The organism is Flavobacterium granuli (assembly GCF_031456055.1).
Classification (GTDB): Bacteria; Bacteroidota; Bacteroidia; order Flavobacteriales; family Flavobacteriaceae; genus Flavobacterium; species Flavobacterium granuli_A.
This window is the reverse complement of the sequence record NZ_JAVDTX010000001.1, coordinates 1-57,671: the sequence shown is the minus strand read 5'-3', so window position 1 is coordinate 57,671 and position 57,671 is coordinate 1. Positions and strand designations below refer to the sequence as shown.

The window sequence follows — 57,671 nt, the reverse complement described above, 5'->3', positions numbered from 1 at the left end:
GGCGGGGGAGAGGACGTTTTCATGAGTCTATTTGTGTTACCGATTTCCTATCGTGACCCTAGCCGCTCGTGTTTCACACTCGCTCGGGGGGCACTCCCTGCGGCCAACGCGCAAATCTTTATCGTTATTTTGTCTTTAAAAATATAAGGGCGGGGAGAGGACGTTTTCATGAGTTTATTGCTCGCTCCTTTCGGCTGGCTTGCAAATTCTTATCGGGAATTTTTGGCATTGAAACTATAAGAGTAGAATAGAGAATACTTTTTTTATTTGAAGAGCATTTTTTCTTTTCCCTTGATGGAAAAGAAACAAAAGATCAAGCCTAGAATATTTTTAAACTAAAAATAATCGGACGGATTCTCCTATCGTACCCCCAGCCGCTGCGCTAGGGGGGTACTCCCAGCGGCCAGCGCGCAAATCCTTACCGTTATTTTTTGTTTAAAAATATAAGGGCGGGGGAGAGGACGTTTTCATAAGTTTATTGCTAGCTCCCTTCAGTTGGTGAGCAAATCCTTACCGTTATTTTTGTTTGGCAACTATAAGGGCGGGGAGAGGATGTTTTCATAAGTTAATTGCTAGCTCCCTTCAGCTGGTGAGCAAATCCTTATCGTTATTTTTGTTTGGCAACTATAAGGGAGGGGAGAGGACGTTTTCATTAGCTAATTATTGGTATTTATTTGATTTGGATTGTGGAGTTGCTTGCGGAGGTCCTTCCTTCGTCAGGATGACAATATTGTGGGGAATGGATTGTGGAGATTGCTGCGCCAGTTCGCTATCGCTGTGTCCTTCCTTCGTTAGGATGACAATATTGTGGGGAATGGATTGTGGAGTTGCTACGCCAGTTCGTTATCGCTCGTGTCTTCTTTCGTCAGGAGGACAATATTGGGGATGTGGATTGCGGAAATAGTAAAGCAGTCTAGAATAAAGAGCCTAGAATAAAGATGCAAGAGTAAAGATGCAAGAGTAAAGGTTGTCAATTTGCAGATTGATCTTTTAATTTATTGATGAAGTAGGTGGGAGATAGGCCTGTTCGGTTATTGAATGCTTTTGTAAAGCTTTGAGTGGAGCCGAAGCCTGCTTCGTCTCCTAATGCTTTGTAGGTGTAATTGCGGTATTTGTTTTCGTTTTTCAGTAATTCTACTATATGATCGATTTTTAGATCGTTTACGTATTCAATAGACCCTTTGCTTCGATAGCGTGCAATAATTTTTGAAACATATTTTTGGTTGGTGTTTAAGATGGAAGCCATTTTTCCCAAGGTCATGTCTTTTTCGAGATACTTCTTTTTGAGTTCAAATTTTTCTATATTTTTTAGAATTGTGGTGACTACTTCTGGGCTGATACCCAATTCTATTTCTGTGCTGCTATCACTTGAAACTACCGATTTTATTACTTCGGGATTGCGATTCATTAATTCTTTGAAAAGTCTTTTATTTCTAAAATGTCGGCAAATAAATAAAACAATAATGACTATCAGTACAATGATGATACTCAGTGCACAAACTATCTCATATTTCATAGCTTGCTCAATATCTCTTTGGGTTTGGAGTAATTTTTTTGTATCATATTCTTTGTGGATTCTTCCTGAAAGATATCTGTAATCCTGATTCAGAAGTTTATCCACTTTTAAAAGAGTACGTATGTAGTACAACTGTAGTTCCTTATTGTTTTGCTGCTGATAGTAATCGATCAGTAATTCATATGCTTCCCGTAAATCCGGACGTATGTAATTTTGCTTTTGGAAGGCTTCATCAATCTTTTTGAAGTAGGGTATCGCTTTTTCCTGCAACTTTTGTGCGCTGTAGCTTTTACCAATGTAAAAGTAAGCTACCGTTTCGTTTGCAAAATCTTTTTTACGTTTTACAGCAGGTAGTATCATTGTTAGTTTCTGGATAGCGTCACTATAATTGTGTTTGAAATATTGGTTGACTCCCTCCGATTGGATGAAGTAGCATACCATATCCCAACTTTTAAGATGCTTACCTGCGATAAGTCCTATTTGGTTCATCTGACTGCACAACTTATAATTTCCTATGTGGTTGTAACAAAGCCCTAAGGAATGAAGTGAGTTCAAGTATGCACGGTCATTTTCTTTCTTGAAATAATTGGCACATTCTTTAAACAATGTGATTGCTTCATCGTAAAAACCGAGGTATAATTTGGTAAGTCCAATTACATATTTCACCTTAAATATGAGGTATCTATTGTTTGTCTTTGAAATGTATTCGTCTGCTACCAGGTAATTATCAAGAGCCTTCATTTGCTCTTTACGATCATAATAGACTATTCCTTTTGTCATGTATGCCGATCCAATTAATTCAATGTCAGTAGTTTGTTTTGCAGCAATCACAATGCTGTCGGCATATTTAAGTTCTAATTTTTTTTGTGTCTTATAAATTAAGGCTTTATAAGCCATTGCCATTTGGCTGAAGTTTTTTTCTTTTTTTGCTTTGGTTAACCATGATTGTGCATAGAGTAGATCTTTGACGTTATCTTTTTCCTTGTATCGTATGTTTTTATCGAAATATTCATAGTCTTTGGACAAAAGACTGTCTGGAATGGTAAAGTTTTTTTGTTGTGCATAAGTACAATGATACAAGCAAAGCCATACTATAAGTAAGTATTTGGTTGTCATATTTCTAAGAAATTGGGGCTTGGTCATTAGAAAGGACAAGATTAATGTGTTTAAGATTCTATTTGTTGTAAAATAAATGTAGCTAAAATAGTTTAATGGATTCAGGAATTCCCCTAGTTACGGACCTTTCCTTTAATTTGAATGTAACTATCTGGTTGATTGTTTATTATTGTGAAATGTGGTGTGTTTAATTCGGGAATTGCATAGTATTGATTCTCGAATCGAACAGTTTTTGACTTGTACAAGGTATAACGTCCCTTTAGTTTTGCCCTGAATTCAAACGGTTTTGTTATGAGCAAAGCCAAACCAAAATTGTTCAGATTACCCCGGGAGAAATGAACTGATTAAAAAAAATATCAGTAACATTTAAAACATTAACCAAAATGAAAAATTTCAATTTATCTCTTATTGCATTAATTTGCGGCTCCTTTTTGTTTATGCATAATTCTTGTCTTGCGAACACTACTTCGCGGATTGTTAAATATCGATCTGACTTAACTAAGAATGTACCCGAAGATGGTATTGATCCTGACTGGATTAAACTTGTAGCTCATTATAAAGTTGATGTTGTCAAAACACAGCTATAGACTAAAGTGGTAATACTGACAATTACTAAAAGTATTGTACATTATAATAATAGAACAATTATCAGTATTCTGTTGGTAATTTGTTCTTATAACGTTAAAAAGGCTGCTCGATTTGAGCAGCCTTTTTTAATTTTCATCTGCATTGTCCATGCGGATTGTTAGCTTGTTTTTGAGTGTATTCAGAAATTTTGTTCTATCCGATTTTCTGTTTCGGATTTCGAGAAAAACCCTGTGGAATTGGCCTAAATCAATATTAAATGCTGATTCAAAAAAGCTTGTTATTTCCTTAAGCCCTGAGTCTCCATTATTAAAAACGTTTTCTGAATGCAATGCATAAATCAATTCGATTAATTCTACTTTGGATCCTGTCCATTTTTGAGATTTGGGAAGTGGAGAAGGAGTCTGCGTTTTTGTTTTCTTTTTTTTCAATTTAATAATTTGTTCTTCCAGAAAAACTTTGATCTCATCGTTGGCTATTATGCAGGCGACTTTATAGTCATGGGAGGTTGTGAAACGAGGGTCTGTCTGAAAATAAAAACTGTCCACCATTAGTTTAAGGTCGTATTTTGCCCGTGTGAAGTATTTATTGTCGTGACAATTGTTACTAGTTCGGTAATAGCGGTAAAATTCTTGATTCTCATAAAAAAAGGTTTTTAGTTTAGCGAGTTCTGTTTTATAATACTTGTGTATGGTTTTTTGAGAACCCAATGGTTTATTGGTTTCTATATTATAGATTTCATTGTAATATATAAGCCTGCTAGTGAATTGTGGTTTGATATCTCGAAAGAATTCAATTTCGTCTTTCTTGTTTAACGATTTGTATTTTAAGAAAAAGGATTTGAGTTTTTCTAAGGCAATAACTATAGTTTTTATTGCCTGTTCGGCAGCGAGTATCGGATTTTCTGTTTCCAGATGGATTAGTTTTAATTGATGTTCCAGTTCGGATATCAATGATTCGGCAAACAATTTCATTTGGGGTGTTTAAGATTTACAATTGGACTGATTCGAGAAATGAATCGGGGGGCAAATCTATTGACGGGTTCCTGAGGTTGCAAATGGTGTAGTGTAGTATTCCCGAATTGAATAGTGAAATTCCCGAATTGCATAGTGTGTAGAAGGGAGGTTGCAGATTGCAGGTTGCAGGTTGAAGAGGAAAGAAGCAAGATGCAAGAGGAAAGAAAGGAGGCTGCAGGTTGCAGAAGGCAGAAGGGAGAAGTCAGAAGAAGGAGGAAAGAAAGGAGGCTGCAGGTTGCAGAAGGCAGAAGGGAGAAGTCAGAAGAAGGAGGAAAGAAAGGAGGCTGCAGGTTGCAGGTTGCAGAAGGCAGAAGAAGGAGGAAAGAAATTTTTTATTTTGAATTGCTTCGCTTGTTCGCTACCGCTCGGGTTCAAATTTTAAATGGAAAAAACAGAGGTGAAAGAGGATGTTTTTATGAGTTTATTGGTGTTGTGGAAATTTGCTTTGTTTGAGGGTTTGTTACGAGTTTTATAATTTAAATTCTGCCCAGAGAGGGAAGTGGTCTGACATCATAAAGGACATGGCTTGCTTAGTGAGATTTCGATTGATTAGTGTTGTATTTAGAAAATCATAATTGCCACCAGTTATAAATTCCAATGATATGTTGTTTTTCTTATTGCTGTCTTGGAACCAAGCTATTTGGTCGTAGTATTTGGTTTCGTCAAAAATGGAACGTGTTACTTTACTGTTTTGAAGTGCGGGAGGGATGTACATTCCTTCTGAGATGAAAGTGTTATTGAGTAAGTCTCCACGTTCGTCGATATTGAAGTCCCCTAAAGTAATTAGATTTTGATGGTATGCATTGATGTCATCCGCCCAAGAGGATAGCCATTTGGCAATTCCTTTAAGTTCTGTAATGCGATCAGTTGAGGTTTTGCCATAAAGGATATGAAGGGTTACTAGAATGAAAGTTTGATTTTGGGATCTAAAACTAACTGCGTAGGGTGAACGAACAAATTGCTTGTTAAGCATTCCTTTTGGAATTGTTTGCGTCCATTCGTCTGGAACCACTAATTCACAGGCCAAGCCGGATAAGTTTACTCTTCGGGTATCAAACAAGTAGGCCATGCGTTCGCCATTACCCACATCTCCTTGATTGACATCAGTAAGAATCAGTGACCAATCGTTTCCCAATACTTTTAGAACGTCACGCAATCCTTTTAAATTGGATTTGACTTCCTGTATTGCAATCACATCAAAGCGCTTGATAATTTCGGCGATACAAACTAAAGAGTGAAAGTCTCTTTTTGGACTATCATTTATTGCCGATTTCCATTTGCGGGTGATGTCGCCAAAGCCCCGGATATTCCAAGTGGCGATTAGAAGGTTTTTTTCTAATTTTTTTGGTGGAATTTTGAGGTCTAAATCTTCTTTTAGCAACGCTATATTCTGAGCGATATCAGCTGGTAAAGCATCTTCTATAGTTTCCATATTTTCTTTTTTGGATAGGATTTTAAAGATAGTGTTTTATGATTAAATTCTTGCAATTATTAGTAAATGAGTTGGTTGTGGTTATTAGTAAATTCCAATTTTGGCATGCTTAGGAGGAGGGTGTAACTTGCTACGGTAAGTCGTCAAATTTTTGTCGTGATTTTTGGTTTGGCAACTATAAGGGGTGGAAGAGGATGTTTATATAAGTTTATTGCGGCTAATAATTTTGATTGGGATTGCGGAATCTAGATTTAATCTTTTGTAGGTTGGTTATGAGTTTTAATTTATGAAGGGCATTTTACTTTTTTAGCTCACTTAATTTTTATTATAAGTGGTGTTCGCTGAATCTTCGATTTGTCTTGATACAAAAGAAACAAAAAATCAAGCCTCAATATTTTTAAACTAAAAATTATTGGACGGATTTTTTTATCGTGCCCCCAGCCGCTCCGCTAGGGGGGCACTCCCAGCGGCCAGCGCGCAAATCCTTACCATAATTTTTGGTTTAAAAATATAAGGGCGGGGAGAGGACGTTTACATGAGGTTATTGTTGCTAATAATTTTGACTGGGATTGCGGAATCTAGATTCAATCTTTTGTAGGGTGGTAACGAGTTTTAATTTATGAAGGGCATTTTACTTTTTTCCTTGATGAAAAAAGTAACAAAAAAATATTCATGGGTTAATATTGTTTTTTTGGTATTCATGAATCTTCGATTTCAAGCCTGAATATTTTTAAACTAAAAATCATCGGACAGATTTATCTCACTTAACCCTTATTTTATTGGTGTTCGATGAACCTCACTTCGTTTCGGTTTCTCCTATCGCGACCCCAGCCGCTCGTGTTTCACACTCGCTCGGGGGTCACTCCTTGCGGCCAACGCGCAAATCTTTATCGTTATTTTGTCTTTAAAAAATATTAGGGCGGAGGAGAGGACGTTTAATGAGTTTATACTGTTTTATTTAAAGAGCATTTTTTCTTTTGTCTTGATACAAAAGAAACAAAAAATCAAGCCTCAATATTTTTAAACTAAAAATTATTGGACGGATTTTTTTATCGTGCCCCCAGCCGCTCCGCTAGGGGGGCACTCCCAGCGGCCAGCGCGCAAATCCTTACCATAATTTTTGGTTTAAAAATATAAGGGCGGGGAGAGGACGTTTACATGAGGTTATTGTTGCTAATAATTTTGACTGGGATTGCGGAATCTAGATTTAATCTTTTGTAGGGTGGTTACGAGTTTTAATTTATGAAGGGCATTTTTTCTTTTGTCTTGATACAAAAGAAACAAAAAATCAAGCCTCAATATTTTTAAACTAAAAATTATTGGACGGATTTTTTTATCGTGCCCCCAGCCGCTCCGCTAGGGGGGCACTCCCAGCGGCCAGCGCGCAAATCCTTACCATAATTTTTGGTTTAAAAATATAAGGGCGGGGATTAGGACGTTTACATAAGTTTATTGCTTACTCCTTGCGGCCAGCGCGCAAATCTTTACCGTGATTTTTTGCTTGGCAACTATAAGGGCGGGGTATAAGACGTTTTCATGAGTTTATTACTTACTCCCTCGGCCAGCGCGCAAATCTTTATCGTTATTTTGTCTTTAAAAATATAAGGGCGGGGGAAGAGGACGTTTTCATTAGTTTATTGTTACTACCAGTGTATTAAGTAAATCTTTACCGTTTTTTTGGTTGGCAACTATATGGCAAAAAGACGGTCACGAATTACTGTGTCAGTTCTTTTCGTTTGTGTGCAATTCTGCGCGATTGGGTTTTTAGCAAATTAGCAATAAACGATACTCTCCTTCATTTTCTATTGGTGCTCTGTGAATACAAGGTAGCACCTGTTGTTTGGGATGATCCACCGCTAGGCGCCAAAGATGTCCTAATCCTAAATTAATAGGCACTACATGGGGCTGTGCCTGATAATGCAAATCAAAATAATTTTCCTTTAAAAAGTTTTCAAATTCCTCCGATGGGCCGTCATGTAGCGCTGCCAGTTTTTTTCGAATTTCAGGAATTAGAATTTTTTGCTCCGCTTGTTCATTAGAAATAATATCACTTGCCGCTCCGTGATAGGTACATAAAAAAGTATCCGTTGGAATGGGCGAACGATCAACATGATACGAATAGACATCGGTGGATATGAAATCGAATTCATCATCCCGTTCGTAACATTTAAGTAAATTAAGAGAAGGAGAAGCTCCGAAATCAGCTAATAATCGTAAATCATTTAAGATAATTTCCCTTGCTATATTCCCCTTTTCTGATAGTTGGAGTGCCAATAGATCTTTAGGATAAACTTCCGTTATATTTTCTATTATTTGCAGTTTACCTACAATTTCTTTAAAATCACCTTCCAAATTGCGATACCAGCATAGGGCATTCATTTCTCCCTTAAAATCTTTATTTACAAGTTCAGAAAAAGTGGATACCATTCCAATTTGGCTGCTATTAGAAAATGTATTGCTCATATTATGATATCAAGATGCTAGTTATTTAATGCAGTACAAAATTATGCAATTCCGCTATAGGCCGATACTTTTGAAACTAAAAAATAGGAGTGAAGAGTGAAGAAGCAAGAAGCAAGAGGCAAGAGGAAAGAAGAAAGAGGAAAGAAGAAAGAGGAAAGAGGCAAGAAGGATGCAGAAAGAAGGATGCAGAAAAAGGGAATGAGAACCGTATTGTAAACGCGTTATTTAATTCATATAAGTAAGTATTCATTACAAACGAGCACCAGAGGGGGATTTGGGGAAATAAAAAACAGATCCTGACAAAAGGTTATCTGGTGTTAATGAAATAAGTGAAAGTATCAAGAAGTAATATGACGGTGAAACTTGTCTCGTTTGTAGGTTGGTTACGAGTTTAAATTTATGAAGGGCGTTTTACTTTTTTCCTTGATGAAAAAAGTAACAAAAAAATATTCATGGGTTAATATTGTTTTTTTGGTATTCATGAATCTTCGATTTCAAGCCTAGAATATTTTTACACCAAAAATCATCGGACGGATTTTTTCTATCGTGACCCCAGCCGTTCGTGCTGGGCACTCACTCGGGGGTCACTCCCTACGGCCAGCGCGCAAATCCTTACCGTGATTTTTTGGTATAAAAATATAAGGGTGGGGAAGAGGAGGTTTTCATAAGTTTTTGCTAGCTCCCTTCGGCCAATGCGCAAATCCTTACCGTGATTTTTTGTTTAAAAATATAAGGGCGGGTGAGAGGGCATTTGAATGAGTCTATTTTTGCTACAGATTTCCTATTGCGAGGGGCACTCCCTTCGGCCAATGCGCAAATCCTTACCGTGATTTTTTGTTTAAAAATATAAGGGCGGGGAAGAGGACGTTTTCATGAGTTTATGCTGCCAATAATTTTGATTAGGATTGTGGAACCTAGATTTAATCTTTTGTAGGTTGGGTACTAGTTTTAATTTATGAAGGGTATTTTACTTTTTTCCTTGATGAAAAAAGTAACAAAAAAATCAAGCCTGAATATTTTTAAACTAAAAATTATTGGACGGATTTTTTTATCGTGCCCCCAGCCGCTCCGCTAGGGGGGCACTCCCAGCGGCCAGCGCGCAAATCCTTACCATAATTTTTGGTTTAAAAATATAAGGGCGGGAAGAGGACGTTTTCATAAGTTTATTGTTAGTTCCCTCCTGCTAGCGTGCAAATCCTTACCGTGATTTTCTAGAATAAAAATATAAGGGCGGGGAAGAGGACGTTTTCATGAGTTTATTGCTTACTTCCTACGGTCAGCGCGCAAATCCTTATCTTGTTTTTGGTTTGGTAACTATATGGCAAAAGTATGGTCACGAATTACTGTGTCAGTTTACTTCGTTCTTGTGCAAATCCGCGCGATCGGTTTTTGTGGTTGTTATTTTAATGTAGAAATATCAATAATTGGCTCATAATCTATTTCTAAAAAATCCTCAACCATTGTTAACCAATAATTTTGAACAAATGAAGTATGATAAGGATGATTATTATAATTTTCGTAAACTAAATAAGTATCAAATTCCATTGAAAAACCAAACTCGAAAGTGTTTTTGGGGCTTGTTTGTTTTAATGTTTCAAAATTCTCTAATCCGGGTATCTCTGTTAATTGCAGAGCAGCTTCAAAAAAATCTTGTTTTTCAATTTCAGTGATGGTATTTTTAAATTTAAAAATTACGGAATGGCGTATCATGTATGTTTTGTTTAATTATTTAAGTTTTAAAAGTAGTAAAAAAACATGTATTGTAATGCTTATAATTTTTTCAGTACAAAATTATGCAATTCCGCGCCATCGGGTTATTGGCAATTAGAAGGCAAGCAGAAAAAGTTCTATACAGTTACGAGGGCTTTTGAGTATACATCTAGGAATCGGTGTAGAATGAACACTTCGCAGAGCTGGTTTCTGAAATCATTTATTATAAATAGATTTAGTTGGTAAATACTATTGTTATAAATTTACTTCCTAATTAATCCTACTGAATAAAAAAAAACGACAATTGATTACTATAAAAGAATGCCAAACCAGCGAACTTGATTTACTATTTGAGATTGCAATACAAACTTACAATGATACCTATCCCTATTTATGGTCTGATGGCGGAGCATGGTATCTTGACAAATTTTATAAGAAAACGGAATTTAAAGAGGAACTTTTATCACCGACGATTTTTTACTTTTTGGTCTATGATGCAGACAAGGCAATAGGCTATTTTAAAATAAAAAAGAATATGATTGCCCCATATCCCGAATCACATTGTACTGAAATAGAAAAGCTGTACTTAGTAAAGGAATATATAGGGAAAGGAATTGGAAAAACTATAATGGAATTTATAGTTTCGCTGTCTAAGGAGCAAGCTCGTCCTGTTATTTGGCTTAAGGTTATGGAATGCAGCCCTGCAAAATATCTTTATGAAAAATGTGGATTTATACAAACTGACAAAAACTATTTGGATTATCCCGCAATGAAAAAAGAATACCGATGGCTACTAACTATGGTAAAACAGATTGAAGATTTGACTGTTTAGAAGATAACCCTGTTTTATAGTAATTCCAGTTTTCAAGAACTTAAAAAAAAAGTTAAGTCATGAGACTTCGTGGAGCGGGGTTCTGATTAAAGATATTAACTACTAGGCACAGAAGAGGAGGAACTCATTGGCGGTAGGAGAAAAAGAACGAATAAATTTAGGCAATGCCTAAGAAATATGAATATGAAAAAAAAAATATTAAGTTTTATAGTTTTGTTGGCAAGTTTAGGTGGGTATAGTCAATCAGCCGAAGATTATAATAGTAGTGGAGGTTCAAAGGTCAATTTAGGAAACTACAAAGGTGCTATTGAGGATTATACTAAAGCTATAGAGATTGAACCTAATAATAAATATGCGTATTCCAACAGAGCAAATGCAAAAAATCGAATTAAAGATTACAAAGGAGCAATTATCGATTTTACTAAGTGTATAGAGATTAAGCCTAATTGGAGTGATGCGTATCTTGGCAGAGGACAATCAAAGGAAGAATTAGAAGATTACAGTGGGGCTATTTCAGATTATACCACGGCTATAGCTATTTATCCTAATTATGCCGACGCATATCGGTTAAGAGGAGTTTCAAAGTCTTTATTAAAAGATTACAGAGGAGCTATTGCAGATTATACTAAGGTTATAGAGATTAAACCTAATGATATCAATATATATTATTACATAGGAATCGCAAAGGCTGGACTAAAAGATTACAGTGGTGCTATTTCAGATTATACTAAGGTTATAGAGATTTATTCTAAATGGGGTGGTGCATATTACAATAGAGGACTTTGTAAAATAGAATTAAACCAAAAAAACGAAGGATGTTTAGATTTTAGTAAAGCAGGACAACTAGGTGTTGAAGAGGCTAATGATGTGATAAAAAAGTATTGTAATTAATCGTCTAATATGAACTGTTATCGTATTTCCGGTTTTCAAGAGTTTTTAAAGAAAAGTCATGAGACTTCGTGAAGGCGTTTTCATGAGTTTATGCTGTTTTATTTGAAGAGTATTTTTTCTTTTAGCTCACTTAATTTTTATTTTAATTGGTGTTCGCTGAATCTTCGATTTGTCTTGATTACTCACGAGTTAATAATTTATTGGAGTTCGTGAATCTTTGATTTCAAAAGAAACAAAAGATTAAACGTTGAGGAACACAACATTTTTTCTTTTCCCTTGATGGAAAAGAAACAAAAGATCAAGCCTGAATATTTTTACACCAAAAATCATCGGAAAGTATTTCTTTATCGTGCCCCCAGCCGCTTCGCTAGGGGGGCACTCCCAACGGCCAGCGCGCAAATCCTTACCGTGATTTTTAGTGCAAAAATATAAGGGCGGGGAGAGGACGTTTTCATAAGTTTATTTCTCACTACTTATTGCCAGCACGCAAATCCTTACCGTGATTTTTTGGTATAAAAATATAAGGGCGGTGAAGAGGAGGTTTTCATAAGTTTTTGCTAGCTCCCTCCAGCCAGCGCGCAAATCCTTATCGTGATTTTAGGCATAAAAATATAAGGGCGGGGAGAGGATTTTTCATAAGCTTATTTCTCACTACATGTGACTTCGTGGAGAGGGGGTTGAACACTTCGTGGATCGGGTTTAGTTTTATTAATAAAAGTTAAAGTGAAACGGATGGATTTCTTACATTTGGCTTATTCACTATAATCCAATCATCATTACTACTATCATTATGAGGATAAAAGAGATTACCAAAAATGGCTTTGCCTTTTTTCTGATGCTATGGATTTCTGTCAACTATGCCCAAGAGCGAAAGGCGGGGGGACAAACTAATTCCGCCGCAGTCAAGAAAACTAGCCAAGAGAGAATTGCCGCTATAGAAAAAGCCTGTCAAGCCATAATTGATGAGAAACATGAAAGCTATTCTGCCGACAGCTTATCTGTTGCGGAGGGTGGAATTTCATCTTCTGACCTGAATTCACTGCAAGTATTAGGGGATATTAGCTCTATACTCCAAGCTAAAACCCAATTAGACACTATTCAGCAATTACAGACTATTTATTCCAAGGATAAATATGCGGGATTGATTTTGCGTAATAATGAATTTATTAAAAAAGCCTCTTCACTTTCCGCCATGCTTCATAAGAAAGCAGATGGTTTTGACACTGCCCTTGGCCTAAATAAACATGAAGAGCTGCGTATCGTTTTAAAAAAAATGGGCGAGGCGTTTCATATTATGGGAGCAAGGCTTGATTCTTCTATTATGGATTTTAAACAAACGCTGCCTTATTTGGATGAAACGTACAGCCAGATATTAGCAATCGAAAATGAAGAAGCAGTAACAGCTAAGAACTCATCACCTACTTCCGAAAAGCGCAATGAACAGCTAGCCCTTTTTGAAAAATTCACATCCTCTATTGCGCTTGCCAAAAGTCTGAATGGAGTAGTGTTACATTTGGGTTCTATAAAAAAATGTATTGCTGCTGTTTCTAAAACTCAAGATGATTTGGCTTTTCTGGCTCAGGTGAGTCGTTCTTTATAAGATAATTATTTTTTGTTTTATTGAAGAGCATTTTTTCTTTTGTATTGATTGCTCAAAAGTTAATTTTATCTGAAGAGCATTTTTTCTTTTGTCTTGATACAAAAGAAACAAAAAATCAAGCCTGAATATTTTTACACCAAAAATCATCGAATGGATTTTCCTTATCGCGACCCCAGCCGCTCGTGTTTCACACTCGACTCCGGGGTCACTCCTTACGGCCAACGCGCAAATCCTTATCGTGATTTTAGGCGTAAAAATATAAGGGCGGGGAGAGAAAAGAGGCAAGTGTAATAGAAGGCAGATTGCAGATTGCAGAAAGCAGAAAGTATATTGCAGAAAGCAGAAAGTAGAAGGCTGTGAGCTGAGGGCAAGAGTAAAGAGTAAAGAGTAAAGAGGCAAGTGTAATAGAAGGCAGAAAGCAGATTGCAGAAAGCAGATTGCAGAAAGCAGAAAGCAGAAAGCAGAAGGCAGAAGGCAGAAGGTTGTGAGCTGAGGGCAAGAGTAAAGATGGTAATACCAACTCTAGATCCATAATAAAAAATTGATTTATGTAGCTGCAGTTTGTACTTTTGCCTTTATGAATGATAACTTTATAAATGAATATTTTGGTATTGGCATCCAAAATGGTAAAACGCCTGAAAATTTGGGTGTTTTGTGGCGATCGGCTCAAAATTTAGGCGCTACTTTTATTTTTACCATAGGCAATAGATATGCCAAGCAAGCCTGTGATACCCATAATGCGGTCAAAGCCATTCCGTATTTTCATTATGATACGTTTGAAGCTTTTTACGAAAACTTACCTAAAGGAGCCCGACTGGTTGGTGTTGAATTAGATGAAAACGCTTCCGATTTAGAAACTTTTGAGCATCCCAGACGCTGTGTTTATTTATTAGGAGCAGAAGATCATGGCTTATCTCTGAAAGCTATGGAAAAATGCCACCATTTAGTAAAATTCAAATCTGAAAAAAGCTTAAATGTGTCCGTGGCAGGCACTATTGTTATGTATGACAGAAACCTGCCTAAATCGCGATCTTAATATAAACTCAGCTCTAGTTATTTGATTTTTATTGAAAATTTGTGAGACCTGGCTTTTTTTTGAATTTAAGACTTGATTTGGATGCTAATTAGAGTGATCACGGACTACTACGTCAGTTCACTTCGTTCGTGTGCGAATCCACGCGATCGGGTTTTATACAAACTGACAAAAACTATTTGGATTATCCCGCGATGAAAAAAGAATACCGATGGCTACTAACTATGGTAAAACAGATTGAAGATTTGACTGTCTAGAAGATAGCCCAGTTTTATAGTATTTCCAGTTTTCAAGAACTTTAAAAAAGCATATCATGAGACATTTGCCTACCGTAGAATAATACTTCGTAGAGCTGGGATTATCAAATTTACAAATTATTGTTTTTACGCCGATAATCGCCGTTATTAGCTATTTACCTAAACTTTACTGTATCATTTAAAGTAATAAATCAACTTTTACAATTTAGTAAATGCCCTTTGCAATTTTTTGATGACCTGTCATTAACTGAATAATGGATAATAAACCTAGTTGGTTTATTGTACCATTATAAGTTTACTCTCAAGACAGGGGGATTACAACATCAAAAAAAAGCCGGTTTCCAAACAGGAAATCGGCTTTTAATTTAGGAGTCATTGGATATTGACAACGAAAAATTATTTTTTAATTACTTTTTTATTAACAGTTCCTGATTCGTTTGAAACTCGAAACATATAGACACCAACAGATAAATTAGATATATTTAATGTAGTAGATATATCTTTCAATTCTTTTGAAAAGATAAAATGACCCGTCATATCAAAAACGCTCAATTTGGCATTATCGAATGAGTTTACTTCAATTGTGATGAAATCTTTTGTCGGGTTCGGAGACAGTCTAAAAGAGTTCTGAATTTCGAAATCATTCGTTCCCAGAACATTAATTTCAGAACAAGGGCTTGTTGCCGAACAACCGTTTTTGGTAACTTCAACGGCATAGCTGCCTAATTTCATTGGTGTAAAATAAGAATTAATTTCGTTTGGAATAGCTGTAAACGTTCCATTATTACAAGTTAACCATCTGTAACTCCCCGCGGTTTCGGCAACTGACAGTTTACCTGCATTGTTTGTAACTGTAACATCAAGGCCTTTTACGGTTACTATTTGTGTAGCTGTTGCCATATTATTGCTTGCATCTTTTACGATCCAAGTCACCGTGGTGTTTCCTATAGGAAAATCTATTGGAGCGTTATTCGTTACCGAAACCACTGTACAGTTATCAGCAGTTATAGGAGTTCCTAATTGAACTTGCTTAGCTGCACAACCATAATTTGTATTGACCGTTACTGCCACAGGAGCAGTGATAGTTGGTAAAGTTTCCTCTCTTACGGTAACTATTTGCATAGCTGTTCCCGTATTGTTGCTTGCGTCTTTTGCTGTCCATGTTACTGTAGTATTTCCTACAGGGTAAGTTGTTGGAGCGTTATTCGTTACCGAAACCACTGAACAGTTGTCAGAGGTTACCGGAGTTCCTAATGCGACTCCCGTTGCTACGCAATTTGAATTCGTATCTACCGTAATCTTAGCGGGTGCTATAATGAGTGGGTTCTGAGTGTCGACTATTGTAGTTATGGTAAAACTTTTAGTTAGAGTTGACGAATCAGCATCTGTAACCGTGCAGGAATAATCCCCGGCAGCCAAACCCGAAATCATTGCCGTTGTTTCTCCATTAGACCAAAGGTAAGAATAAGGACTTTTACCGCCATAAACCAATTGAGAAATCGAACCGTTACCAGTGCAAGTCACATTGGTTTGGGTAGCGATTGCAACTATAGGTGTTGCAACATATGTTCCTCTCAGGCGGATTAAATAAACGGAATTACCATCTCCTTGATAGGTGATAAAAGAACCTCCCACAAGTATTTGACCATCGGGTTGCAAAGCTATAGAATTAATACCACCATCAAATCCGGTGATTCCTATATCAAAGGAATTATCTTTACTGCCGTCGGAATTTAAACGAGTCATACCAATTATTATTTTTCCATCTTTTTGCAGGATGATATCAGCGTTAGTATCATTAAATTGAGTTCCTAAATCAAAGGAAGAGTCGTTGCTGCCATCGGAATTTAAACGAATCAACCTTTTTACGGCAGCTCCCTGATAGGTAGTAAAACTACCACCCACAAGTATTTTTCCATCGGGTTGCACAGTTATAGAATTAACAAAATTATTGAACCCAATGCCTATAGTAAAGGAACTGTCTTTGCTTCCATCGGCATTCACACGAATCAAATAATTTTGAACAGCTCCTTTGGAGGTATTAAAATAACCACCCACTAGTATTTTTCCATCGTTTTGTAAAGCCATTGTGTAAATATCACCTGAGCCAAATTGAGTTTCAACATTAAATGAACTGTCATTACTTCCATCAGAATTTAAACGAATTAAACCCTTTTGAGGAACTCCCATCCAAGGTGTAGAAAAATCATTACCCACAAGTATTTTTCCATCTGACTGTAGGACTATGCTACTACTACTTTGAATAACAGCTTCTATATTAAAGGAACTGTCTTCGCTTCCATCGGCATTTAAACGCATTAAGTAATAGTGAATAACTCCTTTATACTTCCAAAAATCACCACCCACGATGATTTTTCCATCGGGTTGTAGAGTTATAGAATTAACAGTATTATTAAAGCCTGTTCCTATATTAAAAGTAGTGTCTTTACTACCATCGGGATTAAAACGAATTAATTTGTTTTGAGAAACTCCATTATAGCTAGTGAAGCTACCTCCAACGAGTGTTTTTCCGTCAGCTTGCTGGACTACAGCTTTAACTTCATTATCAAACCCATCTGTTTTATTAAAGGACATATCTTTGCTTCCATTGGAATTCAAACGGATCAAAGAATTTTGTGTAACTCCTTGATAGGTATTGTAATGCCCACCCACAATTATTTTTCCATCAGGCTGCTGACATATAGTAAAAACAATTACATCATAATAAGTATCGAATCCAATTCCTATGTCAAAGGAGGTGTCTTTACTTCCATTGGAATTAAAACGAATCAAACCGTTTTCAGAGGCTCCATGGAAGATAAAGGTACCACCCACAAGTATTTTATCATCTGATTGTATAGTTATAGCCGTAATAATTGCATCAGAATTAAATCCGTCTCCATTACTAAAGGACGTGTCTCTGCTTCCGTCAGAATTTAAACGAATCAAACCATTTTGAGCTATTCCTTGATAGATGTTAAATTGCCCACCCACCAGTATTTTGCCATCGGCTTGCAGTGCTAAAGAATTAACACCACTTGTAAATTTAGTATCCATACTAAATCCAGTCCCTACGTCAAAGGAGGTGTCTTTGCTTCCATCGGAATTTAAACGAATCAGATTATTTTGGGGAGTTCCTTGGAAAGTATGAAAAGTACCTCCCACAATTATTTTCCCATCGGGTTGCAAAACTGTAGGGCCAATAATAAATCCATCAAATCCAGTTCCTATGTTAAAGGAGCTGTCTTTGCTTCCGTCGGCATTTAACCGAAGTAAATGGGCGTGATAAGCGTCTTGGTATTTCCAAAAATCACCACTCACTATAATTTTGCCATCAGGTTGCAGCACTATAGAATTAACATTTGAATCAAATCCAGTTCCTATATCAAAAGAGGTATCTTTACTTCCATCGGAATTTAAACGAATCAAACAGTTTTGAATAGTATTCATGTATTTATTAAAGGCACCTCCTACTATTATTTTGCCATCAGGTTGCAGTACTATAGAAATAACAGCACCACTAAATCCAGTAATGCCAGTTCCTATGTCGAAGGACGTGTCTTTGCTTCCATCTGTATTTAAACGAATCAAGCAGTTCTGATTAACTCCTCTGTATTTACTGAAGCCTCCTCCAATAATTATTTTTCCGTCGGGTTGCGTAACTATAGACTCAATATGACCATTAAATCCTGGATATGGGCCAAACCGGCCTGTAATATCCGCTGGATTTTGCGCAAATGTTACTAAGGATTGTAATACACAAAATAAAAAGAGTAATGTTTTTTTCATAGTATAATTTTATCAAATATATATAGATCTACTATTTTTATCTAATAAAAACGGAATAAAAACGAAATAAAAATGATAGCAGGACTTGTCTTTTATCATTTAAAATCTTTTAACCACACGTTGACACTTATTAATTTTGGCAAGATCAATTGTTTGAAGTTGGATGAGCTCGAAGAGCGAGTTGGGACTAAATTTGGCCCATTATTCGGATTTGCCAAATCTCACCAATACAAAACCAACTTTACATTAAGTCAATATTCCAAATCCGTTGTAGTAGCGGAAATAATATTGAATTCTAAAAATATTCCGGGGAAAAGACAGGAGACTTTTATCTAGCTTATAGCTTTGAAGAACTTAAAAAAAAAAAACACAAAGTCATGAGACTTCGTGGAGCTGGGTTTGTAAATCCGCGCTATCCGGGATTTTACATATTTTGAAGTGGGAGTTTTGATTTTGCTACCTGATCTGTGTTCAAAGTTATCTCGTAATCATTTTTCATCATACTGATAAAATCATTTTCATTCTCTTTGCAATCAGGACCAAGAATAATTTTTGAAATAAATTCCAGTTGAAAAGGAAATTTGTAGACTATCTGCCCATTATTTTTGCTACCTTGATCTAAAGAATGATTTTGAACTTCTTTGAGAGGTAAATGTATTAGTCGCCATTCTTTTTCTTCATGCCAGCTTTCGTGTTTTATTACTGGCAAGATCTCGCTACACCATTTACTGATGCTTTCCTGGTTGAAAGAATATTCAGTTAAAGCGTAATTTATTAATTCAAATTGTTCATTTTTATAGTAATGCACAGGTCTAAAAAGAACATCCGCTTTATTTTTGAATAAGTCAGTTTTAAATCCAATTGCGATACCTTTACCTTTTTCAGCATATTGCATCCACTGACTTTTTACATCACCCTGCTCAGAAAAAGATGTGATGTATGTAGGATTTTTGCTGGTTATTGTATTTTCAAGATCTTTATAGAGTTGAGCAATATTCTGATTTAATCCTTGTCCATGTATATTTGTTTTTTCTTCAATAGATTGTAACGCGATCAGTTCTTCAATTTTTTCTTCAAATTTAACTGCTACACTTGGATGGCATTTGTCTTTATAGCGTGGAAGGAGCAACTTCCATTCTTCCAAGATTTCATTTGTTATTTGAAGTTCTTTAATTTGATTTAAAACATTAACTAAAACTTCTATAGATTGCTTTAATTCGTTATGGTCATTGCAATAGCGTGCATCGCTCATGTGTAAAACTTTGCTATTAAGAATTGCCTTAAAAGTTTCTAGACTACAATAATGGTATATTATATTTGGATCTTTCCATGGGCGAAAAATAATATCGCCGTTTTCTGCAAACATTACTCTATAAGGTGTCTCAGTACTATGATTATAGCCTAATCCAGTAGAGTAAGACACAACTTGATCGACAAGGTAACTTGCATTTTCTTTTCGGATTATAACAGGGTTATTTATGTGTTTATTCATAATCTTATAAAGTAATGCTGATTTTTAATTCATCTAAACTAAAAGGATCGATATTTTCGTTGCCGTTGTGTAAGTGGTTTTTTCTCCATATATGTGAGTATCGCGTGGCCACGGTGAGCAAATCCGCGCGATCGGGATTACTACGTCAGTTCCCTTCGTTCGTGTGCAAATCCGCGATCGGGTTATAGAATCATATATATAATTATACATATTGTATAATTATTTAGTATATTTGTATAATGACAATTTTGTTTAGATGGATGTAAAGATATTAAAAATAGCAGGGAATGTTTTAGTAGATGCCAAAATTTCAGATGCAAAATTGCTAAAACTAAATCTTCCGTCAGTAGCTGATGGATGGAGATTTAATTTTAATAAACACTCGAAAAAGAAAGGTTTTGAAACCTATGTTTTGGTATCAGAAGAAACTTCAGAAAAGATTGAAGGCTGTTTAATTTTTGAAATGAAGGAGAAGATTGAACCTTATATGGCTTATGTTGAAATTGCTCCTCATAATCAAGGAACAGTAAAAGAATATGATAATGTTGCTTAGTAGCTTATGTATGTAGGTTGAGTTTTGTAAAAGGGGAAGGTGACTTTGAAGGCTATTTAGCATTTGATGTTTTTGAAGAACATAAAGAAGATGAAACAAAATTGATGGCAGTATATTCAACAAAATATAATGCTTTTAAGTTTGGCGATACCTCTATGATTATTCCACCTGAAGGCGGGCAAAAGTTAATTGATGAATTTTTAAATGAATGAATATGAAAACTAAAGAAATTCAAATTGAAGATATTTGGAACGATAAAAAGAGAGAAGATGCTAAGAAAGCTATTTTACAGCATTCTTCTAAACAATCCAAAGAAAGGATATTAACAAATCAATTGCTTTCTATTCAGTATAGATTAGAAGATTATATACAGAACGAAAGTGATGATATTGAAGTTTTAAAAGTACTTGATTTTGTTAAAATGTATTTAAAAGCACTTAAATTGACTAAAAAGGAACTAGCAACGTATTTTGGAATGGAAGATAGCAATCTCCATAAATATTTGACAGGAGTAAGAAAACTTAATGCAGAGTTAGTTTTAAAATTAAGTAGTTTTTCGCACACTAAACCTGAATATTGGTATAGAGTTCAAATAAAGAATGAGTTGATCGAATTAAATAAGGAAAAGAAAAATGTTGAGAAGTATAAAAAATACGATTACCGTAATTTAGTCGAAGCAGTCTAATTTTTTTACTATAAAAATACTAGAAGCCCTCAATTTGGGGCTTCTTTAGTTTCTGTAAATTATTAATTTGTGCCAAAAAAGGACAAAAAAACTTTAGCGGTTTTTTTCTAAAGACATGCACCTAAAAAGTCGGGAGACTTTTATCACATTTTCGATTTATAAGAACTTTTAAAAAAATGCAAAGTCATGAGACATTTGCTTGCGTAGAATGAACACTGCGAAGAGCTGGGGTTAAATATAAATATGCAAACTTTTTTTAAGATGAGACAAATTAGTTGGATTGTTAACTTTTGTACAATTGTGTATAATTTATAAAAAATATGTATATTTGTAACAGATTTAAAGATTGGTAAAAATTACTTAACCTTATAATTAAAAAAAAACAATGGGAGCTACAACAGGACTAGTAATGAAAGGTTTGCGAGAGAAATATGGATATACACAGGATAAAGTCGCAGATTATCTAGGAATGAAAAATAGAGAAATGATTAGTTTTTATGAAAATGAAGAAAGAGAAGTTCCTCTAGAAGTTTTAGAAAAACTGTCTGATTTATTTGGTGTTGAGTTGGATGTTTTTTTTGTTGACAATGTAGATGAAGCATTAGCTGAAGTTGTCTTTGCTTTTAGAAAGGATGATTTTGATGGTGATGACATGGAAAATATGGCTGCTTTTGGCAAGATTGTAAAAAATTATTTAAAGATTAATAATCTGTATGGTAACGGTAAATGATAAAATATTAGAAGCACGAGCAAATAAGTTTAGACGAGAAAATGGAATTGCGTCTGATGTTGCCATTGATTTTGAAAATCTATTGCGGTCATTGGATGTTCTTACGGTTTTCAGACCTTTAAACGGTGCTTTTTCGGGGATGGCTTTGAAAACCCAGAACAATAATTTTATGCTTATTAATTCTAATGTTTCTAGAGGAAGGCAGCACTTCACAATTGGACATGAATTATATCATTTATTTATTCAAGCCGGATTTAGTTTTCAAATGTGTAATGCCGGTAAGTTTGATAAAAAAGACAAAGAGGAATTTAATGCGGATGTTTTTAGCTCTTACCTGTTATTGCCGGAGCCAGCAATAATAAAGCAAATACCAGAGGAAGAATTAGCCTGGGGAGGGGAAATTTCGTTAGGTACAGTTATAAAATTAGAGCAATATTTTGGGGTTTCCCGAAGCGCCTTAATGATACGACTGGATAAAATTGGCTTAATTAGAAAGGATTGTTCTCATTGGTTAAATGGAATAGCGAAGAGTGCAGTTGAGTTTGGTTATACTGATAAACTGTATAAAAAGAGTTCTGAAGAGCGTGTTGTTGGCAATTATGGCATCAAAGCAAAGGAACTGTATGATAAAGGAATTATATCAGAAAGTCATTATCATTCTCTAATGTACGACATCAACATTGATATCGACAATTTAAATTTGGAGGAGGATGACAAAGATATCTAGTTTGCCAAAAATATTGTTGGATTGTGATGTGATCATACATTTTATAAAAGCAGGAAAGCAGCTTCTTCTGCCTAAGATATATCCAAACCAAATGGTAATACTGGATAAGGTAAAAAGTGAACTTGATAAAAGAAAGTCAAATATAGTTTCTATTAATAATTTTATTGCCTACGCTAAAATTGAGATCATTAAGATGCCCAGTAATATGGAGATCATCAAAGAGTATTCCGTATTAAAGAGAAGTAAGGGTGAAGGTGAAGCGGCTTGTATGGCGGTAGCAAGATTCTCAAAAGACTATATCGCCAGCAGTAATCTTAGTGACATAGCGTCTTATTGTATTGCGTATGATATTAAATATCTGACGACAATGGATATTTTACTAGAGGCTCATAATTTAGGTTTAATGAGTGACCAAGAATGTATTGATTTTATTAAGGAAGTAAAATCAAAAGACAGCAAATTGATAAAAGGTATTGAAAGTATTGAAGATTATAAAAAATATCTTATACCATTAGCAAATATAAAATAGACCAATCTACTTGTTCTTTTTCTCCAATATTTCCTCAAAAAATAATTTCGTAGCTCAGGCTATGCAATGATTTTTATCGTCATCTTGAAAAAAAAATAACTTCGCATCTTTGGTCTATTTTATATCCACTAATGGTATTAAAAAATAACCGAAGCAATTGAAGATATGACTGTTTAGAAGATAAACCAGTTTTATCGTATTTCCGGCTTTTAAGAACTTTAAAAAAAAAGCAAAGTCATGAGACATTTGCCTAGCGTAGAATGAACACTTCTAAGAGCTGGGGTTTCAAAGTGAACGCAGAAGGGATTCGAACCTTCGATCGCCTGCTTAGAAGGTAGGTGTTCTATATTTTAAGAATCATTTGTTTAATCAAACTCATTATTGTTCGAGGATTGGATATCTCGAATAGTTAAGCATTAATATGTTTTACCAACAAATGTTTTAATGATTTTTCTAATTTCTATCTGCCATTTTTTTATGTCATTTTCCACGTTAATCAAAACAATACTGCATATTTTATCATCGTGGTCGCCATCCTTTTTTAAATAAGTTCCTGCTTTGCTGTCTTCAGGGTTTCCTGGATAGACTAAAGCTACTTTCTTTGCATCAAAATACTCGTGGTAGACATACATTTGTCTTAAATCATCAGGAGAAGGGTTGTAACCATTTAGATTTTTCCATTTGGTATCTAGAACTATGTTCCCGTTATCGGTTTCAATGTAAATGTCTGGTTTCATTGCCGTTCTTCTTCCGTTTTCTGGTTTCCAAAAAAACTTCGAAGTCTGTGCTTTGACCTTATTGAAATCAGTTTTGTTTTTCTTTAAACTTACATATATAAATTGCTCCCAAAGCATATTCATATCGAACATCAGAGCCAAAACATGGTTTGTTCCTTTGCTAACATCGGGATGGTATTTCAATAATAATAGTTTGGCAATTTCAATGGCTTTTTCATAGTGTTGGTTTTTTCTATTATAAACCAATTTTTCAAAAGTGGCAGCTGAAACTTTTATATCCGGCATTTCTGGAAAATGCAAAAGTAAAACCCCAATACGGCTTTGTAAATCATTATTAGTATTGATCTGTTTTAATAATTTTATGGCTTTATATAGAATGAAATGCAAGGTGTGTTCTATATCATAAGTTGTGTGGCAAACGTAAAAGCGTTCTTTGTGAATTAAGTTTTGTTGAATGTGTTTGCTGAATTGTAAGCTGCCTTTTAAGGCGGTAACGTTTGCTTCTTTTTTTCGGTACTTTTTTACTAGACCATTATGCAGTAGGTATTCTACTTCTTTGATAAATAACTCAAAGTATAAATCTAAAATTGTGTTGGGCTTTATTTTTAAGTTACTAGAACTGGTAGATTTTATATCAAAACTACCCACGGCTCTTAACATTCCAATTAATAAGTTACGCCATTTTTGGTCTTCTGTTGCTGAATGAGGGGCTTTATCTGCTTTTGGCAATACTTCTATTAAAGTTTTACCAACTTGGATCACTCCAACGTGCTCATTGAATTGAACACCATTATGAACTAATTTATAGAAAGGTATCCCATTGCCATAGTAGCGTTCCAATGCTTCGAATTGCTCTTTGGTGATTTTCTTTTCACCTCTGTCAAAACGAAGAATTTCATGTTCAAAAACAACGATATTTTCTTTTGTTTTACTCAATATTACCTTTCATTAATACTTTTATTGCTTTTTCGAATGTCATTTCAATGCTACCAATTTTATGATTTTTTACTTTCCTGTAATCAATAATTTCATAAACATTTCTGCTCTCAAAATCATTAGAAGCATCGTCATCAAAATCTGCAAAAGCATCCGTTCCTTTGTCCCATTCCTTCAAATGCACAAATCCTTTTCCCAATACCAAACCAAGCTTTCCATAATCTCCAAAGAAATATTCTTGAAGTAAGGGAATGATGTTTTTATAGAATGAATCTACGATTGAGTTTTCATCTTTGTTTAGTAAGTAGGAGTGACCTATTGCATGATCTTTATCTATCAGTTTTTCAATTCTTGAATTGATTGTTTTAAGTATTTCATATGCTTTATATCCGAAAATATCATTTTGCAATCCATCCAAATTATATAGTGGTGGCATTTCCTCAAAACAAAATCGTCTTCTCAAAGCTGCATCCAAAGCTTCGACACTTCTATCAGCGGTGTTCATGGTACCAATGATATATAGATAGGCAGGAACTCCAAATTTTTCTTTACTGTATGGCAACAAAACTTCTAAAGCTTCTTCTTTACCTAAACGTTTGTCTTCTTCTATAAGAGTAATTAATTCTCCAAAGATTTGAGAAACATTGCCACGATTGATTTCGTCTATGATTAAAACTTTTGGAGTCTCATCTTTTATTGCCTTTTTTGTAATAATATTTTCAATTAATTTAGGGTATAAATTTTTATATCCATTTATATAGTATGGCTCTAAGAATGGGTATTCTCTTCTATCAATTTCACTTAGTGACTCAAAATTTTCTACATTATTTTTAATCACATAATCAATAAGTTGATTAATAAGATTTTTTGAAACTAACAAAACTCCTCCATTTGGTTTTTTAAAATAAATCTCAGCATTAGTTATATCAACTATTTCATAATTACCTATCTTATCACCAATTTTAAATATTTGATTGTCAATACAAATTAATTTAAAAATACCATTATGTATTTTATAAATTACATTATCATCTTTTGTGGTTTCAGGTTTAATACCTTCAATAAAGTCTTCATAACTCATATTTTGATGAAAAGTGGTAAAGACAATTTTACCATTTTTAACCAAACGGTCATATTCTTTTTTTATCAAATCACGATTTTGAGTTAAATCAAAAGCAGGATTTATTATGTGGATAGCTCTATTAATAGTATTATATGTCTTTCCTGTTCCTGGTGGGCCATATAGGATTTGATTCAATTTTTCTGACATAATTTCAGTTTTTTTTATGGTTGTTGCTTCAAGGACTTTTGTCTCAAATTGTGTATGAAAAAAAGGAATGAATATTTTTGAGTTGGCATCCTTTATCTCTTTATTTGGGATAGCAATACAAGTGGAATTATCATTTGGAGTCCACCATTTTTTATCGTCAGTGTATGGATCTTCTTTAATTGCTTCTGATACAATTTCATATGATCGTTGCAACCAACCATCATCTCCAAAATCTTCATATTCGCACGTGGTAGCATCACTTATGATTCTACCTATAATTTCTAAATTACTATTACCTCTACACATATAGAAATAATCCCCTATTTTCATTTGTTTATCAAAAGTATCTCCTTGTGTTTGTGAGGAAACCCCCTTTGCTTTGGTTTGACTGTGAACTATAATTAAATTATTATCATTAAAAAATGTAAAGGATTCATCATTAATATCTTTACCACTCATAGAAACTTTAAAAACAGTCTCGTTTAGGTTTAATTTAATTGTATTTATTTTAGTTAGGAGTTTTTCCTTTTTTTGATAAACACTTTTATTGAATAATGTATCGTGGTATGTAAAGAATGAAGTGAATTTGAAAAATCCATTTGTAGAAATCTCTGTTTTTATTTTTTCGATCCTCGTAACGTTATTTGATTTAATACTTTTACGTTTATGATTTTTATTTTTCTGAATTACTTCATCAATTGTCAATCCTTCAGTACTTATAGTGACATCCAACTCAGTTGAAAAGTCAATTAATCCTTGGTTAGAATTAAGTTTTACATTCTCAAATTGATTATTGTTATCTAATAAAACAACACGATCATTCTCATTAAGGGATTGGAATAATTCATTATATTTTTGTTGTCCTGAAAAGATATAAAAACTAATGAATTTTTGATTTTTAGCATCTGCTATAAGTTGATTTAAATCTAATTGAAGAGGATGTATAAAAGGTTGGAAGTTTGCCTTAACCCTGGAAATAAGTTCAGGATAGGAGACATGTAGGCGTAATAATTGATCATTTTGACAATTCACCTCTTGAATATTTGTACACAATAGGCTTTTACCAGTATTCACTTCACTAATTATTCCTATAAGTAATTTATCATCTGAAATAAAAATTGCATTATCATTTTTAACGAGTCTTCCATATACATTGTCCCAACGACTACCAGTAGGATCTTCCCATAATATTGTTTTATTTTCAGAATTATACTGACTTAAAATACTTATTCTAGTGATTAATGTTTTTATCATTTTTTCAATTGTTGTAAAAAAATATTGTTTTTAATGAGTTTTTATTTATCCCCAAAATAAAAGTGGTAATAATTTAAAAATCCAATATTTATCTTTAGCGTAATAATACATACTTTTTATAGTAGGTGCTTAATTGTTTTTTTATTTTGTAATATTTTCTCTGGCCGTTCATCAACAGAGGCAATAACCAATCATGAAGTTTTTTCATGATGTTATGATTAATTTAATATGTGTTATTATAGAATGCATTCGAAAACCCCAATAACTTTCAAATTTTCTAACTCATCTTCTTTTAATTCAATGTCATAATAATCTACATTATGAGACAAAGGTTTTAAAATAATGGATTGATGACTCCATGTGTCATTTTTAATATTTTTTTTGCTTCTATACTCTTTAATAGTATATCCCGAACCAAAATCGGGGTCTTGTATATTTGTATGTTCGGCCAATACTATTTTTCCATCTCTAGAACCTCCTGAATATTTTCTAAACATACAAATTGAACCATTTGGGATTATTTTATTCATCGACTCTCCAATAACTTGGCAAGCAAATAAATCGCTTGAAGGTTTATATGTTTTTGGTAATTCGACCCATTGATAACCATTGGTGGTTTGCAATGCACTGAAATTTCCTGCTGCAACTTTTAAGTCATATAATGGAATGCCGTTTACATAAGGAATAACTTCATCATCTTCTAAAAAGATTGTTTTATTTTCGGTCTTATATTTTGGAATAAATTGAGAAAAATAGTCTCTTAGATTTTTATCACAAATGTATACGTAAGTACCTCTAATACCTCTGAGCATTATGGTTTTGTAGATATTTAAAATAAAATCTTTTAATTCTTCGGGATCAACAATTGATTGTTTTCCATTAACATCGTAATAATTTTCTTTTAGAATATTAATTTGATTCGTTGTCTTATCGTATGTAATTTCATTTCCGAAAATTATTCCTGTATAATTTAAGTCATAACCTTGAGTAGTATGAATACAACCTACTTCGTCTCTAGAGTTTTCTGAATTAACCCAATCAATATTTGTGCTGTTCCATTTTAGTCTGGTATTTTCAATTTCAATGTCATAATCTTGCTTGGAGTCTTTTTTATTGGTCATCCATGGCCAAGAATATCCTGCGACTAATCGTGACAAGCCATTTTCTATATCTCTGGATTTTATTTCATTTACGATATCTTCAATAGAATCGAAAAGAATAAGTTCATACTCTTTGGAGTTAAAAATAACATCTGAATTAGTCAATTTACATTTCAAAAGATTATCAATATAGTTGACATAATCGTTGCCTCCTCTAGATCTGAATTGAGATTTTAAATATTCTGTTTTGGTTAAACTATTTATTTTTAGTTTATCGAAATCTTCTTTCTTAACATCAGAAGGTTTAATAGATTGATTTTCATCATAAAAATAAACAGCGCTTTCAGATTGTTTCATTATCCAATCTAATTCATTGCAAGTATGTTTGTCTAAATTTAATTTTTCACAAACAACATCAAATGCCCTGAAATAAGCGCCTAAATTAACACGCCTCCTTAATCTATGTGATTCGTCTACAATAACAATGTCAAAAGTATCTTTGACGATTTCTGCAGGGCCAATTACCATATTGGCATTTAATCCTTTAATGTTTTTAAAAACTTTTTTTAAAGTAGTTCTAAAAGATGACATTGGAACAACTAATGCCATTTTGGGGTTTGGGAATTTTCTTTTCAATTCAAATACAATTTCCATGAATTCAAATTCATCATTTCCAAATTCCTCAAAATTAAAATCCTCATTCGTAGTATTTAGTAACTTAAACAAGAAAATTGCTAAAATTGTTTTTCCGGTTCCTGCACCACCTTCAATAATAATATTTTTATAAGTATTATCCAGAAGGTTTTTCATAATAACAAGAAGACCACTCTTTTGTTCTGAGGTTAAAGTTTTATACGGTGAATATTTGAATAAATCAGAATTATCAATATAATCAATAGGGTGCTTAGCTATTCCAACGGATCTTAAGTTATCCCAAATGGATTTAAAAATATCCCAATAGACTTCTTTCTTTTGGTAGTAATTGTGATTGGCTAATCCAATATTACCGTTAATTAATTTATAGTGTCCATCACCAGAAATATATTTAATCAGATTAGATTCTATATCAAGCGTCGCAGATTTATTAAATTTTTCACTTGAAATTAAATGGACTGCTGATAGTTTGTTTTTTATATTATTCTTTAAATGACTACTCATCCTAGCATATGTATCTGTAGTTTCACCAACATAGGCTTCATTTACATTTCCATCACTTAGAATATAAACAATAGGCCATAAATCTTTAACGTAATGTATATTATTAAATTCATTAACAAGACTTAAATCAAAATCGAATTTTTTAATTGTAAACAGTGGGTTTTGATTCATAGTTCATTGTATTTTTTTGCATTGCCTTTGGCTTTATCGACAGGATATTTTAATGCATTCTTTTTAATCTTCTCAGCAACAATATCAAATACATCCAAGTTGTGTTTTTCAGCAAGTAAAAAAGTAAAGGAAAGTATATCAGCTATCTCTTCTTTTAAGCGGTCTTTATTGATGTTCTCAACTTCATCACCTTTTTTCCATAAAAAAAGTTCATTTAATTCAGCTGCCTCAAGCGAAATAGCCAAAGCTAAATTTTTAGAGTCATGAAACTGTTCCCAGTCCCTGTCGTTTCTGAATTGAATTAATTCTTCGATTACTTTTTTATACTTTTCCATAACACTCTAATTAAGTTTTACCACATTATTCAAACTTACCAATAATAAAACACTTTTACAATCAATAAATTTAGTGGAATGTTTGTTAGCGAATTTGAGAATGTAGAATGATTTTTACTAAAATAAGTAAAATGCTGTATTTTAATGTTTATGGCTACAAGATTTTACAAGGTGAAGCATCCTAATGGAATTAGCGTAAAAAAGTCAGGAGACTTATATCGTATTCATGGTTTTGAAGTATTTAAAAAAAATGCAAAGTCATGAGACATTTGCATAGCGTAGAGACGAATATTTCGCAGAGCTGGTGACGAGGCAAGAGGAGGGGGAGAACCGCATTGCAAACGCTTTGTTTATTTTCTATAAGTAAGTAGGTACTCGTTACAAACGAGCACCAGAAGGGCGGGAAATAATCTCGCGTTTATAGATTTCACGAAATAAAAAAACACAAAAGTCATGGGACTTCGTGGAGCTTGGGATATGTTTAGAGATCTATAAGTTTTATTTTTTATCTTAAAGCAGGTCTTGAAAACCTAGATAGATTTTATACTTGTAAAAGTATTTGAGGTAACTTTACGCAGATTGCATCAGATTCAAGATAGGAATTTCTGATTTATTTTCTGTTTTTTTTCGAATGTAAATTCTTATATATTGTGTTGCAGTGAATTACGTGTTTTATAAAACAGAGACATTTTAAATCAATTAATCAATTATTTTTTAATACTTTTGGGTATATTAATTTAGTTTCGAATTAGAAAATGAATCAAGACAATTTTTACTCAGTTGAAGATGCTGCTGAGGCAATGAATTTTTCTCCTCAATATGTGCGAAAATTGCTTCGTGATGATAAATTAGGCGGTATGCAAGTTGGCAAAACTTGGGTTATACCGATCGAAAATGTAGATTCATTTGACAAAACAGAGCATCAGCTTCACAATACAGAAATTGACCGAAAGAGCAGTCTAAAAGTAAAAGTAGGCGTACCAAAAGTACTTTCATTTTTTTCTGGCGCAATGGGTTTAGATTTAGGTTTGGAAAAGGCTGGATTTCAAACATTGATGGCGTGCGAAATTGACAAAGCGAGTAGGAAAACTATCATTGCTAATAATCCTAAAATTGGGCTTATTGGAGATATTAGAAACTATACGGCCGATCAGGTATTAAGTTTCTCAGGTCTTACTAAAAATGACACTATTGAACTTATAGCAGGAGGCCCACCTTGCCAAGCTTTTAGCACCGCGGGAAATCGAAAAGGCTTTGAGGACGAGAGAGGAAATGTATTTTTGAAATATCTCAGTTTAATTGAAGAATTGAAACCTCGTTATGTAGTTCTAGAAAATGTCCGTGGCATTCTTTCGACAAAATTTTCGCTAAATGCAGAAGATGATATATCGAAATCTTTTTCTCAGGAGTGCAAAGATACACCTGGATCTGCACTTTATTATATCACCAAAAGATTAGAAATAGCAGGATATACAATTAGTTTTAATTTATACAATTCAGCCAATTTTGGTGCCCCGCAAATTCGTGAACGCGTAATTATTATTGGCTCGTTGGACGGGGTAGCTCTACCCTTCTTGAATCCCACACATAGTGAAACGGGAGAGTTTGGTTTAAAAAAGTGGAAAACCTTCAAACAAGCTTCTATAAATCTTGACGATAAATGTGACTTTGTTAAATTTCCGGAAAAAAGATTAAAATTTTATCGCCTATTAACCGCAGGCCAAAACTGGAAAGATTTATCAATTGAAAAACAAAAAGAGGCTCTTGGAAAGTCATATTTTCTTGGAGGAGGAAAAACAGGTTTTTTCAGACGCATCGCTTGGGATCGACCGGCACCAACCGTTGTGACACATCCAGCGATGCCTGCAACCGATCTTGCACACCCGGTAGAAGATAGACCTCTTTCTGTTCAGGAATATAAGCGTATTCAAGAATTTCCAGATTCTTGGTGTATTGAAGGATCAATCCTAGAACGATATCGACAAATTGGTAATGCAGTTCCCGTTAGCTTAGGAGAAGCAGTTGGGAAATTAGTTTTTTCAGCCATTAAAGAATCTGTTATTTACCCAATACAAGACTTTAAATATTCAAGATATAAAAACACCTCAAATAAAATGTGGTTAAAGGAATTTCAAAAACAAGTAGAAATTTTAGAAAAAAAAGCAGTAGCTACTTAATTTTTTTAGAAGGAGTCACTGAATTAAATTTTAGTAATTTATCCCAATTTATAGCGCCATCATCCGTTACGTAATCAATAAGAAATTCTTTTTCCATCCTATTTTTTACTTTACTGTAAGATTCTAAAAATTCTAAATTATATTTTTCGGCTTGATGTCCAATCGGCTCTATAATATCTACATACAAATTTGTCTCTCCAGAGATAAGTTCCCAGAATCTTTGTCCACACATTTTATAATACCCCTTTGCCTTATATTCACTAGAAGGATTGGATCGTCCATAACAACAACCATTTACACAAATTATTTCTTCTTTTCCTCCAGAAGTTGCGGCTCTTTTTTTTGCAGTATTGAATTGATCAACTAGCTTTTTATACTGACTGTCATTTCCCCAATTAGGGCCAGACTTGATTGCAACCACATAACGTTTACCTTCTTTTATAAAATCAAGATCAATTCCATCAACCATAGCTTTCTGCCCTCCATATACTGACTTATTTACAAAAACAGCCAAACGCTCTAGCCAATTTCCAAAGATACCCTCTTCACTGGATGATAAAAAAGCGGATAAAATTCCATCAATTATCTCACTTGCCGTATTTACGTTCTTAGCTTTAAATAAATATGGATTTTTAGCTCGTAATACGTCTGAAAGTTTAATAGTATTTACCTTTGCAAGGCGTTTTTCATGAAAGTCCTGAATATTTTCTTCAACATATTTAGTTACATCAGCTAGGTTCAATTTATTCATTTTCTTTTTTTTTGAAATCTCTATTTATTATTTTATTGAGATCAATTTTTTTATTTATTACTTTAATAAAATAGTTGCTAATTTAACAATAATAAATATACCTATTCAAAATTAAATCTATGCATTAACAAGAAAATGTAATTTCCTCTAAGCTTATTTTATGCTTATAGTTTTACTCGTGTTTACATTGTAATCACGAGTGGGAAACTCGCGCCAGCAGGAGATTTACAATGAAGTACTTCGAATACTATTTGAACCCTAATTGACATGTTCACAAATGTGTTGGTAACTATTCTAAGATATTAGAAGTGAAAAATTGCACAAAATATTCACTTTTTGGTATTATGGGGGTAGCTATCATGCATTTTATTGTGCTTAATGTATCATTTTTGGCATTATGGGGTACATTAGATGTTTTCTTCATAATGGTTTATATTTGTAGAACTAATGAAAATCATTAGCACACATAAAAAAAACCAAAAGTTGGAGCTTTTGGTTTTAAGTGGATTTGTTCAATCCTTATTTTCGGTCATATGAAAATACTATATTTAATTTGTGGGTCTTTGATATTATCTCAGGTTGCCCTCCTTGTCAAGGAAGTTCGAAAACTTATCCTTGCTTGTAAGAAGTAATTTTTTAAACCACTAGACTTTTTCTCAGGTTCTGGTGGTTTCTTCTTTGTTACAAAAGTAATAAAATATATTACAAAATAACATAATATGTTACTTTAACAATAGATGAACACGTTGTAGGGGGGGATGTACTTTGTGGGCACGGATTACTACGTCAGTTCACTTCGTTCGTGTGCAAATCCGCGCAATCGGGTTTTTGTATTTACCAAAGAAGCTATATTAAATACTAATTTTCTTTTATTAGAGTACCAATTGAATCAATTTTAATTTTAATTGGGTTTGTATCTGCAGCAGGTATTTGATTTAAAGCCATTAAATTATATAATTCCAAACCAAATAGAGTTAGTTTTCCATTATGAAAACCTCCTAATTGCTTCCCGTTAAATTGTTTCAATAAATTCATTTCAAAAAGTTCAGCTATCTCAAAGTAAAAATCAAAATAAACTTGTGCATCTGCATTGTTTTGAAAAAATTGATTCCAATTCTCAAAAGTAATCTGACCTAAAGATTTTATATATGATAAAATACATAATTGTTGATAGCTTAGTCTGTCAATTATTTTAATAAAAGTTAATGCTTTTTGAGAGTCAATTGATTCGTCAAATGTTATATTAGCTAAGAAAGCAGAATAATATGGTAGTTTTTTCTCTTCGTGTTCTTCTTTTGCTTTTTGAAGAATTCCTTCCAATATAGTTGAAGCACTGGATCTATCATCTTTCTTAATATCAAAAAAACCATCATCTCTAGGTTTTTCGCCGGATAATAGACGATTTTCTATAATTAGTGCAGCTCGATGATATGTAGCACCAATTCTAATTTTCTCTCGAGGTGCCATAATTTGATTTGATACTTCTGAACCTAATTTTTTCAAAAGAGAAGTAAGTGGCGAAGTAGCAGCAGCTCCTACAAGTCCACCAAAAGGACCAGCGAGTAAAAAACCTATTGATGCACCAGCTACTGAACCAAAAATCTCAGCACCACTGTTGCAAAATTCGTTAATTTGTTCCTTGGACAAGCCTTCGTTTTCTTCTATACTCATTTTAAAATTTATGGTTTAAAGAATTAATATATTAAAAACAAAGTTAATATTAAAAAAAAAATATTAGATTAAGTGTATTTATTTGTAGTAATTATAAATAAAAACTTGTATGGTGCGGGAGCTTTAGGAAGCTTACCAATGGCAAGTTGTGTTTTCGGGTTATTTAGTTATAAAAGTTGCAACTACGGGTTGGTCTAAAGAATCTCGAAGCCTACTCGATACTATTTACAATACAGGAGGAGCTAATATAAAGGATAGCTATGTTGATGCTAGTGCAATCACAATTGAATCACAAATACCAAAAGCTGGTATTCGATTGGCGGCGATCTTAAACTCTTCCTTTAAATCATAAAAACAAACACAACACTACGAAGTTTGTTTTTCCTGTTTTAAACCTCACTTAAGTTATTTGAACGAGGTTTTTTATGCTAGTGAATATTTGACATGTTTACACGAGCAGGATACTCGCGCTAGCGGGGAATTGAAAGAAAATTAAGTTTGCGTTTTATTTAATTTTATAATTATTCTAGTGGAGAAAACAGAGAATATTTTAGAATGTTAGCATATTAAGTCATTATTAAGCACTATGACGAGTTTCTGGGGTATTTGTCGAAAAAAATAGTAATAAAGCCAAAAATGTGATACTATTATTAAGAAATTTATTTGTAAAACAGTACAATTACGCATCTACCAAAATATAATTAAAAACAGATATTACTTTAAGAAAGTCGATTTTTTTTAAATGATGTTAAATTCGATGATTTTACTAACTCATGTGATTATTAAAACGGATAAATGACAATAAACCAAAAGGACTGATTAAGAATAAATATAACTAAAGACAAAAAATGCAACTAACCGAAGATGAGATTTTAAAACAAATTGTATTAAACGAGAACGCTTATTTTTATTCTAATCCAGATGAAGTGAATTTATCTCGAGCTCTCATTACAAATCTTTTTAAAACCATTTCTACTGGAAGAATAGGGAACTATCTTTTAAGAGTGGTCAATAAAGAGATTGTAATTAATGAGCAGAGTTTCAATTATTCGATTTGTATATTTCGTTATACCGCTATTCCTTCAATTCTTGAAGAGCATTTAGAGAATTGGGAAGAAATAAAACTTGCATATATCCTGATAGTAGATTTTAAAGATTACATAATGATGGTTAGGCGTAATGTAGCTAAACTTAGAGAATTTCTTGAAAAATTTGATCCGATTGATTACAAAGTGCTTTCAATTTTATATGTTGATGAAGATACGCAAATCGAAAAATTAAACATGCAAAATATGAATGTTTCTGATAGAGCTATGCGTCAAAAGTCACTTGAATCACTTAATTTAAAACAGAATCTTTCTCCTTTAGGCGCTAGTAATTACGTGGTAAATAATATGAGGGTTAAAAATGACGAGGAAAAAACATCACTCTCTTTTAATACTTCAAGAATAAATAAATTAGGAAAAAAATGCTCTATAAAAGAAACTATTAGATGGGGATTTTCTCAGGTTGAGAAATTAAGGGCACACTCGGATAGAGAAACTTTTCTTTCAATATTTTCGGAGTCTATAGAATTTAAAGAGCATAAGCATAATCTAATGCCAATTGCAATTTTATTTGTATTCTCAAAACTATATGAAGATTTGGAGCAAAATGTAATTCACGAGACTCGAATTGTTTTAGAAGATGGTAGTCAAAGGACAATTGATCTAATTAAACACATATCTAGGGTTGAAACTTTATTGCAGGTTATTAACAACGATGAAGTTGGTCTCAATACTTATGATATCCTAAATCCGTATGCGAACGATTTGAAAATTAAAATCAATGAAAAATCTATTTCAATTAGTTCGCAAAAATTAAGAAATATTATTCTTTTTAAAGATAATGGGCGAATGCAAAAGCTAATAGATTATATCAATGTCTCTAATCAATTCATTGTTAATTTTGACAATTGTGAACTTATCTATACCAACAGAAAGTTATTTAAAGATAACAGACTTTTAGGCAACATTGATAATTTTATTAAAATTTTTCGTCCTGATCCACGACTTGAAAACGTAAATAGTGAAAAAGGCACATTTACAGCTGCAGCTTCAAATTTCAGCGCTGGATCAGTTTTTAATATTGTAGAAGATATATTTTTACAGGATTCCGATTATTTGGTATGTGATGATCTTGGTAAAGAGTGGGCTGATCATATTAGTATCAGTGGAAATAAAATAAAGTTCATTCATTCAAAATATAAGGAAGTAAATTTTTCAGCATCTGCATTTCAAGACATTGTTGGTCAAGCGCTAAAAAATTTAGGGAATCTGATGCCTCAAGATTTTCAATTAGCTTCTAAACAAAATTTCTGGAGCAGTAATTACAATAATGATGGAATACAAACGCAAATAGCAAGATTACGTAAAGGTAATTCGATTGTAGATTTCACAGAAAAATTTAAGAGTACAATTTTAGAACCAAATCACCAAAGAGAAGTATATTTAGTATTGAATTTTATTTCAAAAAGTGCTTTAGAAATTAAGCTTCAGCAATTGCGAGATGCAGAATATTTTATTGAAAGAAATGAAATTATACAGATTTTATGGTTTATTTCATCATTTATAAACAGCTGTAAAGAAGCAGGAGTTGATAGTGTTTATATTTACTGCAAACCATAATGTAATTAAAAAAAAGCAAAATTGCGATGCTCACATGTGATCACGGTGTTGAATTTTTATTGTAGGCACGGATTGCAAATCCGCGCGATCGGGTTAATTGAATACTGTGAGGGCACGGATTCCAAATCCGCGATCGGGAATTAAGTCATAAAATGCAGAGCTGGAATTTTGACAAACGATTGTTTATGAGAAAATATTAAAAAAGGTTGATCCATTTTTATATATTTACTTCTGACAAAAATATTTTTATTATCAAATTGATAAAATCAAAACATATTAACTAATCACAATTAATTTTATGAGTAAAACTATTAAGTTACTTCTAATCGTAATAACTATTTTAATGCTAATTCTATCTATTAAGTGGTTTTTCGAAAAAAGAGAAGATGAACCATTAATTACAATTTTAGGTGAAATCAGTGCATTGTTAGTTTTGATTTTTGAAAACAAAATAAACTCTGTTACCACTAATAAAAATAAAAGAACTAAAATAAATATAGATGCTTTAGAAGGTAGTATTATTAAAGCAAATAAAAATGAAGATTCTGAAATAAAAATTAAAACCAGTAAATAATTTAATGATCTTGAATTTTCTAAAAAACATCAAATTCCCTACTATTAAAATAATCAATATTAATAGAAATAAAAATTCCACAATTACCTTTGTGGAAAGTCAAACTGTTGTAGAAAGAAAAATAATAACTCAAGAAATATTTTTAGATGCTTTAAAAACTCAGAATAATAATCAACTTAAAAACCAAATAAATTCTGGGAAATATTTAAAAGATACATTTTTAGAAATAGGAGATCAAAAAGATAATTTAAGATACTTTTCCGCTCCTCTTTTTTATTCTGAAAAACTATTTAATATTATTAAAATTCTCGATTTTAGATATTTAAACGATTTTTTGTTGAAAAGAAACATGAATCCGTTTGATATAGAAACTTCTTCTATTTTAGCTCAGAGAAAAAATTTATCAATTGATAATTACAAAGCTTTTTTTAATAATTTTTCTGATCATTTAAACAAAAAAAAAGAATTTCTATTAGGTATATCAGAAATTAAAAATATAAGATCACCTTTTGAATTAAAAATTAGAGATGTAGTAGATGATTTAGCCTATTTTAAAGCAAAAGTTGTTCTAATTACAGAAATGGCTGGTCAAGGAAAGACAAATTTTTTATGTGATTTTGTCGAAAATTTTCTAATGAAAAAAGGAGTCATAAATGTCTTTCTTACTGGGATTGAAATTAATGCAGAAGATTTTAGAAAATCAATAATTAAAAGAATTTTTCCTAATAACAATGATGTTGAATTTTCTGATATATTAGATATTGCTAAAGGGATTTGTAAAGAAAAAGACGACTGCTTCATTATTACTATTGATGGTATTAATGAAAATTATAATTCTAAAGTTTTTGCCATTAATCTTGAGTTATTTATCTCTGATATGCAAGAATATGATTTCGTAAAAATTATATTAAGCTGTAGAAGTGAGTATTACCAAGATAACTTTACGAACCTTGAAAAATCTACCTTTTCCAGCGAGATGGTTATTATCAATAGCTTAATGAAGCGCAATAATGATAGAGATATTCAAAAGAAACTCTTCAATATATATATTGACGTTTTTAAAATAAAATATAAAAGTATCAATCATGGTGTAAAGGAACAGTTGTTATCTAATTTTTTGCTTTTTCGTATATTTTGTGAGACCTATCAAAGTATGGAATTAGATGTGATTGATAATATATACAAGGAAGAACTATTTACTAATTATTATAAAAGAAAATCCGAACAAATTAACTTAAAACTTAATGGTCTTAATGACGGATATACAAGTACTTCTATCGATATCAAAAAATTCATAAAAAAAGTTATAGATAAAATGATTGAAAAAAAGCAATATGTAAATATTGTTTTGGATGAAATTATAGATAATCACTCAGAAAAAGAAATTTATATTCGTTTTTTAGATGAAAATATTTTAATTAAAAGAGATTTACTAGAAACAGAAAACAACTTTTTTAGTCCCAGTGAAGTAGTGAATTTTACATTTGATGAATTTAGAGATTTTTTAATTTCAGATTTTTTAGTTGAAGAAATTTACAAAAAGGATATAGACAAATTTCATATTTTTTTAAATGATCTAAATAATGATTCTCCATTAATAGAGGGCTGTAGCACATTTATATTTTATAAATCGAGAAAAAGTACCGATAAAGACCTAAAGTTGATTATAAGTGCCCAAAATTGGTATAATAATGTGTTTTCTCAATGTATTTTTAATATTAAGGATGAAAATATTACTCAAGAAGATAAAGAGACCTTGAAAAAATCAATATCCGATGTTAATATTAAAAAGAAAAGGCTTTACATTAATTTAATCAATAGACGTGGAGATCAAATTTTAAATATTAATTTCTTATTTGAATGTCTTAGAGACATGAATGAAGAAGAGTTTAAAGATAATTTTATTAAAGAATTTGGAAAAAGTACGTTCAGATATGATAAAATAAATCAAGACGATCTTTTAAGGGTACTTAATGAACGATTATATTATGAAGACTTAAATGTTGGAAATCAACATGCATTTTTTGAATTACTTCTGTATATGTTTTTGAATGAGTCTAATTTTGAAATAAAAATGCTTTATGAAAAATACTACTTTAGAAATATATTAAATGGAAAGACACATATTAAAAAAGCTTTAACCGCGAAAAATGATTTACTTATTAATGAAATAAATAATTTTATTAAAAGATATGATATTACATTATGATTTTTATAAAGGCTTATGGTTAATCAATTCAGAATTAACTATCGATTATTTTTTAGAGAGTATTGGTGTGGAAAAAGGGTATGCTTTAGATATGTTTACTAGAATGTATAATTGTATCTTTTCTGAATTAATAGATATAGAAGAAGAGTATTTAAAATATTACTCTTTTGAATATGAAAATTTTGAGGTTTATTTATATAAAAAATATAATCTTGAAAAAAAAGATATTAAAAAAGTACTAAAAAAAATGAGTAAATTCCCTCATTGTAAAATCTATAAAAAAGATGACTATTCCTATGGAGATTATACTATTCCACAATTTATAACATCAGAAACGATGCATAAAAGAATAAACAAAATTTTAAAAGAAAAACTGTGAAAATAAGATACGACTTTGTAACTAATAGTTCCTCCACTTCCTTTGTTATAATATCTGACGGAGAATTCAATCTAAAGGAATTTATTGATGCGGTTGGTATTAATGAAAATTCAAATTTCATTGATATTTATAAAGAACTTTTTTATTCTTTTCAATCTGATATGATTCCTATAAGAGAAGTATACGAAACACAATCTGCAAGTTATGACACGTTTGATGAATTTGTAGAAGAATATTTTTGGAAAAGTGGAAAAGAAATGCTTCCATTAATATTGAAAGCTGAAGAAAATGGTAAAGAAGTCTTTACTGGTCAATTAAGTAGTGATAATAATGACGTTGAATCTTTTTTCTGTACTGATGAATTCATAATAGAGAGTAAAAATCTTTATATAAATGCCCAAGAAAATGGTTGGTAATGAAAACATAATCTATAAAAAATATGCGGACGAAAACTATTCCGTTTTATTTAATAAAAAAACTGGATACTTTGTTCGTGCAGAAGACAAGGGGTTTCCCGAACCTTTATGGTCAAAGCATGGACCTGAGCTTTTAGATATTAGCATTACAAATTGGTGTGATCAAGGCTGTAGTTTTTGTTATCGCCAATCGACAACAAAAGGAACGCATATGCTTTTAGAAGATTATGAATTGATAATGAAACAAGCTAAAGAACTTGATGTTTTTCAGGTAGCCTTAGGAGGAGGTAATCCCAATCAACACCCAGATTTTATTAAAATTTTAGAAACAACGGTAAAATATGGAATTGTACCTTGTTACACTACAAATGGAAGAGGTCTGACTCCAGAAATTCTAAAAGCAACAAAAGATTTATGCGGGTCTGTTGCCATCAGTGCTTATGAACCTTACTCAGAATTTAGAAGCTATTTAGAAAAACTATTTGAATATGGAATAAAAGCGAATGTCCATTTTGTAACAGACAGTAAGAGTATTGATACTGCTATTTCATGGTTAAGGAACCCTCCTGATTTTTTGCAAGGAATTAATTCTTTGATTTTTTTAAACTATAAGCCAATAGGAAGAAAACCTGATATGGCATTATTATTAAAAGATACTAAAAAAATAAAAGAATTTTATAGTTTAGTTAATTCAAATAAAAATGTATTAAAAATTGGATTTGACAGTTGTAGCATTTCTGGTGTAGTAAAATACGTAAATGTTAATGCTAATTTTTATGAAGGTTGTGATGCTGGAAGGTTTTCAGCTTTTGTAGATGAAAAATTAAGAATGATGCCATGTTCTTTTATGACAAATAATGATTGGTTTGGAGATTTAAAAGAAAATAGCATGCTTGATATTTGGCAAAATAATCTTTATTTTAAAAAGTATCGAAATAATATTTTAAATAATGGATGCAATTCCTGTGATTTTCAAAAAACATGTATGGGAGGCTGTCCATTTATTGAAGAATTATCACAATGTGACTGGAAAGATGAAAGACTAGGATTTGATTTTAAAACTAAATGACCACTCTAATTTTCCCTTTGAGAATTGAGATTTATAAAATCCCTGTAAATAAGGGGGGGATCACATTAAGTTACGACACAGTTTATATTAATAAAGTAAAAAAGATGCCTTACAGCATCTTTTTTACTTATCTCAAACAGATTTTTATTTTTTTCGTCTACACTTCCAACTACCATTATGATAACGATTCTTCAATTGCTCATAAAACTTACCTCTTAGATAAAGTCCTAAAAACCATACCATAACTAACACTATTATTTCATAGCATTCCATATTTTGATTCTTAAGTTAAGATCAAAATATGTGTTTTAATTTTTTAAAGAGTATGCAATTCAGGAATTGAAATAAGCAATTTGGGAATTACTTAAAAACAAAAAAAGATGCCTAGGCATCTTTTTTTGTTTTTAATACGAAATCATCATTAATTCTAGAGCCATATTTCGCTTCAATTAATTTGAAGAAATCTGATAAAGTAATTTTTTTGTAAAAACAAATAATTGCTAATGTTGACACCGGTACTCTATACGATTGGTCATCAATAATTTTTTTTATAATATGTCGATGTACTCCTAATTCTTGTGCCTGAGGTAAAACAGGCTTATTTACATGCAACCATTCATTTCTTATGTAATCACATATGAATTGGTCAAGCAGAAATACAACTGCTTCTTTCTTAGCGTCTGAGGATTTATTATTCGTTTTGTTAACCATTGAAACAAATGAATATATTATTAATGATATTTATTGTCACGATAGTGACAGTTTGGTAATTTTTTAGTAAGTTTGTAATTGAATACATATATTTGCGTTTCTTCAATTAAAATATTTGAAGCATTCGCTTTGAATTTCGTCTTAGAAAACTGGTAATTTTAAAAGGAACGAAATGATAAGTAAGATGCTCACGTCCTATGGCGTGGGCTCACTTATTGTTCCCCGGTATACCAGTACCTCTAAGGCAATAAGCTGAGTTCCATGCCTTTTTTTATGGCCAATAGTTAGGTACAACTCCAGCTTTTATTCTTAGCGGCATTCTTCATTTATAAGTCTCGCGATCCATCAATGTCAATGTCAAAAATCAATTGCAATGTCAATGACAGAATGAGAATACCTTTTATTACAGTTTCAAAAAATTAATTTAATAATATCGCCTATGGTATAAAACGGAATATCACTATTATTTAATGCCTGTGCTGTTACTTTATTTTGAATTAGTGTTTCAGGGCAGGCTTGTTTTTTTTAGAAGAAAGAAGAAAGAGGCTAGAGGAAAGATTGTAGGTGGCAGGTGGCAGAGGGGCAGAAGGCAGGTTGCAGGTTACAGATTGTAGATGGCAGTGTGATGTAGATTGTCGAGTTGCTTGTGGGGGTCCTTCCTTCGTCAGGATGACAATATTGGGGATGTGGATTGTGGGGAGCAGATGGCAGATTGCAGGTTGCAGATTGCAGTGTGATGTAGATTGTCGAGTTGCTTGTGGAGGTCCTTCCTTCGTCAGGATGACAAGATTGTGGATGTGGATTGTGGGGAGCAGATGGCAGATTGCAGGTTGCAGATTGCAGTGTGATGTAGATTGTCGAGTTGCTTATGGAGGTCCTTCCTTCGTCAGGATGACAATATTGGGGATGTGGATTGCGGAAACAGAAAGCAGATTGCAGGTGGCAGATTGCAGAGCTCAGAAAGTAGATCTCAGAAGGCAGATCTCAGAAGGCAGACGTGAGAAAGAAGCAAGGATTAGGATTAGTGATTTAAGAATAAAACAAATGTGCCTATGATATAACTAAAGAACAAAAAAAAAGAAGGCCCTCTAACCGTCTGGACAACTATAGAGGACCGGTAGCTAAACAAAACTTATATAAATCTATTTAACCAACCCAATATTATGAATAATTTTTCATTTTCTATGGGTGGAAAGGCTTTTTGTTTCCTGTTTTTAATGGGAGCGATGTTGTCTTTTTCGCCTGTTCAAGCCACGAATTTATTACGGCAACCTACTGCCATAACCCAACAGCATCAAATACAAGGAACTGTGACCGATGGGGGTAATCCGCTTCCCGGGGTTAGCATTTCGATACAGGGGAAATCCAATATTGTTACTGCCACTGATTATAGTGGTCATTACACTCTTTCTGCCCCAGCAGATGCTGTTTTAGTTTTTACTTACGTAGGATACACAACGCAGCAGGTTTCTGTGCAAGGGCGAACTACCATCAACATCAGCCTACAGGAAAATACAACCCAATTGCTGGAGGTGAAGATCAATGCGGGGTATTACTCTGTAAAGAATAGTGAACGTACTGGAAGTATCTCTAAAATTACTGCTACGGACATTGAGAAGCAACCCGTGACTAATGTGCTTGCCACGATGCAGGGACGCATGGCGGGGGTAAATATTACCCAAAACTCTGGAGTGCCAGGAAGCGGGTTTGAGATTCAGATTCGGGGGCAAAACAGTTTGCGTGCCGATGGGAACCAACCGCTGTATGTTATTGATGGCGTTCCTTATGCCTCGGATGCCATAGGAAGTTTTTATACCTCGAGTGCCACACCACGGCAAACGAGTCCGATAAACAGTATCAACCCCGGTGATATTGAAAGTATAGAGGTGCTTAAAGATGCTGATGCCACAGCCATTTATGGTTCTAGAGGTGCCAATGGTGTAGTGCTGATTTCCACCAAAAGAGGGAAGGAGGGAAGCACCCGTTTTAGTGCGACTGTTTCGAGTGGTTTTGGGCAAGTGACCCGTTTTATGGATTTGATGCATACACCAGAATATCTACAAATGCGTAGGGAAGCCTATGCCAATGACGGGATTACGGATTATCCTGTGGATGCCTATGATATAAATGGCACATGGGACCCCAACCGTGATACGAACTGGCAAAAGGAACTTATAGGAGGCACCTCCAGTTATACTACTGTGCAGTCCTCGGTGTCTGGAGGTTCGGCACAGACGCAGTTCCTGTTGTCCGGTAATTACAGTAAGGAGACGACGGTTTTTCCGGGTGATTTTGAATATGTAAAAGGCAATATGCATGTGAACCTAAACCATGTCTCGGAGAATAAAAAGTTCCGAGTTAATTTTACGGGCGGTTATACGGCACAGGATAATTTCCTGCCACCAACCGACCTGACCCGAGAGGCGTTGACACTTTCCCCGAATGCTCCCGCACTTTATGATAGTGAGGGAAATGTAAACTGGGAGCAGAACACTTTTAATAATCCGCTGGGCAGCCTAGCGGGAAGCTTTCAAGCCTTGACGCATGACCTTATTGCCAATTCGCTATTGTCTTATGAATTGGTTGATGGGTTGGTATTGAAATCGAGTTTTGGATTTAGTGATCTGCGACATGATGAAACCAATAAACTGCCTCATACAATATACAATCCCGCTTATGGATTGGGCAGTGAATCGTCGATGATTTTCGAGAATAAAACCAATAGGCAATCTTGGATTGTTGAGCCACAGCTGTCGTGGAACCGAAAAATTGGCAACGGAAAAATTGAGGCGTTGATGGGGAGTACTTTCCAAGAACAGACCAGCGACCAGATTATTACCATGGGTTCTGGATTTTCCAGTAACAGCCAGATTGATAATCCGGGTTCTGCTGCTTATTATGCTATTCAAAGTAGTAATCAAAGTGTTTACAAATATCAGGCATTTTTTGGTAGAGCCAATTTTAATTGGATGGAGCGCTATATCGTGAATGTTACTGGGCGTAGGGATGGTTCGAGCCGTTTTGGCCCAGGAAAGCAGTTTGCCACTTTTGGAGCGGTGGGTGCCGCTTGGCTTTTTGGGAATGAAGCTTTTATTAAAAATAATATTGAATTTATAAGTTTTGGAAAACTAAGGGGCAGTTATGGGACGACGGGAAATGACCAGATAGGGGATTATCAGTATCTTGATACTTATAGTACTTCGGGAAGCATCTATCAAGGGATAAGCGGGCTTAGTCCTTCGCGATTGTTTAATCCCGATTTTGGATGGGAAAGCAATACTAAATTGGAATTTGCGTTGGAGACTGGCTTTTTGGATGACCGTATCTTTACCACTTTTGGGTGGTACCGCAACCGCTCTTCGAACCAGCTTGTGGGGATACCGCTACCAGGGACGACGGGATTTACTTCACTGCAGTCGAACCTTGATGCCACTGTAGAAAATACAGGGATAGAAATTACTGTTCGTACCGTAAATATCAGTAATTCTAATTTTAGCTGGATCAGCAGTCTGAATTTTACCCAAGCCCGGAATGAACTTTTATCGTTTCCTAATCTTGAAGGTTCACCCTATCGCAATCAATATGTGATTGGGCAGCCGTTGAATATCACGAAGGTGTATCATTCCACTGGGCTTGACCCACAGACGGGTGTTTACCAATTTGAGGATGTGAATGGGGACGGGGCTATTACAGCGGCTGATGACCGAAAAACCATTAAGGACCTCAATCCACAGTATTATGGTGGACTGCAAAACCAGCTGCATTATGGCCCGGTGCAATTGGATTTCCTTTTCCAGTTTGTGAAGCAAGAGAATTTTAACCCCACTTTTATGTTTCGCATGCCAGGTACCATGACCAACCAACCTTCGGCCGTAACGGAGCATTGGCAGGAGCCGGGAGACAGCGCACCTTATCAGATTTACAGCAGTGGTATTAACTCAACGATACAGAGAGCCAACACGCGGCATGCGCAAAGTGATGTGGGAATTAGTGATGCGTCTTACATCCGACTAAAAAACATTTCACTTTCGTATGATGTGCCGGAGCGCTGGACCAAAAAGATGAAATTAAGGTTTAGCCTCCAGGGGCAGAATATGCTGACGTTTACTAACTATAAAGGTGCGGACCCAGAGTTCAAGACGGCGGAATATCTGCCACCACTGCGCATTTTTACCAGCAGTTTGCAAGTTACTTTTTAACCTAAAAAATATCGTAATGAAAAACAATACTAGTTTATCTGGCAGTAGGAGGTTATGCAAGACCTTGACTTTGAAAATGACATTATTTGCGGTAATCAGTTCGTGTCTTATAACAGGCTGCGATAGTTTTACCGACGTTGGACTTCCAGCCTCACAGCTTACGGCTCCGGCTGTTTTTGAAGACAAAGCCACTGCGAATGCCGCAATGGTTGATATTTATTCTAAAATACGCGATAATGGATTGCTCACCGGATCATTGTCTGGATTATCGAGCCAGTTGGGGCTTTATGCGGATGAGCTTACCCTGTATGGAGGAGAAGTTAATTTTTATAATAATGCCTTATTGCCTTCGGGAAATGAAGTTGGCGAATTGTGGAACAGCAGTTACAACCAAATTTATGCTGCCAATGCGGTTATCGAGGGAGTTGGAAATTCGGTTTCCCTAACTGCAATTGACAGCGACCAGCTAAAGGGAGAAGCGCTTTTTGTGCGTGCGCTGCTTCATTTTTATCTGATGAATTCCTTTGGTGATATTCCTTATATCACCACAACTGATTATGAGCAAAATCGGGTAGTGCATCGGATGCCAGAAAATGAGGTGTATGCTCTAATAAAGGCAGATCTTGAACAGGCGATAGCCTTGCTGCCGGAGGATTACATCAGTCCGGAGCGGGTTCGTCCCAACAAGTGGACTGCAGAGGCTTTGCTGGCAAGGGTAAACCTTTATACAGAAGCTTGGGATGAAGCTGCGAATGCGGCTTCGGCAGTACTGAACCAATCGGGACTTTATGTTTGGGAGGAGGATCTCGATAAAGTGTTTCTGAAAGAAAGCACAACGACGCTCTGGCAGCTGATGCCCAGCCAAGCCGGGGACAATACCCAAGAAGCGGCGACATTTAGTTTTGTCAGTGGGCCACCGCCATTGTCGGCATTATCGAACACTCTGATGGATGCATTTGCTACAGATGACCAAAGAAAAGCGCATTGGACCACAGTGGTTACTGATGGCACTGATGTTTGGTATCATGCCAGTAAGTATAAGGCTATAACCAATACGGGAAGTTCTGTGGAATATTCGATAGTGTTTCGTCTTGCTGAGCAATATCTGATTCGGGCAGAAGCCAGGGCAAAGCAAGGAGACCTGATAGGTGCCAAGGAAGATCTTAATAAAATCAGGCATACAGTGGGATTATCGGATACGGATGCTACAAGCGCTGCTGGTATTATTGATGCCGTACTAGCAGAAAGAAGACTGGAGTTTTTTACTGAGTTTGGCCACCGTTTTTTTGACCTCAAAAGAACAGGAAGGCTTGATGCCGTTCTATCACCACAAAAGGCGGGGTGGGATTCTACCGACCGTAATTTTCCGTTGCCTGAATCGGAACTGTTGCTTAATCCTAATCTAGAACCGCAAAATGACGGTTATTAAAATGAGTACTATGAAAAAAAGATTTACTGTATATAAACGTCATTTCATTCGGTTTGCCTGTATTTGTTTTTTGTTCCTTTCCTGTTCTATGTTGGGGCAGCAGAAACAAAAAAAGCAGCTTACTGCTGCCGATTATCACTTGTGGAGCACGTTACGAGCCAAAAGGATTTCCGATAAAGGGAATTGGGCGAGTTACCTGCTTGAGTATGAATCGAAGCGGGATACCTTGTTTGTAAAAAGTACCAATGGGACTGTCACTTATGCCTATCCGCGCGGTACTGAAGGACAGTTTAATGGGGAAATAGGATTTGGCTGCAAAATGCATGATACGCTAGTGATGCAAAATTTAGTGACCGGAGATGTAGCGTATACCCCAAACGTAAGCAGTTTTGTTTTTACCAAAAATGGAAAATACCTACTGCTGTACCTCAAGGGAGAAGCCAATAAAAGCGTGCTAGTGATAAAGGATAGGAAAGGGAAAATAGCGGAGCGTATTGTTGATGTGAGCAGTTGGAAACTGGATTCTAGTGGGAATGCTTTGGTTTATTGTGTGGATGGAGTTAGCAGTTATGCTGTTGGTATGTTAGAACTTGGAAACACTATTATGAAGCGCAACATTGTGACTGATGCTAGTAAGGGTTTTCAAAACCTTAGCTGGAGGGGTAATAGGATTGCTTTTATGCAACAGGGAACTAGCAATGCGAAGTTGTTTTACTATACTACGGATGATAAAAAGTTGGTTGCATTTGATCCAATAGGGCGAGAAGATTACCCTCAGGATAAGCAAATTTCAAAGAAAAATGGCTCGATTCTACTATCCCAAGACGGAGAGCGCGTCTTTTTTCAAGTAGAGGAAAAGCCTGTGATTTTGGAGACATCGGGGACAGGAGTCCAGATATGGAATGCGGCTGATAAGTTGCTTTATCCCAATAAAGAGCTTAATGGAGTGCCGGCAGAGCAGAATAAATTGGCTGTTTGGTGGCCAAAAAGTAACCGCTTTTTTCAGATAACCGATAAAAAACTGCCTGTGGGTGCTTTGAACGGGGACTTTAAGTATGCCATAACGTATGATCCGATTGCATATGAACCACAGTCTAAATATGATGGGATGCGGGATATTTTTATAACCGAATTGCAAACCGGAAAAAGGAAACTGATTATTGAAAAGCATTCGGGAGAGATTATGACCTTACTGATGTCTCCCAACGGGAAATACATTTCCTATCCTAAAGAGGGGAATTGGTGGGTGTATGATATCATAAAAGATACCCATACCAATATTACTAAAAATTTATCCGCATCATTTTTTAACGAAAAGTATGATCGACCTAGTGGTCCAAAGGCTTATGGAAATCCGGGTTGGACTGCCAATGACCAATCGATTCTTTTGTATGATGAGTTTGATCTTTGGGAAGTCTCTGCTGATGGTTCCTCCAGCGTTCGATTGACGCATGGGAGGGAAACGGGAATCAGTTTTAGAATCAAGCCGTTAAAAGCCGAACAAGAAACTAAAAGCGAGGGGTTTGAATTGAGTACCGGCAAGTTTTATCGGGATGATCAATTGATTTTGGAGGCAAATGAAAAAAGTACGGGATCCAGTGGTTATTATTCGTGGAATAGGAGGGAAGGAGTGAAGCCTTTGGTTTGGGTAGCCAAGAAAACAAATCAGTTCCTTAAGGCTGACAGCAGTGATTCTTTTTTGTATATGGAGCAAAGCTATGAATGTGCACCGAGGATAGTATTCCTGTCCGATTTTAAAACCTCTGGTAGGGAATTGGTTCAAAGTAATTCCCAACAGCAGAATTATAATTGGGGAAAAGCGGAGCGAATCGATTATACTGTCAAAGGGAACCAACTAGCTGGAGTACTTATTTATCCTGCAGATTATCAGATTGGGAAGCGCTATCCAATGGTGGTTCATATTTACCAACGCCAATCGCAGTTTTTACATGATTATGTTAATCCGACCGTATTTGAAGAGGGTGGATTTAATATCGGTAATTTTTCTGCCCAAGGTTATTTTGTACTGCTTCCTGATATTATTTATGAGTTGGGAAAAGTAGGGGCTTCGGCTACTACTTGTGTATTGGCCGCAACCGATGCGGTGATTGCAAAAGGTTTAGTTGATCCTTCGAAGATTGGCCTGATTGGGCATTCTTTTGGCGGGTATGAAACGGATTTCATTATTACGCAAACGGATCGATTTGCTACGGCTATAGCCGGAGCGGCATTAACAGATTTAGTGAGTAGCTATTTGTACATAGGCGGAAATTACCAGAAGCCAGACTTTTGGAGGTTTGAATACGATCAGTTGCGAAATGGGAAATCGTTGTTTGAAGATACAGACAGTTATCTTAGAAATTCTCCTGTGCTGCAGGCTGTGAATGTGCATACGCCTTTATTAGCTTGGACCGGTGCTGAAGATCGACATGTTAATTATTACCAAAGTATTGAATTCTATCTTGCTTTGAGGAGGCTTGAAAAAAAGCATACGATGCTGATTTATCCCGGAGAAGGACATGCTCTAATGGAGGCACCAAACCAAAAAGATCTAACGCATCGTATTGAGGAGTGGTTTGGACATTATTTGAAAAATGAACCCTTTAAGCCATGGATGGTTGCGGACCCGCAATAACAATTTAAACTTGAAAAGATATAAAAAACAATGCCGTCTGAATCAAATTCAGACGGCATTGTAATAGAAAAAAGCTTCTAGCTATTGCGTATCTCTAAAAAGCATAGTTGGACAGTTTGTGGCTGATGGTCCATAAAGAATTGCACCATCTAGGTCCGACTTACAAACAAACCCTGGCACGTTAGCACACTGTTGTACCTGCTGACAAGGTATGGTAATACTTACATGTTTGTAGCCCCACATTGGTGCTAATTTGCTGGTACTTTTTTCCACTGCATTGGTTGACAATGCTCCAACCAATCCCACTGCAACTACAGCTATTGGTTTTACTAAATTTAAAATTGTAGTTTTCATAATTAATAATTTAGAATTTATGATCTACTCTTTTTTACAGGTTTTCGATCTTAGTCCTGCTACTTGGCCAATAGATTTTTATGTTTTTTATTTTGATTCTTGTTACTGTTTTGATAACTTTTGGTAATTGATTTGCCTAGATTGTACCTAACGATTTGATTGCCGATTAGTGCGTACAATACTGCATCCTGTACGACGAAGTCTTTCATCTTACTATTCTCTTCATTATAAATATAAAAGCTAAATGTGTAGCTGTTCCCTGAAAGATCATATAGGTCAATAATACTTGCCTGTTCCCACATTTTTATGCTTTCATAGCGTCCCGGTATTCCGGAATTGACAAAGAGTAGGTTGTTGAATGCCGCACAGTCTTTATTTACAATAAGCGGTCGCTTTCCCAGTTTTTTTTCATTGTGGCTTTTGATATTAACAATGTTGAGGTTGGCATGACTCATCGTATCGATGGTATTTCCCCTATAATCGATAGTGAGATTTTCGTCGGCCAGCGTGTACTGGTTGCGATAGGCATATAAATAAATGAGACGGTTTAATTGTTTGCTGTAGACCATTTGACCATCTGTATCAAAAAGACCGTCGATTTGCTTTTGTAAAATTTCCGGATTGAGGTGTGTCTTGGTGGTATCATGCAAATCTAGTGTAGCCATAATGCTTTCGCCACTACCTCGCCTTTGTGTTCGTACAGCCATTACAGTTGAATCCATTGGTTCTGCCAGTGTAAAGTATTCACCTCCTTTTTTGACCAGTTTTGCTTTCCAATCCTTGATATTGCCCTTGAATATGCAGGGAATGGAACCGTCGTATACATAGAAATAAGGTGCAGCGACTTTAATTTTTACTGATTTGAAAGGGAGGTTTTTGTGATCCAATTCAATTTGGTATAGTGTTTTTTTCTTTAATGTAGAATCCAACATTGTTACCAGTAATTGTGCGGTGGTGTTGCCGAGATATACTTTGTTTTGATCAACGCCCGCAATATAATAGGAGTTAAGCTGGAGGTTGGTTTCCCTTGCTTTTACTGCAGGAAAATGGGGAAAGCGTCTTGTAAATTTATTATGGTAGTGTGTGATATTTTCGGATGCTAAGAACAGTCCTACCACAATACCTATGCTTACTACTGTGGAAGCTGCGAAACTAATGATGAGATTGCGAGGCTTTGACATGAATAGATTCGTTGCTGCTGTGTTTCGAATTATCAGTATCCCAATAATGGCCAACAGAATGAATCCCATATTGAATCCCAGATGTTCTTTCCATCCTAATTTTTCGAGAATGCCGCCGCAAGAACAAGGAATGAATGAACTGTAATTTAAAATAATGAAAATGTATACTGTAAACATTAGCATCATACTAAATGAAGCAAAAAGTGCCGTAAGACGAAATCGTGGAAAAAGGAGTATTATTACAATTAGCAGTTCTATTATAGGTACTAGCCACGAAACAAAACCGGCAAAAGCACTCAGTAATGGTGACTGTCCAAGTTGTACTCTGAAATTTTCAAAATCAAGGAGTTTGGTTACGGCAGCGTAAGTGAATAGTAGTATGTAGAGATAACTGATGCATGCTGCAATTTTATTGGTTTGGGAAACTGATAGTTTCATAGGATTGGATTTTGGTTTTGTGTTGTAAAGTTTTGTTTATTAAAGTGATAGTTGTATGCGAATTGGGAATATCGGTATGCAAAAGGGGAAGTGGGTTGCAGAAGGCAGGTTGCAGGTTACAGGTTACAGAAGAAAGAAGGCAGATAGCAGAAGGCAGGTTGCAGGTTGAAGAAGAAAGAAGAAAGAAGAAAGAAGCAAGATTGCAGGTTCTAGATTGCAGAAGAAAGAAGTAAGAGGAAAGAGGAAAGAAGAAAGAAGCAAGATTGCAGGTTCTAGATTGCAGAAGAAAGAAGAAAGAAGCAAGAAGTAGGAAAGTAGATTTTATTATAATTTTATGAAGGGCATTTTTTCTTTTGTCTTGATACAAAAGAAACAAAAAATCAAGCCTCAATATTTTTAAACTAAAAATCATTGGACGGATTTCCCTATCGTGCCCCCAGCCGCTTCGCTAGGGGGGCACTCCCGCCGGCCAGCGCGCAAATCCTTACCGTGATTTTTTGTTTAAAAATATAAGGGCGGGGGAGAATACAGATTGCAGGTTGGAGAAGGCAAATGAAAGAAAGCAGGTTGCAGAACGCAGAATAAAGTGGAAAGAAGTTTTTTTATTTTAATTTCTAAATGGAGATTATTCTATTTACGTTTTAGCGGTATTATTATTATTATTATTATCTGAGGTATGGCGTTTTAATTCGCTGGGTGGGTAGTTATATCTTTTTTTGAATGCTTTGTAGAAGTTGGTGTAGTCATTGTATCCGCTGATAAATGCGATTTCCTTTAAGGGGATAGTTGTTTGAAGTATTAAGAGATGCGCTTTTTTTAATCTTTCTTCGGTGTAAAACTGATAGATACTGGTGTGGAAAAAATGCCTGAAACTGTCTTTTAGTTTGAATTCGTTGATATTGAATATTTTTGACAATTCGTTTGTGCTAGGTAGGGGATTTTCTAAGTTTTTTAAAATGTAGGTGCGAACATTTTCTATGAGGAGCGCGTCTTGGGGTTGGTTTGCAGAATGTGAAGCTTCGGTTGATTCTGGCAGGATGTCCTGAAGAATTGTTGTGATTGTACTGATGATAATCTGATTGCTATAAAAGAGCTTTGAAACTGTACAGAAGGAGGGAACCAAGTGTTGGCTTTGCGTAATAAATATTAATTGGACGGTTGCGTGTGCCGTTATGTTTGCTAATGTTTCAGTTTTAATAATGTCCCAAATGGGAATGGATTGTTTGGACAATATTTTATGAAAGCCTATTTCTAAAAGTTTGTCTGGGTTGTATTCTAAAAGGATGGGGACTTGAGCGCTGAAGCTCTTTATAATGAAGTTTTTGTCGAGAATAATTGTAGTCTGAACCAAACTTTGGTAGGTGTAATGTGGATTTATATAGCCAAATTGGGAGGTTAATAATTCCATTTTTCCGGCAAGGGTATTGAGCATTACCGCTAGTTCGTCCAACTCATTATTCTGATTCTCCCATTGTAATCTAAACGTAAGATTCCCAGTTGCCATTTCGAATAGCATCTGGTATATATTTTTAATCTGTTGTTGGATTTGGATGTTCATCTGATTGCAGTAATAGGAGTAGTGTATCCTCTGGAAGATGAACAAAATTATATTATATGATTTTTGAAAACTAAGGGTGTAGTATTCGATTCGGGAATTGAATAGGGGAGTTGTAGAAGAAAGTTGAGGTATATTGTTTATTCTATTAATGATAAAAGACTAGTTCTCAAAAGCATTATTGAAAAAGTGCTGAGTGGAAATTAGGGATTATGAAAGTTTTTTTAGGTACCCGAATTTGCTTTCTTACGAATATGATTTAGTGATGATTTTTGATAGTAGTAAAAATAAAAAAAAACTAATTAATTGATTTTTAGTTGTTAGGGTTTTAATTCGGGCGGAGAAAGAGAGAAGTCTAAAAACGACGAAACCCTTAGTAAATACTAGGGGTTTCGTTTTCATCGGAGAAATAAAATTTTTAATTTTCACATATATAGTAATATTTAGAAAAATCTTGGTGAAGTCATTCGGCTATAATTATTCCTGAATTCAAAACGCAAAAATATTTCGTGTGAGCCTGAATTATATTTAGCTAATTGGGTAGTTTCATGATCATATGCATAACCTATGTACATGCCATCGGTTATTTGAAAGCCTGCAATTGCACTCACAGAGGCACTCCATCTATAGGCAACACCCAGAGTGAACTTATCATTAAACAAAAAATTAGCAGAGGCATCTACCTGCAAAGGCGAACCCTCAATGAGTTTTGTCAACAATGCCGGTTTGAATTTTATCATTTCATAATCATCTAGATTAAATACATAACCCGCTATTAAGTAGTAGTTAATCTTTTCCTTGTAAATGGCAACATCATCACTGTTATATCTATTGGTTTCAATAAAATTAGGTACCGAAACTCCAATATAGCCTTTATCAGAATGCAAGTAAACACCCGCGCCAATGTTTGGAGAAAATTTATTGCAGAAATCCTGAGATTCTGGATCACCTGCATCTTCAGGAGTTAACTTACTAGGATCAAGTTTAAAAAGATTTGCCGACCCTTTAATACCGAATGACAACTTTGCATTTTCGGAGGCTCTTATAGAATATGAAAAATCAGCGGAAAGATTATTTTCAGTGGTTGGGCCAATTTTGTCATTTACTAATGAAAGTCCTAGTCCCACATTGCTATTATTTATTGGTGAATGGACAGAAAAACTATTGGTTACTGGGGCACCATCAAGCCCAACCCATTGCGTGCGATACAATCCAAAAATACTCAAAGCTCCCCTTGAACCGGCATAGGCAGGATTTATATTGATGGTATTATACATGTATTGTGTAAACTGTGCATCTTGCTGCGCAAAACCTGCGATCGAAAAAAATATAAAAACTAAACCTAACTTTCTCATTTATTTTATTTTTAAAAATGGCTTAATCAACGACTAAGCCATTTAATTTGCGTGGACTATTATTTACTGAGGTATAAATAACCAACCTCCTGATGAGGATTGGATTTACTATCTTTATATTTAATCACATAATAATAGGTTCCTTCAGGTAATCCGTCTGAGTTTTTTATAGTGCTACGTCCTTCTGAAAGCCCTACAAAGACTATGTCAGTATTATTATAATGATCGCGCTCAAAAACCAAAACACCCCAACGATTAAAAATTGACACCGTATTATCTGTATAACATTCTAAACCTTGTATATAAAATCTATCGTTCATACCATCTCCATTTGGCGAAACCGCATTAAATACTTTAATAATACAACCGCTTAAATCAAAAACAGTAGGATCATTTCCAACCAGATTAACCGGATCTGATTTGTCCAGAAGAGGGATTCCACTGGTAGTAATTGCCGATACCGTTCCTTGGGAGGTAACCCTGCCAGAGTTTATATCAGCTTGAGACAAGATATAACTACCAATAAATGAATAATTATCGCTTTCTCCGATGGCTAAATTTATAGGGCCACCACTAATAATCATTCCTGGAAGAAGGTCTGAAACCGAAATGTTTTTAAGATCTGTGTTACCTGTGTTTGTCACAACATAACGGTAGGTTAAGGTCTCTCCGGCCTCTGCATAACCGTTTCCATTACTGTCATTTAAAACTACTGTTTCAATAAGCGCAATTGATGGAGTCTCGACAAAAATCGTAACCGTTCCCGTGGTGCAATTTGATGAATTGGCAATTTCACATATTTGATAGGTTAATGTATATTTTCCTCCTGCCATACCAGGCATTATATTGATGGTTCCGTCATTTTTTAAAATTATTCCAGCCGGAATATCGATAGCTGTTAAAATAATTTCGGAAGCATTAATGTCATTTTCGTTTAATTTGTCATTGGCCAAAACGTTGACCAAAGCAGTTCCTCCAATATAGCCGTTGATTGAGATTGTATCGCTTCCTGTGACAATAGCATGAGCATTTGTATTTTTAGTTACCGTTACTGAAACAGTAGCTTGACTACAATTTGTAGGATTTGATTTTTCACAAATACTGTATGTCAGCGTATAAGTCCCCGCAGGAGTTCCTGCAGCAACCATAACTTCTGTACCAGATAAAGTAATACCCTCATTGGTAGAACTTACAAAAGTCGTTTTTACATTTGTTTCTATAATAGGAGTTCCGTTTAAAGTATCATTAGCCAAAACATTGCTCAATGCCTTACCGCCTAGGAATCCACCAACTAGACTTCCCATATCGTCATTGGCTATTATTGTGGCTGCTTTTACTACTACTGTAACTGTGGCAGTATCACAATTTGAAGGATTCAGTATCTCACAAATTCTATATATCAATTTATAAGTTCCAGCAGGAGTATTAGAAGGAACATTCACTTGCCCCGAAGTAATATCAATATTTGGTACAGGTGAATCTTGTGACAATGGTGTAGCTGGGGTAATTACTGCTAAATTAACTAATCCTATAGTAACAGGTGAACCGTTAAAAGTATCTGGAGTTGTGGGATTTCCTATCAATACATTTCCTGCATTGGCAATTTCGTTTATTCCCACTATCGTAAAGGCATCGTCTTTTGCACATATAGCAGCTGCATTGGTAAAAGAAGTCGAAGCTGCCGAGCTACAGCCAGCGCTGTTTGAGGTCACCGTATAGGATGTGCCAAATACCATTCCGCTTACCAATCCAGTTGCATCCACTGTTGGACCTGACGGTGTGAAAACATAAGTATTTGTTCCGATATAATTGCTGATGATACTTGTTCCTTCTGTCGTACAACTTGGTTGAGTAGCTAATGAAACTATTGGTATCTGTGGATTATTTTTAACCGTAAATGTAACATCTGCCTGAGTTGATCCACAGCTTCCGTTAGCCACAACGGTATAGCGGATGGTAACATTGGTGTCTGCTGAGATATTGTC

At 34.5% G+C, this 57,671-nt stretch carries 43 protein-coding genes; 24 read left to right on the top strand and 19 right to left on the bottom strand.

The annotated features are described in order from the left end of the window. The first annotated feature begins 589 nt into the window (after positions 1 to 589). On the top strand, positions 590 to 904 hold the full coding sequence (locus J2W95_RS00215; protein WP_310002708.1) for a hypothetical protein: 315 nt from the start codon (positions 590 to 592) through the stop codon (positions 902 to 904). Positions 905 to 970: 66 nt separating this feature from the next. Here J2W95_RS00215 and J2W95_RS00210 read toward each other — a convergent pair whose 3' ends face one another. Together J2W95_RS00210 and J2W95_RS00205 are read right to left on the bottom strand one after the other, a co-directional pair. Beyond that, the gene (locus J2W95_RS00210) at positions 971 to 2,632 is read right to left on the bottom strand and encodes an AraC family transcriptional regulator (protein WP_310002706.1); all 1,662 of its coding nucleotides are present in this window, start codon (positions 2,630 to 2,632) and stop codon (positions 971 to 973) included. A 713-nt stretch (positions 2,633 to 3,345) separates the two neighbouring features. After that, positions 3,346 to 4,191, bottom strand: a complete 846-nt coding sequence (locus J2W95_RS00205; protein WP_310002704.1) for an RteC domain-containing protein — start codon at positions 4,189 to 4,191, stop codon at positions 3,346 to 3,348. A 114-nt stretch (positions 4,192 to 4,305) separates the two neighbouring features. On the opposite strand from J2W95_RS00205, the gene J2W95_RS00200 reads away from it, so the two are divergent. Next, the gene (locus tag J2W95_RS00200; protein ID WP_310002702.1) at positions 4,306 to 4,686 is read left to right on the top strand and encodes a hypothetical protein; all 381 of its coding nucleotides are present in this window, start codon (positions 4,306 to 4,308) and stop codon (positions 4,684 to 4,686) included. A gap of 16 nt (positions 4,687 to 4,702) precedes the next feature. On the opposite strand, the gene J2W95_RS00195 is transcribed toward J2W95_RS00200, so the two are convergent. The 3 genes from J2W95_RS00195 to J2W95_RS00185 all read right to left on the bottom strand — a co-directional run bounded on the left by J2W95_RS00195 (position 4,703) and on the right by J2W95_RS00185 (position 9,838). Beyond that, the gene (locus J2W95_RS00195; RefSeq protein ID WP_310002700.1) at positions 4,703 to 5,665 is read right to left on the bottom strand and encodes an endonuclease/exonuclease/phosphatase family protein; all 963 of its coding nucleotides are present in this window, start codon (positions 5,663 to 5,665) and stop codon (positions 4,703 to 4,705) included. Positions 5,666 to 7,429: 1,764 nt separating this feature from the next. Further along, positions 7,430 to 8,128, bottom strand: coding sequence for a DUF1826 domain-containing protein (locus J2W95_RS00190; protein WP_310002698.1), 699 nt, complete (start codon positions 8,126 to 8,128; stop codon positions 7,430 to 7,432). Positions 8,129 to 9,526: 1,398 nt separating this feature from the next. Further along, a complete protein-coding gene (locus J2W95_RS00185) occupies positions 9,527 to 9,838 on the bottom strand; it encodes a Dabb family protein (RefSeq protein ID WP_310002696.1) in 312 nt (103 codons plus the stop codon). A gap of 304 nt (positions 9,839 to 10,142) precedes the next feature. Between J2W95_RS00185 and J2W95_RS00180 the strand changes: the two genes are divergently transcribed. The 4 genes from J2W95_RS00180 (at position 10,143) to J2W95_RS00165 (ending at position 14,197) form a co-directional block, all read left to right on the top strand. Then, on the top strand, positions 10,143 to 10,670 hold the full coding sequence (locus J2W95_RS00180; RefSeq protein WP_310002694.1) for a GNAT family N-acetyltransferase: 528 nt from the start codon (positions 10,143 to 10,145) through the stop codon (positions 10,668 to 10,670). 183 nt (positions 10,671 to 10,853) lie between these two features. Further along, complete coding sequence (locus J2W95_RS00175; RefSeq protein ID WP_310002692.1) at positions 10,854 to 11,561, top strand: tetratricopeptide repeat protein; 708 nt, start codon at positions 10,854 to 10,856, stop codon at positions 11,559 to 11,561. A gap of 790 nt (positions 11,562 to 12,351) precedes the next feature. Beyond that, positions 12,352 to 13,161 carry a hypothetical protein gene (locus tag J2W95_RS00170; RefSeq protein WP_310002689.1) on the top strand — a complete coding sequence of 270 codons (810 nt, stop codon included), beginning with the start codon at positions 12,352 to 12,354 and terminating at the stop codon, positions 13,159 to 13,161. A 577-nt stretch (positions 13,162 to 13,738) separates the two neighbouring features. Further along, positions 13,739 to 14,197 (top strand): RNA methyltransferase, encoded by a 459-nt coding sequence (locus tag J2W95_RS00165; RefSeq protein ID WP_310002687.1) that lies wholly within the window; start codon positions 13,739 to 13,741, stop codon positions 14,195 to 14,197. A 650-nt stretch (positions 14,198 to 14,847) separates the two neighbouring features. On the opposite strand, the gene J2W95_RS00160 is transcribed toward J2W95_RS00165, so the two are convergent. Further along, a complete protein-coding gene (locus J2W95_RS00160; protein ID WP_310002685.1) occupies positions 14,848 to 18,240 on the bottom strand; it encodes a T9SS type A sorting domain-containing protein in 3,393 nt (1,130 codons plus the stop codon). Between the two features lie 72 nt (positions 18,241 to 18,312). Here J2W95_RS00160 and J2W95_RS00155 point away from each other — a divergent pair, with 72 nt between their 5' ends. Then, positions 18,313 to 18,576: a hypothetical protein gene (locus tag J2W95_RS00155; protein WP_310002684.1), complete on the top strand. Its 264-nt coding sequence runs from the start codon at positions 18,313 to 18,315 to the stop codon at positions 18,574 to 18,576. A gap of 88 nt (positions 18,577 to 18,664) precedes the next feature. On the opposite strand, the gene J2W95_RS00150 is transcribed toward J2W95_RS00155, so the two are convergent. Then, on the bottom strand, positions 18,665 to 19,732 hold the full coding sequence (locus J2W95_RS00150; protein WP_310002682.1) for a DUF2971 domain-containing protein: 1,068 nt from the start codon (positions 19,730 to 19,732) through the stop codon (positions 18,665 to 18,667). Between the two features lie 256 nt (positions 19,733 to 19,988). Between J2W95_RS00150 and J2W95_RS00145 the strand changes: the two genes are divergently transcribed. The 6 genes from J2W95_RS00145 to J2W95_RS00120 all read left to right on the top strand — a co-directional run bounded on the left by J2W95_RS00145 (position 19,989) and on the right by J2W95_RS00120 (position 22,956). Further along, positions 19,989 to 20,285: a hypothetical protein gene (locus J2W95_RS00145; RefSeq protein ID WP_310002680.1), complete on the top strand. Its 297-nt coding sequence runs from the start codon at positions 19,989 to 19,991 to the stop codon at positions 20,283 to 20,285. A 17-nt stretch (positions 20,286 to 20,302) separates the two neighbouring features. Beyond that, positions 20,303 to 20,497, top strand: coding sequence for a hypothetical protein (locus tag J2W95_RS00140; RefSeq protein WP_310002678.1), 195 nt, complete (start codon positions 20,303 to 20,305; stop codon positions 20,495 to 20,497). A 2-nt stretch (positions 20,498 to 20,499) separates the two neighbouring features. After that, entirely contained in the window at positions 20,500 to 20,970 is a 471-nt protein-coding gene (locus J2W95_RS00135) for a helix-turn-helix transcriptional regulator (RefSeq protein ID WP_310002676.1), read from the top strand. Positions 20,971 to 21,355: 385 nt separating this feature from the next. Continuing rightward, a complete protein-coding gene (locus tag J2W95_RS00130; protein WP_310002675.1) occupies positions 21,356 to 21,700 on the top strand; it encodes a helix-turn-helix domain-containing protein in 345 nt (114 codons plus the stop codon). After that, on the top strand, positions 21,684 to 22,427 hold the full coding sequence (locus tag J2W95_RS00125; protein ID WP_310002673.1) for an ImmA/IrrE family metallo-endopeptidase: 744 nt from the start codon (positions 21,684 to 21,686) through the stop codon (positions 22,425 to 22,427). The genes J2W95_RS00130 and J2W95_RS00125 overlap by 17 nt, the downstream gene beginning before the upstream one ends. Next, a complete protein-coding gene (locus J2W95_RS00120) occupies positions 22,411 to 22,956 on the top strand; it encodes a hypothetical protein (protein WP_310002672.1) in 546 nt (181 codons plus the stop codon). Before J2W95_RS00125 ends, J2W95_RS00120 begins: the two co-directional genes overlap by 17 nt. 416 nt (positions 22,957 to 23,372) lie before the next feature. Here the strand turns inward: J2W95_RS00120 and J2W95_RS00115 are convergent, their stop codons facing one another. The 4 genes from J2W95_RS00115 to J2W95_RS00100 form a co-directional block, all read right to left on the bottom strand. After that, on the bottom strand, positions 23,373 to 24,629 hold the full coding sequence (locus tag J2W95_RS00115) for an McrC family protein (RefSeq protein ID WP_310002670.1): 1,257 nt from the start codon (positions 24,627 to 24,629) through the stop codon (positions 23,373 to 23,375). After that, positions 24,622 to 27,153, bottom strand: coding sequence for an McrB family protein (locus J2W95_RS00110; RefSeq protein WP_310002668.1), 2,532 nt, complete (start codon positions 27,151 to 27,153; stop codon positions 24,622 to 24,624). The genes J2W95_RS00115 and J2W95_RS00110 overlap by 8 nt, the downstream gene beginning before the upstream one ends. A gap of 236 nt (positions 27,154 to 27,389) precedes the next feature. Continuing rightward, entirely contained in the window at positions 27,390 to 29,582 is a 2,193-nt protein-coding gene (locus J2W95_RS00105; RefSeq protein WP_310002666.1) for a DNA/RNA helicase domain-containing protein, read from the bottom strand. Then, the gene (locus tag J2W95_RS00100; RefSeq protein WP_310002664.1) at positions 29,579 to 29,917 is read right to left on the bottom strand and encodes a nucleotide pyrophosphohydrolase; all 339 of its coding nucleotides are present in this window, start codon (positions 29,915 to 29,917) and stop codon (positions 29,579 to 29,581) included. The genes J2W95_RS00105 and J2W95_RS00100 overlap by 4 nt, the downstream gene beginning before the upstream one ends. A gap of 755 nt (positions 29,918 to 30,672) precedes the next feature. Here J2W95_RS00100 and J2W95_RS00095 point away from each other — a divergent pair. Further along, the gene (locus J2W95_RS00095) at positions 30,673 to 32,094 is read left to right on the top strand and encodes a DNA cytosine methyltransferase (RefSeq protein WP_310002662.1); all 1,422 of its coding nucleotides are present in this window, start codon (positions 30,673 to 30,675) and stop codon (positions 32,092 to 32,094) included. Here the strand turns inward: J2W95_RS00095 and J2W95_RS00090 are convergent. Continuing rightward, positions 32,087 to 32,845, bottom strand: coding sequence for a PmeII family type II restriction endonuclease (locus tag J2W95_RS00090; RefSeq protein WP_310002659.1), 759 nt, complete (start codon positions 32,843 to 32,845; stop codon positions 32,087 to 32,089). The two genes, J2W95_RS00095 and J2W95_RS00090, sit on opposite strands and share 8 nt — an antisense overlap. A gap of 858 nt (positions 32,846 to 33,703) precedes the next feature. After that, positions 33,704 to 34,516 carry a hypothetical protein gene (locus tag J2W95_RS00085; protein WP_310002657.1) on the bottom strand — a complete coding sequence of 271 codons (813 nt, stop codon included), beginning with the start codon at positions 34,514 to 34,516 and terminating at the stop codon, positions 33,704 to 33,706. Positions 34,517 to 34,664: 148 nt separating this feature from the next. Between J2W95_RS00085 and J2W95_RS00080 the strand changes: the two genes are divergently transcribed. The 7 genes from J2W95_RS00080 (at position 34,665) to J2W95_RS00050 (ending at position 41,829) form a co-directional block, all read left to right on the top strand. Further along, complete coding sequence (locus J2W95_RS00080) at positions 34,665 to 34,868, top strand: S1/P1 nuclease (protein WP_310002655.1); 204 nt, start codon at positions 34,665 to 34,667, stop codon at positions 34,866 to 34,868. A gap of 496 nt (positions 34,869 to 35,364) precedes the next feature. Further along, positions 35,365 to 37,182 carry a hypothetical protein gene (locus tag J2W95_RS00075; RefSeq protein ID WP_310002653.1) on the top strand — a complete coding sequence of 606 codons (1,818 nt, stop codon included), beginning with the start codon at positions 35,365 to 35,367 and terminating at the stop codon, positions 37,180 to 37,182. Positions 37,183 to 37,480: 298 nt separating this feature from the next. Next, complete coding sequence (locus J2W95_RS00070) at positions 37,481 to 37,756, top strand: hypothetical protein (RefSeq protein ID WP_310002651.1); 276 nt, start codon at positions 37,481 to 37,483, stop codon at positions 37,754 to 37,756. Between the two features lie 91 nt (positions 37,757 to 37,847). Then, positions 37,848 to 39,965, top strand: a complete 2,118-nt coding sequence (locus tag J2W95_RS00065; protein ID WP_310002648.1) for an NACHT domain-containing protein — start codon at positions 37,848 to 37,850, stop codon at positions 39,963 to 39,965. Further along, positions 39,949 to 40,344 (top strand): hypothetical protein, encoded by a 396-nt coding sequence (locus tag J2W95_RS00060; RefSeq protein ID WP_310002646.1) that lies wholly within the window; start codon positions 39,949 to 39,951, stop codon positions 40,342 to 40,344. The genes J2W95_RS00065 and J2W95_RS00060 overlap by 17 nt, the downstream gene beginning before the upstream one ends. After that, positions 40,341 to 40,760 carry a hypothetical protein gene (locus J2W95_RS00055; RefSeq protein ID WP_310002644.1) on the top strand — a complete coding sequence of 140 codons (420 nt, stop codon included), beginning with the start codon at positions 40,341 to 40,343 and terminating at the stop codon, positions 40,758 to 40,760. Before J2W95_RS00060 ends, J2W95_RS00055 begins: the two co-directional genes overlap by 4 nt. Continuing rightward, positions 40,738 to 41,829, top strand: a complete 1,092-nt coding sequence (locus J2W95_RS00050; RefSeq protein WP_310002642.1) for a radical SAM/SPASM domain-containing protein — start codon at positions 40,738 to 40,740, stop codon at positions 41,827 to 41,829. Before J2W95_RS00055 ends, J2W95_RS00050 begins: the two co-directional genes overlap by 23 nt. A gap of 384 nt (positions 41,830 to 42,213) precedes the next feature. Here J2W95_RS00050 and J2W95_RS00045 read toward each other — a convergent pair whose 3' ends face one another. Continuing rightward, positions 42,214 to 42,540, bottom strand: a complete 327-nt coding sequence (locus J2W95_RS00045) for a helix-turn-helix domain-containing protein (protein WP_310002640.1) — start codon at positions 42,538 to 42,540, stop codon at positions 42,214 to 42,216. Positions 42,541 to 43,703: 1,163 nt separating this feature from the next. Here J2W95_RS00045 and J2W95_RS00040 point away from each other — a divergent pair. The 3 genes from J2W95_RS00040 to J2W95_RS00030 are packed head-to-tail and all read left to right on the top strand — an operon-like array spanning position 43,704 to position 50,803. Further along, positions 43,704 to 46,739, top strand: a complete 3,036-nt coding sequence (locus J2W95_RS00040) for a SusC/RagA family TonB-linked outer membrane protein (protein WP_310002638.1) — start codon at positions 43,704 to 43,706, stop codon at positions 46,737 to 46,739. A gap of 16 nt (positions 46,740 to 46,755) precedes the next feature. Then, positions 46,756 to 48,168, top strand: coding sequence for a RagB/SusD family nutrient uptake outer membrane protein (locus tag J2W95_RS00035; protein ID WP_310002636.1), 1,413 nt, complete (start codon positions 46,756 to 46,758; stop codon positions 48,166 to 48,168). 10 nt (positions 48,169 to 48,178) lie between these two features. Beyond that, positions 48,179 to 50,803 (top strand): S9 family peptidase, encoded by a 2,625-nt coding sequence (locus tag J2W95_RS00030; RefSeq protein WP_310002634.1) that lies wholly within the window; start codon positions 48,179 to 48,181, stop codon positions 50,801 to 50,803. An 81-nt stretch (positions 50,804 to 50,884) separates the two neighbouring features. Here the strand turns inward: J2W95_RS00030 and J2W95_RS00025 are convergent, their stop codons facing one another. The 5 genes from J2W95_RS00025 to J2W95_RS00005 form a co-directional block, all read right to left on the bottom strand. After that, positions 50,885 to 51,157, bottom strand: a complete 273-nt coding sequence (locus tag J2W95_RS00025) for a hypothetical protein (protein ID WP_310002632.1) — start codon at positions 51,155 to 51,157, stop codon at positions 50,885 to 50,887. A 59-nt stretch (positions 51,158 to 51,216) separates the two neighbouring features. Then, entirely contained in the window at positions 51,217 to 52,776 is a 1,560-nt protein-coding gene (locus J2W95_RS00020; RefSeq protein WP_310002630.1) for a MauE/DoxX family redox-associated membrane protein, read from the bottom strand. A gap of 634 nt (positions 52,777 to 53,410) precedes the next feature. Continuing rightward, positions 53,411 to 54,292 carry a helix-turn-helix domain-containing protein gene (locus J2W95_RS00015; protein ID WP_310002628.1) on the bottom strand — a complete coding sequence of 294 codons (882 nt, stop codon included), beginning with the start codon at positions 54,290 to 54,292 and terminating at the stop codon, positions 53,411 to 53,413. Positions 54,293 to 54,774: 482 nt separating this feature from the next. Continuing rightward, entirely contained in the window at positions 54,775 to 55,686 is a 912-nt protein-coding gene (locus J2W95_RS00010; RefSeq protein WP_310002626.1) for a PorP/SprF family type IX secretion system membrane protein, read from the bottom strand. Positions 55,687 to 55,745: 59 nt separating this feature from the next. Continuing rightward, positions 55,746 to 57,671, bottom strand: a 1,926-nt coding sequence (locus tag J2W95_RS00005) for a T9SS type B sorting domain-containing protein (RefSeq protein WP_310002624.1), incomplete at its 5' end; no start/stop codon positions are given.

Coding starts and splice junctions, on each gene's coding strand:
- J2W95_RS00060 (WP_310002646.1), top strand. CDS start 39,949: ATGATATTACATTATGATTTTTATAAAGGCTTATGGTTAATCAATTCA.
- J2W95_RS00010 (WP_310002626.1), bottom strand. CDS start 55,686: ATGAGAAAGTTAGGTTTAGTTTTTATATTTTTTTCGATCGCAGGTTTT.
- J2W95_RS00025 (WP_310002632.1), bottom strand. CDS start 51,157: ATGAAAACTACAATTTTAAATTTAGTAAAACCAATAGCTGTAGTTGCA.
- J2W95_RS00015 (WP_310002628.1), bottom strand. CDS start 54,292: ATGCTATTCGAAATGGCAACTGGGAATCTTACGTTTAGATTACAATGG.
- J2W95_RS00125 (WP_310002673.1), top strand. CDS start 21,684: ATGGTAACGGTAAATGATAAAATATTAGAAGCACGAGCAAATAAGTTT.
- J2W95_RS00155 (WP_310002684.1), top strand. CDS start 18,313: ATGATAGCAGGACTTGTCTTTTATCATTTAAAATCTTTTAACCACACG.
- J2W95_RS00170 (WP_310002689.1), top strand. CDS start 12,352: ATGAGGATAAAAGAGATTACCAAAAATGGCTTTGCCTTTTTTCTGATG.
- J2W95_RS00145 (WP_310002680.1), top strand. CDS start 19,989: ATGGATGTAAAGATATTAAAAATAGCAGGGAATGTTTTAGTAGATGCC.
- J2W95_RS00095 (WP_310002662.1), top strand. CDS start 30,673: ATGAATCAAGACAATTTTTACTCAGTTGAAGATGCTGCTGAGGCAATG.
- J2W95_RS00070 (WP_310002651.1), top strand. CDS start 37,481: ATGAGTAAAACTATTAAGTTACTTCTAATCGTAATAACTATTTTAATG.
- J2W95_RS00105 (WP_310002666.1), bottom strand. CDS start 29,582: ATGAATCAAAACCCACTGTTTACAATTAAAAAATTCGATTTTGATTTA.
- J2W95_RS00130 (WP_310002675.1), top strand. CDS start 21,356: ATGGGAGCTACAACAGGACTAGTAATGAAAGGTTTGCGAGAGAAATAT.
- J2W95_RS00120 (WP_310002672.1), top strand. CDS start 22,411: ATGACAAAGATATCTAGTTTGCCAAAAATATTGTTGGATTGTGATGTG.
- J2W95_RS00110 (WP_310002668.1), bottom strand. CDS start 27,153: ATGATAAAAACATTAATCACTAGAATAAGTATTTTAAGTCAGTATAAT.
- J2W95_RS00175 (WP_310002692.1), top strand. CDS start 10,854: ATGAAAAAAAAAATATTAAGTTTTATAGTTTTGTTGGCAAGTTTAGGT.
- J2W95_RS00020 (WP_310002630.1), bottom strand. CDS start 52,776: ATGAAACTATCAGTTTCCCAAACCAATAAAATTGCAGCATGCATCAGT.
- J2W95_RS00035 (WP_310002636.1), top strand. CDS start 46,756: ATGAAAAACAATACTAGTTTATCTGGCAGTAGGAGGTTATGCAAGACC.
- J2W95_RS00085 (WP_310002657.1), bottom strand. CDS start 34,516: ATGAGTATAGAAGAAAACGAAGGCTTGTCCAAGGAACAAATTAACGAA.
- J2W95_RS00205 (WP_310002704.1), bottom strand. CDS start 4,191: ATGAAATTGTTTGCCGAATCATTGATATCCGAACTGGAACATCAATTA.
- J2W95_RS00050 (WP_310002642.1), top strand. CDS start 40,738: ATGCCCAAGAAAATGGTTGGTAATGAAAACATAATCTATAAAAAATAT.
- J2W95_RS00045 (WP_310002640.1), bottom strand. CDS start 42,540: ATGGTTAACAAAACGAATAATAAATCCTCAGACGCTAAGAAAGAAGCA.
- J2W95_RS00190 (WP_310002698.1), bottom strand. CDS start 8,128: ATGAGCAATACATTTTCTAATAGCAGCCAAATTGGAATGGTATCCACT.
- J2W95_RS00030 (WP_310002634.1), top strand. CDS start 48,179: ATGAAAAAAAGATTTACTGTATATAAACGTCATTTCATTCGGTTTGCC.
- J2W95_RS00075 (WP_310002653.1), top strand. CDS start 35,365: ATGCAACTAACCGAAGATGAGATTTTAAAACAAATTGTATTAAACGAG.
- J2W95_RS00150 (WP_310002682.1), bottom strand. CDS start 19,732: ATGAATAAACACATAAATAACCCTGTTATAATCCGAAAAGAAAATGCA.
- J2W95_RS00135 (WP_310002676.1), top strand. CDS start 20,500: ATGAAAACTAAAGAAATTCAAATTGAAGATATTTGGAACGATAAAAAG.
- J2W95_RS00160 (WP_310002685.1), bottom strand. CDS start 18,240: ATGAAAAAAACATTACTCTTTTTATTTTGTGTATTACAATCCTTAGTA.
- J2W95_RS00100 (WP_310002664.1), bottom strand. CDS start 29,917: ATGGAAAAGTATAAAAAAGTAATCGAAGAATTAATTCAATTCAGAAAC.
- J2W95_RS00210 (WP_310002706.1), bottom strand. CDS start 2,632: ATGACAACCAAATACTTACTTATAGTATGGCTTTGCTTGTATCATTGT.
- J2W95_RS00090 (WP_310002659.1), bottom strand. CDS start 32,845: ATGAATAAATTGAACCTAGCTGATGTAACTAAATATGTTGAAGAAAAT.
- J2W95_RS00185 (WP_310002696.1), bottom strand. CDS start 9,838: ATGATACGCCATTCCGTAATTTTTAAATTTAAAAATACCATCACTGAA.
- J2W95_RS00040 (WP_310002638.1), top strand. CDS start 43,704: ATGAATAATTTTTCATTTTCTATGGGTGGAAAGGCTTTTTGTTTCCTG.
- J2W95_RS00165 (WP_310002687.1), top strand. CDS start 13,739: ATGAATGATAACTTTATAAATGAATATTTTGGTATTGGCATCCAAAAT.
- J2W95_RS00195 (WP_310002700.1), bottom strand. CDS start 5,665: ATGGAAACTATAGAAGATGCTTTACCAGCTGATATCGCTCAGAATATA.